We start from the raw sequence: 42,074 nt of genomic DNA on the forward strand, positions 1-42,074 counted from the left end.
TAGCGTACTGGGGCTGACGGTGACCGGTCGGCCCGAAGGTTGAACACATCGGTAGTTGGCCTCCGCTCCGCGCTCATCCCGCGTGGGGCGGAGGCTTACTCTTGTGCGGTGATGCTCACGCCGAACTCCGGTCGAGGTCCGGCCGGGCATCAGGTGTCTCGGTTTCCGCTGCATTCGCCGACGGTGCGCCCGCTTGCGTTTCACGGCCTGGATCTGCTCGTAGACGCGGGTGCGCCGGCACCTCACCTGGCGTGGATATCGCGGCCGGAGACGAAGATCGCGAGCAGATGATGTGCGCGCACCAGGCTGAACGCCAAGCGACCGCGGGTGGCTGCTGTGGTGGGAGTGCAGCAGGCGCCCATTGTCGAACACGCCGGCGAGGCATGCCCGCTACGCGCACCCGAGCAGCACACGGCGTGGACGATCGGGGCGCGGGATGTTCCCGGCTCGCCGGCCGGACCCGGTCGGCAACGCCGGCGTGCTGGTGGTGGCAGTCGGCGTCATGGCGTGCTCCTGCGAGACGCTGCTCAGTTCGGTGCTCCTGCTGGCGTTGCTACGAACCAACCACCCGATGATCTACAAGGCCCGTAGGGAGTTCACGCATGAGCCTGCCCGCTACCTCGAAGGTGCCCTTCGGCGGGGACTACAACCCCGAGCAGTGGCCGGAGGAGCTGTGGAAGGAGGACTACCGTCTCTTCGACGCCGCTCGGATCGATCTGGTCACGCTCGGCGTCTTCGACTGGGCACTGACCCAGCCCGCCGAGGACGTCTACGACTTCTCGATCCTGGACCGGATCATCGAGCGGGCTGGAGTGGAGGGGCGCGACATCTGTCTGGCAACCGGTACCGGTGCGCATCCGCCGTGGCTGGCGAAGGCGTACCCGGAGGTGACCCGGACCGACTTCGAGGGGCGCCGGCACCGGTACGGGCAGCGGCACAACTCCTGCCCCAGTTCACCGGCGTTCCGGCGGCTCTCCGCTGAGCTGGCTCGCCGGATCGCCCGCCGGTACGCCGGTCACTCGTCGGTTCTGGCGTGGCACGTCGGCAACGAATACGGCGGGGCCTGCTACTGCGCTCTCTGCGCCGCCGGCTTCCGCGACTGGCTGCGGGCGCGGTACGCGACTCTGGAGGCTCTCAACGCGGCCTGGTACACCACCTTCTGGTCGCACACCTTCACCGACTGGGACGAGATCGAGCCGCCGTCTGCGCTGACCGAGCACTGGCGAGGGCCGGACCACACCGCGTTCCAGGGCATCACCCTGGACTACCTGCGGTTCATGTCGGAGGCGATGCTCACCAACTTCCGTGACGAGAAGGCGGCGATCCGCGAATCAAGCCCGGACGTGCCGGTGACGACGAACTTCATGGGCATGTACCGACCGATCGACTACCACCGCTGGGCTGAGGATCTCGACTTCGTCTCGTGGGACAACTACCCGCCAGACGACGCCTCGCAGGCCCGGATGGCGCTGACCCACGACCTGATGCGAGGGCTCAAGGACGGGCAGCCGTTCTGGCTGATGGAGCAGACTCCGAGCTATACCGCCAGCCGCGACGTCAACCCGTTGAAGCGTCCCGGGCTGATGCGGCTCTGGAGCTGGCAGGCGGTGGCGCACGGTGCGGACGCCGTACTCTTCTTCCAGATGCGGGCCTCTCGGGGTGCCTGCGAGAAGTACCACGGCGCGGTCATCGGCCACGCCGGCCGGCAGGACACCCGGGTCTTCCGCGAGGTGGCGGAGCTGGGGGCGGAGTTGGATCGGCTCGGCGGCGCGGTGCTCGGCGCCCGGACACCGGCCCGGGTCGCGTTGCTCTTCGACTGGGACAGCTGGTGGGCGTTGGAGATCTCCGACGGCCCTTCCCGAATGCTCCGCTACCAGCAGGTGATGCTCGCCTACCATCGCGCGCTCTGGGACGCCGGGGTCGACATTGACGTCGTGGCGGTCACCGCCGACCTCGACGGCTACGATGTAGTCGTCGCTCCGGTGCTGCACATGCTCAAGGGCGACCTGCCGGAACGCCTGGAGCGGGTCGCGTCCCGGGGCGGGTCGGTCCTCACCACGTTCCTTTCCGGACGGGTGGACGAGAACGACAACGCCTTCCTGATGGACGTACCCGGCCCGCTCGGGCCGCTGATGGGGGTCCGGGTCGATGAATGGGACGCGCGCGGGCCGGAGGTCGTGAACCCGGTGCTCCTTACCGCCGGCGCCGACCGGGTGCGGGTGGAGTCGCGGCTCCTCTTCGAACTGGTGATCCCGACCGGCGCCGAAGTCGTCGGTCGCTACCAGGCCGACTTCTACGCTGGTACCCCGGCCGTCACCAGGAACGCGTTCGGCGCCGGTGACGGCTGGTACGTCGCAGCCGGACTGGACCAGGCCGGGGTCTCCTGGGTCGTCCGGCGGGTGCTGGACCGGCACGGCCTGGTCGGGCCGTACGCGGACGTGCCCGACCTGGAGACGGCTGTCCGGGTCGCGCCCGACGGAGCCCGGCTGCTCTTCCTGCTCAATCACGGGGCCGAACCGGTCGAGGTAGCTGCCCAGTCCGGTGGCGTCGACCTGCTGACCGGGGACCGGGTCGTCTCCGGGGGGCGGGTACGGCTCGACCCGCGCGGGGTCAGGGTCCTCCGCGACGACCCGGCCGGTTGACCCGTACCACGCGACATCGTTGGCGCCTGACGCCCACAGGCCCGTCGGGGGCAGCAGCGGAGTTTGGTCAGGGTCTTCCAGCCCTTGAGGGCGGCGACGGCACGCTCGCCGACTGCGCGGACGAATCCCGACACGAGCCGACCTCACGAGGCCGACGAGCGAGCACCACGACAGCCGGCGCACCGGCCGGTAGCGGTGCTCGCCCTGTCGAGTGCCCTGGTAGCGCTGAGCCACGAGACCGAACGGCAGGTGCCTGAGAGTGGCACCGCCGTCATAGTCGGTCTCGTCAGCGGCAGGTGATAATGGTTGAGGACCACACGACAGGCGGATCATCCATCGTGCTGGCGTCGAGCTTCCGTGCTGCGGATGCGGCCGGAGAGAGGATCTGCCGTGATCGGTGAGACCAACCTGCCGTTCGGGCCGTCCCCCGGAGCGGATCCGGGGGCGCCGACAGCCGCGATCCTGCTCATCGAAGACGACCCCGGCGACGCGCTACTCACCCGGGAGTTGCTGGCGGACAGCGGGATCAGCGCCCGGTTCACCCAGGCCAGCAGCCTGACCGAGGCCTCGACCACATCCACGACGCCGAACTGCGTCCTGCTCGACCTGCACCTGCCCGACCGTCAAGGGCTGGAGGCCCTCCGAGGGGTGCTGCACCGGTGGCCGGACGCAGCCGTGGTGGTGCTCACCGGTCTCGACGACGCCGCCACCGGAACAGCGGCCGTCGCCGCCGGAGCACAGGACTACCTCGTCAAAGGCCACATCGACGGCGCTCTGCTCGGCCGCACGATCGAGTACGCCATCCAGCGCCGACGCGCTGTGGTCACCGAGCGACAGCTGCGAGACAGCCGAATGCAGGCCAGCGAGAACATTCGACTGCAGCGCGGCCTGCTCCCGACACCGCTGATCACCGACCCGGCCCTGACCGTCGACAGCAGATACGTACCCGGGCGAGGGCAGTCGCTACTCGGCGGTGACTTCTTCGACCTCGTACAGGATGAAGACGGCACGATCCACGCAGTCATCGGCGACGTCTGCGGCAACGGCCCGGACGAAGCCGCGATCGGCGTCGGCCTACGTGTCGGGTGGCGCACCCTCACCCTGGCCGGTGTGGACAAGGCATCCCGGATGCGCCTGCTGGAACAGGTGCTGGTCGCCGAACGGCCACACGAGGCGATGTTCGCCACCGCATGCACGATCCGCATCGCTCCTGACCGGTCAAAGGCGGTGATCGTCAGCGCCGGTCACCCTCCACCCCTGATGATCACGCCCGACGGCGCTCACCCCATGCCGATCCGACATCACCTCGGGCTGGGCATGTTCCCCGGACGGGGCCGCTGGCAGGAATCGGTCGTCACCCTGCCCCCGGGCGCGGGTCTGCTTCTCTACACCGACGGCGTCTACGAAGGGTTCAGCCAGGACGGCACCCGCCTCGGAGAACAACGCTTCATCGAACTCGCCCGCACGCTAAGCACCATCACCGAACCGGACGACTTCCTCACCGCCCTCCTCACCGACATTCAACGCGGCGACGACGGACGGCACAACGACGACACCGCCCTGCTCTACCTGACCTGGCCGTCACCCCCAACCCCCGACAAAACATGAGAGGCACGATCCCGGACAGAGCACACGACGCGGCGACGCCACCACAAGAGTGGTTCCGCTCGTGTCCACGCATGCTGCCGGTGGCCGGGGGCGGAGGCGCCGGTTACGGCCGCTACGCCGTCGCCCTAAGTTTAGATTGGAAGGCAGAGTTGGCAGAAGCTGAGCCGGCTCGGCACCCTCATCGCCCCCACCAAATTACGGGCCTTCCACTGGAGCCACCAGTGAGCCCGGTGTGAGCCCGGACGGCCTAGCATCCGGCGCTATCGAACACTATGGACTGGCATCCGCAGGGGTATCCAGCTGGACAGATAGACACCCCTGCGGACTGCTACGCACCCGGGATCACGAGTCGGATTCAACTTCTAATCCCAAGGCCGCAGGTTCGAATCCTGCCGGGCGCGCCCTTGTCACTTCGGCGTCAGCGGTCAGCAGTGCGTCGGCTCTGCCGTAGCAGGGCCAGTAGTCCGTGGCCGTCCTCGGCGCGGGCGTCCGGTCGAAGGTCGGGGTGGGACGGTTCGCGGTCGGTGCGCGGCGAGCGCATCAGGATGGCGGCACCGGCGCCGGCCCGGCGCGCGCAGGCCACGTCGCGATGCACGCTGTCTCCGACGAACCAGCAGTCGCCGATCGGTACGCCGACCGCGTCGGCAGCCAACCAGGCCAGCCGGGGGTTGGGCTTACGGAGCCCGGCCTCGTCGCTGTAGAACTCCGCCACGAACAGGTCGGAGAGCCCGGCCGCGGCCAGGAAGTCCCGATGCGCCGCCCCACAGAGGGCGTTGCTGACCACCGCCATCGGCAGACCCGTATCGGCCGCGGCCCGCAGTGCCTCCGGAATCCCCGGGCGGACATGCCATTCCGGTCGCCAGGCCCAGGCGTACGCCAGCGGGGTTGCCGCTTCCTCGACCGCCGTGCGGGCTCGCGCCGGCCACGCTCGGGTCACGAAGTCCGCCCACACCCGGGCGTGTGGCAGCTCGATCGGATCGCCGGAGCGGCCGACGTCGTCGCGCCACCGGGCGTAGGCCCTGCCGCCCTCGGTCAGGTCGGCGGCGATCCGCTCCGCCGGCACTGCGCCTCCCACCAGGTCGAACAGCCGACGCACCAGATCCGGCGGTGCCGCCGGCTGGCGCGGAGCGTCGGCCAGGACACCGCCGAAGTCCAACAGGAGCGCGCGAGGCGATCGCAGCATTCCCTCATCCTTGCGCACCTCGGGTGCCTGGGCCGGACAGGGAGGGGTATCCGCACGCCCACCCGCTTCCGCAGGGTGGCCGGTACGGCGCAGGGTCTCGGCCAGTCACCGGTCTTTCCGGTCGGTCAACCCCCGCCTGGACTCGTCACACATGCCCTGCGTATCGCGCTCCCAGTCGCTTCCCGCGAGAGCGACGGGATAGCTGACCTCTCTGAGCTGGCTGTCGTTCGTCTCGACCGAAAGCCGCAACGACAACGGCTCCGGCTGAAAGGCGATAGCGCACTCGAAACGTAGCTCGACCACGAACTGACCGGCTCCGCCCGGGGGTAGCGACCGGGGTTGCCAGGTGCCGCCCACCACGACGCCAGGCCGCTCTGCTCGAACACCCCGAACCGTGATCGGCGCGGGCCCTGCGTTGATCAACAGCAGCCGGCCGGGCAGTTGGACAGTTCCCTGAGCGTACGAGCCTCCGAAGTTGGCCGCCTGAGGCACCGCCACGAGCGCCACCACGGCGTTCCGCTCCCGCTGCTCACGCGAGTCGCGCACTTCCCCGAGGCCGAAGCCGCCGAGCACGACGCCGGCCACGAACGCCGCGACCGAGCGCGTGATCGCCTTCCGGCTGGCGACGAGCCGGCCAGTGGTGGTGGCTCCTGCCTTCGTCGGCTGGTGTTCCCGCTCGTCGAGGTCGATCACCGCATGCTCTCGCGACACGACCGTCAGCCTAGGCCAGCGAGCACCGCCGTCAATCTTGGACAGTTCCCGTCAGAAGATCGGCAACTGTCCAAGATTGAGTCGACCTGCGCGGTGGTCAGCTTGTCTGGCAGGGGGTGCCGTTGAGCTGGAAGTCGGTCGGGCGGTCATTGGTGCCGGAGTAGGTGGCCTGGAAGCCGAAGCTCACCGTGCCGTTGGTCGGCAGGCTGCCGTTCCACCCGACGTTGCGCGCGGTCACGTTCCTTCCGGACTGGGTCACCTGCGCGTTCCAGGCGTTTGTGACCTGCTGGTTGCCGCCGAACGACCAGGTCACGGTCCAGCCGGTCAGGGCGGCACCTCGGTTGGTGACGCGGACGTCCGCGGTGAAGCCGTTGTTCCACTGGTTCGCCGTCCAGCCCACCGTGCAGGCAGCCGGCCCGGTCGTGGGCGGCGGAGTGGTGGGTGGCGGCGTGGTGGGTGGCGGCGTGGTGGGGGGTGGCGTGGTCGGGGGTGGCGTCGTGGGCGGCGGCGTGGTGCCGTCGCGGGGCGGGAAGCGCAGGATGCGGTCGTCGCTGGCGGCCGGGGTGCCTCGGCCGTCCCGGTTGCTGGTGGTGACCCAGAGCCACCCGTCCGGTCCGTACTCGACGGTGCGCAGCCGCCCGTAGGTGCCCGTCAGCTCGGCGGTGGGAGTGCCGACGCCTCCGGACCCGGTCAATGGCACGTTCCAGAGCCGGTTGCCCCGCAGGCTGGCCACGAAGAGCCGGTTCCCGGCGATTGTCGCACCGCTCGGTGACGCCTCCGCGGGGGTCCAGGTCAGCAGCGGGTCACGGAAGCGCGGGTCGTTGGCGCGTCCCTCCACGGTGGGCCATCCGTAGTTGCCGCCGGCGACGATCAGGTTGATCTCGTCCCAGGTGTTCTGACCGAACTCGGTGGCGTACAGTCGTCCCTGGGCGTCCCAGGCCAGCCCCTGCACATGGCGGTGGCCGAGGCTGTAGACCGGTGACCCGGCGGTCGGGTTGTCCGGCGGAACGCTGCCGTCCGGCCGGATGCGCAGGATCTTTCCGTTGCGGCTCTGCGGGTCCTGCGCCGAGGCGGTCTGTCCGGCGTCGCCGACTCCGACGTAGAGCATCCCGTCCGGTCCGAACGCGATCCGGCCGCCGTTGTGGATCGCCGCGCGGTTCAGCCCGGTGAGGATCGGCTGCTGGGTCTGCGGTGCGGTGAGCCGGAACCGGGCGATGCGGTTGTCGGTCGCGGTGGTGAAGTAGACGTAGACCCAGCCGTCCTGGGCGTAGGTCGGTGGGACGGCCAGGCCCAGCAGGCCGCCCTCGCTTGTCGAGGTCACGCCGGAGATGGTGACGACCGGCTCCGGCGACTGGCCGGGTCGGACCCGCACCACCTGCCCGGTGGGTCGCTGAGCGACCAGGGCGCTGCCGTCGGGCAGGAAGTCCATCCCCCACGGCACCTGGAGGCCGGTGGCGACCGTCTCGGGCCGGGAGAAGTCGAAGTCACCGACGGCGAGCAGCGCGGGTGGCGCGTCGTCGAGGGCGCCGGGCGGACGTTCGGCGTTCGGGACCGCGCCGGCCAGGCCGGCGACGCCGACGCTGCCGGCGACCAGACCGGCGGTGAGTACGGCCCCGACCGCGAGTCGGATCTTCATGCCACCCCCTGCAATATTGATATTGGTGAATATAGCACGCCGTTTCGAATCCGCCCGGACCCGCCCCGCCGGGAGACCCGGACATCGACAGAGGTCTACCAAAGCCGAGTTGCCCGAGGCTGCTTGGATTGACGTCATGGTGGAGAAAGCGGGCGACGGGCGGGCACGGCAGTCACCGACCTACCAGCGGCCAGGTTGGCTCATCGTGCGGGTGATCAATCCACTGATGCGGCGGCTCGGCGCGGCCAGCACACTCCAGGTGCCGCGGCGGATCAGCGGCACGCCGCAGCGGGCACCTGTGAACATTCTGGAACTCGACGGCGAGCGCTACCTGGTCTCGGTGCGCGGCCGTACGGAGTGGGTGCGCAACGTGCGCGCCGCCGGCCACTGCACTGTCGAGCGACGCGGCCAGCACGACCGACACCGGGCGGTGGAGGTCTCCGGCGACCGCCGCGAGGCGGTCCTGGCCGCCTACCGGGACCGGTGGGGCAAGGGCCAGGTCCGACGCCTCCTGGACGACCTGCCCGACCCGGCCGACCACCCGACGTTTCGGCTCGACCCGCTGGATCGGGTCGAGCCACCACGTTGACAGTGGCGCCGACCGCCACCGGATATCACTGGCCCGGGCCGTGACGCCGGCCGTACGGTCACCGCCATGCAGCTACGCGACGAACTGGTATCCGACCACGAGGCGGTCCACGAGTTGCACCGGAGCGCCTTCGGTGACCACGGGGAGGTGGTGACGGCCCTGGTGCGGGCGCTGCGCGCCGACGATCCGGAGGCCGTCAGCCTGGTCGCGGAGGAGGATGACGAGATCAACGGGCATGTGCTGTTCACCCGTAGCCTGCTCGATGCTCCGCGTCGACTCGTAGCGGTGCAGGTGCTCAGTCCGCTCGCGGTCAGGCCCGACCGGCAGCGGCGCGGCGTCGGCGCCGCGCTGGTCAGACACGGCCTGCGGCTGCTGGACGCGCGGGGCGTGCCGGCGGTCTTCCTGGAAGGCGACCCCGGGTACTACGCCCGCCTGGGCTTCGCCGCCGCCGGCGATCTGGGCTTTCGCCGACCATCGCTGCGCATCCCGGCGCCCGCCTTTCAGGTGGCCACGCTTTCCGGGTACGAGCCGTGGATGACCGGGACGTTCGTCTACTCGGCCACCTTCTGGGAGCAGGACTGCGTCGGGCTACGCGAGGACGCCAGCGGCTGAGCGTGACGGATGGGCGACGCAGGGTCCAACCCGACGTCACCCAGGGTCATCACGTCCACTGCCGTGTGTTATTCTCCGGCGTCGATCTCCGCAGCGCGGACCCGGATCGGGTCGTTTGTCGCAAAGGACGCTTTCCCGATGCCGGCCGTGCCCGACCCGATCACGTCACCCGCCACGGTGGACCATCCGGCGGCCGGCGCGTTCGCGTTCATCTTCACCCGGTTGCCGGCGCTGCTGCGGCTCTCCTGCGGCCTGTTCTGCCTCGTGGTGGCGCTCGCCGTGCGTACCCCGCCGGTGCGTCCGGAGCTGCTGCTGCCGGCCGTGGCGGTACTGACCGGGTGGTCGGTCTGGTACGCGGTGCGTGCCTGGCGTGACGGCGTCGGCACGCCACTCGTCGCCATCGACGTGACGCTCACCGGCACCGCGTGCCTGGCGATTCCGGTCCTGGTCGCACCCGAGGTACTGCCCGGTGAGGCCAGTTGGATCGCCGTGCTGGCCAGCACCACCGTGATCAACGCACAGGCGACCGCCCCGGCCCGCTTGTCGATTCCGGCCGGGCTGCTGGTCACCGCCGCGTACGCGACGGGTGCGCACCTGGCCGGAAACTCGACCGAGGCGAGGGCGCACGCGGCCACCCTGCTGGCCCAGACCGCCTGCACGGCGATGATGACAGCGGTGATGCGCCGACGCATCGCCCGGGCGGACGGCGCCTTCGTGGCCGCTCAGCGGGCCGCCCGTCACGCCATGGTCGCCCGGATCGCGCGCGAGGCGGAGCGGCGGCAGAACCGCGACCTGCACGACACCGTCCTGGCCACGCTCACCATGGTCGGGCAGGGCGCGGTGGGTGGGCCCTCCACGGCGCTGCGCGAGCGGTGTGCCGCCGACCTGGGTACCCTCGCCGCCCTGGCCGAGGCGCGCTCGGTGCCGCACGACGCGACGGCCCGGCTGGACGAGCGATTGCGGGCGGTGCTCGCCCGGCTGCCGAGCCTGCCGGTCACCGCCGACCTACCACCGTGCACGGTGGCGGCGTCCGTCGCGGAGGCCGTCGCGGAGAGCGCACACGCCGCGCTGGCAAATGCGGCGAACCATGCCCCCGGCGCGCGGGTCATGCTGCGACTCCGGCGGTTCGCCGGCACCGTCACGGTCGAGGTGGTCGACGACGGTCCCGGTTTCGACCCGGCCACCGTGCCGGCCCACAGGTACGGTCTGCGCGAGTCGGTACGCGGCCGGATGGCGTCGATCGGTGGGCGGGTCGCCATCGACTCCGCGCCCGGTCAGGGCACCCGGATCCGGTTGGAATGGTCGGATGTCGGCTGAACCGGGTACGACCTTCCTCCCGCAGCATGCCCGGCCGGCTGCGGTGCCGGTCCCGCGGGTCACGCAGGATTCCGACGAGGTCGGTGCGGTCCGGGCGGCCGCCGCGGTGGCCCGCACCTCCGACCGGGGTGCCCGGATCGTCGCGGTCACCATCGCGCTCGTCTGGCACCTGGCCATCGGGTTGCCGGCGGTGCTGGCCGCCAGGTCGGCACTTGCGGTGCCCCAGGTGGTGCTCGGTGGTTGGTTGCTGGTGGCGGCGCTCGGTGTGATCGCCGGGATCCGGTTGTTACGCGACGCACCGCTGCCGGCGGCGCCGCTGGCCGGGCTGCTGCTGATCGTCGACGTGGCGGTCTTCGCCACGGTGGGCCGGTCGCATCTGTTCAGTCCCGCGAACTGGGTGTGGGGCACCCTCGCCTGGTTCTTCCTGGTGGTGCTCTGGGGGCTGCCGGTGCACCGGCTGCTCACACTGCTGGCCGCCCACGCGGCCACCGCGCTGACCGCCGTCGTGCTGCACGGCGCGACGGGCGCCGCCGACCTGGCCCGCGCCACGATGGCCCTCTACGGCACGTCCTCGCTGCCGGTGGCGGTCTTCGCCGGTGCGGCGGCGCTCGCCACCCTGTCCCGGGAACGGGCCGCCACGGCGGCGACCACCAACGCGATGGTGGCCGAGCGGGAAGCCGCCGAACGGGCCCGGCACGAACGGGGTGAGCGGCTGAATCTGGTCAGTCGCGCCGCCAGCGAGGTGCTGACCGAACTGGCTCGTGGGCGGGCCGACCCGGCCGACCCGGAAGTGCAGCGTCGCTGCGTACGGGCCGCCGCCCGGCTGCGTCGCCTGATCGCCGAGTCCGACGACGTGCCCCACCCGCTCCTGCACGAGCTGCGGGCCGCAGCCGATCTGGCCGAACGCAACGGCCTCCCGATCGACCTGGTCACAATTGGTTCACCGCCACCGTTGCCGGTGCGGGTCCGCCGCAGCCTGGCGGATCCGCTCACCGCCAGCCTCGCGGACGCCCAGGACTGGGCCCGGCTGACAGTCGTCTCCGGCCCCGACGAGGTGGTGGTCAGTCTCGTCACACCCGACCGGGAGGGCCCGGACACCACCGGGCATCCCGCGGAGGACGGCGACGGGCAGGTAGAGCACCTCTACGAACGGGACGGGAAGATCAGATGGACGCAGACGCGCTGGCACCGGTGACGCCGGGGCGGCCCGTCGGGGTGGCGATCGTGGACGACCACCCGGTGGTCATCGACGGGGTGCGCGCCTGGCTCGCCACCGAGCCGCGGTTGACCGTGCTGGCTACCGGCGACGATCCGGACGAGGTGTTGCGGGCGGCACCGGAGGCCGACGTGATCCTGCTCGACCTGCGGTTGCACGGCCGGCTGGTGCTGGACAAGCTGGCCGAGCTGAGTTCCGCCGGCCGGCGCGTGGTGGTCTACTCGGAACACTCCGACCCGGCGACGATGCTTGCCGCGTTGGACGCCGGGGCGGTGGCGTTCCTCGCCAAGCACGAGGGACGGGAACACTGCGTGGCGACCGTGCTGGACGCGGCGCGCGACCGGCCGTACGTCGCGCCAGCCCTGGCCGGCGCGATGGTCGGCGATCCGCGGCCGGACCGGCCGATGCTGTCCGACAAGGAACGTGAGGCGTTGCTGCTGTGGTTCCAGTCGATGTCGAAGGCGTCGGTGGCTCGGCGGATGCGGATCAGCGAGCACACCGTCAAGCAGTACGTCGACCGGGCGAGGATCAAGTACACGCGGGCGGGGCGACCGGCCGCCACGAAAGCGGCGCTGCTCGCCCGGGCGATCGAGGACGGACTCGTCCGACCGGAGGAAATTGGTATCTACCGGTCACGGGCGTCGACCGATCAGCCGACCCCCTAACGGGCGTCATGACACCAGCGGACGCCTGGGCGAGGCTCATGGGTAGCTGCCGTCCGCACCGGAGGTCCCGACGATGCACGATGACGCCTCGCCGTTCTTCATCGCACCGCATCGGTTCGACGCGGTGGACGACGGTACGGCCCCGGTGCTGGACCGGCGGCACGAGCTGGTGCCGGAGGGCGGCGAGCGGGTGCTCGACCGCCACCGGGCGGACGTGGCCGGATACCTGCTCGGTCCGAGCGAGGCCTACCGCGCCTGGGCGCTGCCCGCCCCGGTCGCCGTCACCGTCACCGACCACCGACTGGTGTTTGCGGGCGGTGGCACCCAGCTCGCCCTCGTGGGGGCCGGGGGTCGCGGCGCAGCCCGGCTGCCGGGGCTGGTCAGTGGGCAGATCCGCTGGCAGTGGCCGTCCCGGCTGGAGCTGTTGCCCGCCGTCGACGGCAGCCCGGCGACGTTGCTGGTGATCTGCGACGCGCTGCGTACGATCCGGCAGCCGGCGCTTGCCCTGGTCGGCCCTGACGGCCGGATCGGCGAACTCGCCCGGCAGCTTCGCCACGCGATCGCCACGTTCCGGCTGGTCCGACCGGAGCTGGTGGACCTGTCTCCGCCGGAGCGGGACGCGCTGGCCCGCCTGACCCGGACCGCGTCGCTCAGCGGCACGGGGCGGGTGCTGCTGCCCGGCGCGCTGCCCGTGGAGTTCCACTCCCGCGACGACTACTACCGGCCGAGGCACGCCGACGCGCAGCCGTACGACGCGGCGTCCGGGCAGCGGTAGGCCGACGGCACCGGCAGCGTCACCCGCTGGACCGGTCAGCCCCCGGCAGGTCGGCTGCTCCGGGATTCGCGGAACGCCGGTCGCCGGCGTCGAGCGCGAGGGCCTCCTGCGGGGTCGGCGCGCTGCCGCCGAGATGCGCCGGCAGCCACCACCGGTCCTCGGGCGTGGCGGGCTGGTCCGGGTACTCCCGCTGGGCCCGGTCGACAAGCGCGGTCAGCCTGGTCCGCAGGTCCTCGGTCATCGCGGTGGGGTCCGGGTACGCGGCGGGATCCATCGGCTCGCCGACCAGGATGGTGATCGGGGTGTGCCGGCGGGTGAGCGTGCGCGGGCGGCCTTTCGTCCACAGCCGCTGGGTGCCCCAGAGCGCGACCGGCAGCACCGGAACCTGCGCCTCGCGGGCCATCCGGGTGGCCCCGCTCTTGAACTCCTTCACGGTGAAGGAGCGGCTGATCGTCGCCTCGGGAAACACGCCGACCACCTCGCCCGAGCGCAGCGCGGCGACCGCGGCCGCGTACGAGTCGGCACCGGCGCGCCGGTCCACCGGGATGTGCCGCATGCCGCGCATCAGCGGTCCCGACACCCGGTGCCGGAACACCGAGTCCTTGGCCATGAACCGGACGAGTCGCCGGGACTCAAGGGCGCCCAGGCCGCAGAAGATGAAGTCCAGGTAGCTGACGTGGTTGCTGGCCAGTACCGCCCCGCCGGTCCGGGGAACGTGGTGGTCGCCCTCGACGGTGAGCTTCAGGTCGAGGACCCGGAACATCGTCTTGGCGGCGGCGATCACGGGCGGGTACACGAGTTCCGGCATTCCGGAACTTTACCCCGAGTAGGTTACGCACCGGTAGGGACGGTGGTCACCGCGCCATCGGGACGCGGCCGGGTCGCCCGTCGCCCGTTGGGGCGACCCGGCCGCGCCGATCACTCGGCGAGCGAGTGGAGATCGAGCCGGCCCCGGGCGAAGGCGTCCACCCGGCCCCAGCGTCCCGGGATGTCCAGCACCTCGATCCGGCCCATCCCGATGGGCAGGCGCGGCTCGACCGCCAGGTGTCCCTCGTGTGGTTCCAGGCCGAGCATGGTACGCAGCAGCAGCAGCGGCGCCCCCGTCGACCATGCCTGCGGGCTGCACGCCGTCGGATACTCCACCGGGAACTTCGTCTGCTCACGTGGGTAACCGCCGAACGCCTCCGGCAGCCGTCCGTCGAAGTACCGGGCGGCGTCCAGGATGCCGCTGGCGATCGTGGCGGCCTCCTCCGGGAAGCCGTACCGGCGCAGACCCCAGGCGCAGAAGGAGGTGTCGAAGGGCCAGACGGTGCCGTTGTGGTAGCCGATGGGGTTGTAGCGCACCTCTCCCTCGGCCAGGGTCCGCACTCCCCAGCCGGTGAACAGTCGCGGCCCGACCAGGTGGTTGGCGATCTGCTCGGCCCGGTCGTCGTCGACAATTCCGCTCCAGAGCAGGTGGCCGATGTTGGAGCTGAGCACGTCGCACTGTCGCCCGTCCGGATCCAGCGCCAGCGCGTAGTAGCCGCCGTCCTCGACCCACCAGTCCCGGTTGAACCGTTCCTTGAGGGCCGCGGCCTCGCGCTCCAACTGGTCGGCGTACGCCGGGTCACCCCAGAACTCGCGGGCCAGCCGCGCGCCGCGCATCTTCGCGTCGTACGCGTACCCCTGCACCTCGCAGGTGGCCCGGGGGAACGGCGGCAGTGTGCCGTCGCGGTAGGAGATGGAGTCCCAGGAGTCCTTCCAGCACTGGTTCTCCAGGCCGGTGTCGGTGTTACGCCGCTCATACCAGATGTAGCCGTTGCCGACCAGGTCGGCGTAGTCGTCGATCCACTTGAAGGCCCGGCGGCATTCCTGCTCCAGCTCCTTGACCAGCGCGGCGTCGCCGCTCCACTGCTCGTACTCGTCGAGCAGCACCACGAACAGCGGCGTCGAGTCGACGGCACCGTAGTACGGCGAGTGCGGCTGTTCCTCGAACGCGGCGCTCTCGCCGTACCGCATCTCGTGCAGGATCCGGCCGGGATCCTCGTCCCGGAAGTCGTCGAAGCGGGTGCCCTGCAAGGCGGCCAGGATTCGCAGGGTGGTCGCGCTCAGCTCCGGCGTGAACGGCAGCGTCTGCAGACAGGTCAGGATGCTGTCCCGGCCGAACATGGTCATGAACCAGGGCAGACCGGCGGCGGGCAGGGTCTGACCCCCCAGCGAGAGCGGCGAGAAGCGCAACGCGGCCAGGTCGACGATGCACTTGCGGTACGTTGCGGCCACCTTGTCGTGCTCGCTGTTCACCTTCGGCGCCCTGGCGATCCACTCCTCCAGGTCGTGTTGCAGAGCGAGCCGCTCGGTGCCGTGCACCCGCAACCCGAAGCGAAGATCCCGTCCGCCCGGGCCGAGTGCCAGGGTCTGCACGTCGATGGCGGTGTCCCACTGCTCGTTCGGTTCCAGGTGGATGGAGTACCCGAAACCGTTGCGGTCGTACCGGGCCGGCATGGAGGACGAGATGATCGTCTCGCGCTTGAAGTTGCCGCGCCGGTAGCCCAGGCGCAGCCGGTCCGGTTCGGCTTCGGCGTAGATCTCACCCTTTTTGTTGAGGATCTCGTCCTTGACCTCGAACAGGTCGGCGAAGTCGCAACCGGCGTCCATCCGGACCTCCAGGTCGACCGCCTTCTCGTCGTGATTGAGGATGGTGATGTGTTCCCGGAAGCTCCCACCGACCGCCCGCTCCCGGATGATCGACAGTTTCGCGTCGACGTAGTGGGTGGCCAGCCCGGGCACCAGGAAGAAGCGCGACTCGTAGTACTGGAGGTCGTCGTAGGAGAGGGCGTTCAGCCGCTCACCGTTGACCGTGAGCACCCACTTGGAGAGAAAGCGGGTGTCGATGGAGAACAACCCGGTCGGTTCGGTAGGTGTCGCCTCGATGTCCCCGGTCGCCTCGCAGACGACGAAGTTGTTGCCGTCGAGAATCCGTACGGTGTGGCTGGGCGCCATCACTGCACCCCCTTCCGGTAGCGCTGCGGTCCCCGGGCGTACGGCGATCCGGGGAAGATCCGTTCCACCTGCACCACCAGACGGGCGTCACCGGTGACCGTCATGTCCCCCCGCAGCAGCGCCGCCAGCCCGTTCTCACGGCCGGTGACCAGTTCCTCGAAGAGCGCGGGGCTGGTGCCGACCACTGTGTCCGCCTCCATGTCCTGCCGGCTGACCTGGACGTTCCCCCGGTCGATCCGCACCAGCCAGTGCGTGGTCTGCGGTCCCTCGTGCAGGTCGAAGCGCAGGGCTCCGGAGACCTTCGCCAGCAGGGGCTCGTACCCCTGCTGGTCGAGGTCCTCGAAAAACTCTGTGGTCGCGTCCGCCATCGGGCCTCCTCCCGGTCGCTCATGTCCCGCAGGAGGGGTCCCCGAGGCCTGGTGGCTCAACCTCACCCGCTTGGGGTGAACCGTCGGTGTGGGCTGGCTGGCCGTGGACGAGGTCGGTCGCGGGTGTCGCCGGTTCCGGACAGCGCGGTACCGAGCGGCACGAAGCCGGCTCCCGACGAGTCGGGAACCGGCTTCGGTCGGCGCAACGATCAGTTGTTGGGGTCGTCGGCGCTGATGTCGGCCAGCACCGACTGGGGCTCCCGCTCGACCGCCAGGTCACCCATGGACACCAGGCCGATCAGCCGGCCGTCCTCCACCACGGGCAACCGCCGAACGGCGTACGTCCGCATCAGGTCGGCGGCGGCGACGGCGTCGTCGTACTGACTCACCGTCACCACGTCCTTGGTGGTGATCTGGTTCAGCCGGGTGGTGTCCGGATCCATGCTCTCCGCCACGCCTCGGACCGTGATGTCCCGGTCCGTGACGATGCCGACCACGCTGCCGCCGTCGGTCACCACCACGTCACCGATCGCTGAGTCACGCATCTCCTGGGCCGCCGCGACGAGCGTGGCGTTGCCGTCCATGGTCACCAACCGGGTCGTCATGAACTCTCCGACCGTTGTCATGGCGCCTCCCTCTGGGTGTCGGGCAACCTCGGGTCTACCCGACCGCCGCGGCCAGTAACGTGCCCGGTCAGCCGCGCGGCGGGACGCCGTACAGGCGCTCCACGCGCAGCCGCAGCGCCAGCCGCCGGTCGGCCACCATGGCCCGACGGAAGTCGTCCCAGTCCGGATGCTCGCCCTGCACGGACCGGTAGAGGTCGACAAGTTCGGCGACCGTGTCGTCGCTCGGCTCCGCCGCGACCGGGGTCAGCTCGGCCCGCACCTCGGCCACCGCGTACGCCCAACCGTCGTCGCTGGCGACGTGGAAGCTGGCCCGGGGGTCGCGGCGCAGGTTTGCGGTCTTCGCCCGGCCGTCAGTGACCGACACCCGGATCAGCCCGGCCGCCCGGTCGTAGGCGTAGACCACGTTGGACAGCTGCGGCCGCCCGTCCCGCCGGATGGTCGCCAGCACCCCGAGCGACCGGCTCGCGATCAGGTCACCCAGGGCACGTCCGGTCTGGTCGTCGGTCACGGCATCCTCCCGATCGGTGTACGGACGACGGCTCAGCGTTCGGCGGCGACCAGTTCGGCGATCTGCACGGCGTTGAGCGCCGCGCCCTTGCGCAGGTTGTCGTTGGAGCAGAACAACGCCAGGCCGTGCTCGACGGTCTCGTCGGCACGGATCCGGCCGACGAACGTCGGATCCTGCCCGGCCGCCCGCAACGGGGTCGGCACGTCGGCGAGCGCCACCCCGGGCGCGCCGGCGAGCAGTTCGTACGCCCGTTGCGCGCTGATCGGCCGGGCGAACCGGGCGTTGATCTGAAGCGAGTGGCCGGTGAAGACCGGCACCCGCACACAGGTTCCGGAGACCTTCAGGTCGGGAATCTCCAGGATCTTGCGGCTCTCGTTGCGGAGCTTCTGCTCCTCGTCGGTCTCCGCCGACCCGTCGTCGACGATCGAGCCGGCCAGCGGAAGCACGTTGAAGGCGATCGGCTGGGCGAACGAACGGGGGGCCGGGAAGTCCACGGCGGCGCCGTCGAAGGTGAGCCCGGTGGCGTTCTCGGCGACCTTGCGGACCTGCTCGTCCAGCTCGGCGACGCCGGCCAGACCGGCGCCGGAGACCGCCTGGTAGGTGGAGACGACCAGGGCGACAAGTTCCGCCTCGGCGTGCAGCGGACGCAGCACCGGCATCGCGGCCATCGTGGTGCAGTTCGGGTTGGCGATGATGCCCTTGGGCCGGGCGGTGGCGGCTTGCGGGTTGACCTCGGCGACCACCAACGGCACCTGCGGATCCATCCGGAACGCCGAGGAGTTGTCGATGACGACCGCACCCGCGGCGGCCACCCGTGGCGCCAGCTCCTTCGCGGAACCCTTGCCGGCCGAGAAGAGCACGATGTCCAGCCCGGAGTAGTCCGCGGTTGCCGCGTCCTCGACCGTGATCTCCTCGCCGCGCCACGGGAGCGTACGCCCGGCCGAGCGCGCCGAGGCGAACAGCCGCACCTGCTCCGCCGGGAAGTTCCGCTCCGCCAGCACCTGCCGCATCACGCCACCGACCTGGCCGGTGGCTCCCACAATGCCGATCCTCATGCCCGCGAGGCTACCCAGCCCGGCGCCCCGACCGGGAACGCTTTCCCACCGCCAGGGATCCCAGCGGTGGAGTCGAACCGGTCCGGTCCGGGACAGTCGCCCCTCGCCGGCCGGTTCCACCGGAAGAACACCGCCGCACCACCCTGACCGACCGCAGCATCTCAGCCCGGCCCGCCTTCGCCGCGACCGACGTCACAATCCTGGCCGACCGGCTGGTTGATCCACTCCAGCACGACGGACCGCCCGGACCCGGGCCGGTCCGGCCCGGGTCGCACCACGGCAGCCGCACGAGTCGGTCAACCCGCCGGCAGGTGGTCGGTCAACCCGCCGACGGGTGGTCGATCAGCTCACCGAGACCGGTGGCCACCAGTTCGTCCCGGATCACCGCGGCGTCGCCCTCCACCACCAGGGTCAGCGACTCCGGGCGCAGGTGTGTGGCGGCGGCCGAGGAGACCTGGTCCACCTGGGCGGCGAGCAACTCCTCCCGCAGCCGGGCGTGGTAGTCGTCCGGCAGGTCGTGCACCACGAGCGTGCTCAGCGCTCCGGCGATCGCCCGTGGGCTCTGCAACTCGACCGAGAGCTGGCCCGCCCGCCAGGACCGGGCCACCGCCAGTTCGTCCTCGGTCACCCCACCGGCCTGGGTACGCGCGATCTCCCCGACCGCCTCGACAAGCGCCGGTGCGGTGACGGCGGTCTGCACGCCGGAGCTGACCGCGAACCGGCCGAACCGGCGGGACGAGGCGAAGTCCCCCCGGATGCCGTACGTGTAACCGCGAACCTCCCGGATCAGATGGTTCAGCCGGGAGGTGAACGCCCCGCCGAGCACGGTGCCGGCGAGCGCGATCGGCACGTGGTCCGGGTGCGCGCGGTGCGGTCCGGGATGACCGAGCCGCAGCGTGGACTGCACCGACCCGGGCCGGTCGACGAGGATGATCCGCCGCCCGGCACGCACCGGCACGTCGATCGGCCCGCCCCGGTCCACCGCACCGCCACCGGTGCCGGTGAACGCCGTGGCGGCGAGGGCGTCGAGGTCGAGCCGGTCCAGGTCGCCGGCGACGACCAGGGTGCCCGGACGGATGAACCACTCCGAGTGGAAGACGGTCACGTCCTCCACGTCCAGACCGGCCACCGAGTCGGGATCGCCGTACATCGGACGACCCCAGCGGTTGCCGGCACCGAACAGGTCGGCGCGTAGCGCCGCGTCGGCCCTCGGCCCCGGGTTGGCCCAGTCCATCCGCAGCGCGGTCACCTCGTCGTCGCGGACCCGCCGCACGTCGTCCGGGTCCAGCCTCGGGGTACGCACCGCCTCGGCGAGCAGTTCCACCGCCGCGCCCAGCCGGCCCACCGGCACCTGCACGCTGGCCTGGAAGGTGTCCCAGTCCAGCCCGGTCACCAGCTCGGTGCCGAGCGCCTCGATGGCAAGTGCGTACGCCGTGGCGTCGCGCTGGGTGGTGCCCTCCTCCAGCGCCTTGGCCAGCACCCCGCCGAGCCCTTCCCGGCCCACCGGTTCCCGGCCGGCACCCGCGTCCAGCAGCAGCATCGCCACGGCGAGGTTCTGCCCAGGCAGGTGCGCGGCGACGACCTCACCACCAGCGACGGACCGGCGGACCACCTGGGGGAAGCGGTAGGGGCGGGCCGCACCCGGGCCGGGACGGTCAGCGATCAGAGTCACTGGTCGGTCCTTTCGCTCACGACTGCAGGGCTCGCGGGTGCCACGCCGCGACGCTCCACCGGGCCGCGCCGCTCACTCCTCGCACTCACTGCTTCTCCTCCGGAAGGTAGGTCAGGGTCGCCCGGTCGTCGGCGGCGAGGGTGTCGGCCGCCAGCTCGGCGATCTGCTCGGCGGTCACCGCGAGCCAGGCCGGCAGCCGCTCGGCCACGGTGGCCGGGTCGCCGAACTGGGTGGCGTACCGACTCAGCGCGTCCGCCCGGCCGTCCACGGTGGACATCTGCCGCCACCACGCGGTGGTCAGCAACGCCTTCGCCCGGTCCAGCTCGGCGGCGGTGACCGGCACGGTCGCCAGTTCGTCGACCACGTCGGCGAGCCCGGCGGCCAACCGCTCACCACTCACACCCGGGCGGGCGGTGGCGGTGGCGATCAGCGGTGCCGGGGCGTGCGCCAGATCCACCCCGTACGCACCGACCAGGTCGGGCTGGGCGATCCGCTCACCGTCGGCGAGTCGCTGGTAGAGCCGGCTGCCCCGACCGCTGCCGAGCACGGTGGCCAGCACGGTCACCACGTCGTAACCGGGGCTGCCGAACGGGTGGGTACGGTGCGCGACGTACACCCGGGGGGCCGGCACCTCGGTGACCACCGTCTCCTCGGCCGGCACTCCGGTGGCCGGCACGACGCGGCCGTCGGGTGCCGCCGGGATCTCCGGCCGGGGCGGGATGCCGCCGAAGTACTTCTCGGCCAAGGTGACGACCTCGTCCACGGTGGTGTCGCCGACCACGGTGAGCACGGCGTTGTTCGGCGCGTAGTAGGTCTGGTGGAACGCCTGGAAAGTGGCCAGGTCAGCGGCGTTCAGGTCGGCCATCGACCCGATCGTGGCGTGATGGTACGGATGGCCGGGCGGATAGAGCAGCGGCAGCAGCCGCAACCAGGCGTCGCCGTAGGGCACGTTCTCGTAGCGCTGCCGCCGCTCGTTCTTGACCACGTCCCGCTGGTTGTCGAGCGTTTCCTGGGTCAGCGCCGGCACCAGCCCGCCCATCCGGTCGGCCTCCAGCCAGAGCGCCAGCTCAAGGTGCTCCGCCGGGACCGTCTCGAAGTAGTTGGTGCGGTCCGGATTCGTGGTGGCGTTGAGCGAGCCGCCGGCACCCTGGACCAGCTTCATGTGCTCGGTCTTCGCGACGTGCGTCGAGCCCTCGAACATCAGGTGCTCGAAGAGATGGGCGAAGCCCGTCTGTCCGGCCGGCTCATGCCGGGAACCCACGTCGTACCAGAGGTTGACCGCTACCGCCGGGGCGGTGCGGTCCTCGCTGACCACCACGCGTAGGCCGTTGTCCAGTCGGGTCGTCGAGATCGGCCAGGGGTAACCGCTGTCGGGCATGGCACCGACGCTATCCGATCTTTCGCCCCGGCAGGCTCCGGGACGCCCTCACCGGCGAGCCGCACCGGTGCCGCGTCCCTCGGGCCCGGCCGCCGAGGCCAGGACCGCAGGTGACCTGGCACCTGCCGGAGAATCGGCATCGACGGTACGGCCCTGGGTATGCGGAAGGCATGCCGATAAATCCCTGGCCGCAGCCGGCCGCCATCGCCGAACGAGCGGCACGGGCCCTGGCCCGGCTGCGCCGGGGCCGGATGCTGCACCCGGCCGGCCGGTCCTTCGCCGGTGAGGTGCTGGTCTGGGGTACGTCCGGCCCGCCGACCGGTGTCCGGCTGCTCGACCAGCCGGGCCGCTACCCGGCCGTCGTCCGGATCTCCAAGGGGACGCCCACCCCGGGCGGCTGGCCCGACGTGCTCGGCCTGGCCGTGCGGATACACCGTCCGACCGGACCGCCGTTCGATCTGCTGGTCAGCTCCAGCGCCGCAGCGCCGGGACTGCGGCACCTGCCGCTGCCCCGACGCCGCTTCACCGGCACGTACAGCTCGATCATGTCCTACCGGACCGGTCGGCGGCGGCTCTGGTTGGCCGCGCTGGCCGACCCGGCGTCACCCGACCTGGGCCACGACCTGGCCGGCCTGTCCACTGCGGCGGCGGACCGGCCCGGGCTGGTCCTCGCCGCCGCGTCCGCCGCCGGGCCGTGGCGGCCGTTCGGCCAGGTCACCCTCGGCGATCAGCTCAGCGCCCGGGACGACGCCACGCTGGCCTTCGACCCGGTGGGCAACGTCCCGGAGGAACTGCGGTTGGCCGGACCGCTGGCCTGGCTGCGGCGGCACACCTACCGAGGATCCCGCCGCGGGCGCGGTGTCAGTGCTCAGTCCGGCGGTTCGACGGGGTTGACGGTCTGATCCGAGGTACGCCGCTCCAGCACGGTGTCGGGGGCGGCGTTCTGGTCGGCCTCCCGGGCGTCGGACTCGGCGAGGATCGCGTCGGCCTGGGCGTGCGCGTCGTCGCTGCCCGCGGCCGCCTCCTCGGGTAGCAGGTGGGCGCGGGACTCCACCCGCTCCTGGTCGCTTCGCTCGTCAGTCATGCCGCTCCTCATACCCCGCCGGCCTCCCCGGCACGCAGGTCGGAAAGGGCCCCTGTCGACGCCTGGCGTTTCGCAAGGGCCCGACCGACCGCCTGGGCTCGGCCGGGCCGAGCCGGCCCCGTCAGCGGAACGGGCCACGCACCTCGTAGGTGATGCCCCCGGAGGAGGAACCGGAGGTGCCGCGCTGCGACGAGAAGTACAGCCGGGTGCCGTCCGGCGAGAACGCCGGCCCGCAGATCTCCGAGGAGGACTGGCCGGTGATCCGCAGGAACGGCGCGACCACCCCGGCCGGCGTGATGATGTTGATCTCCATGTTGCCACCGTCCTCGGCCACGTAGAGGTCGCCCGAGCCGGTGCCGGTGATGTTGTCCACCCCGGTCAGTGGCGCGGTGCCGGAGACCAGCGAGTCGTCGTACGCCAGGTCGATGCGCTGGTTGACCGCGTCGTAGGCCCACACCCGGTTGTCGCCCTTGGTGGTGAACCAGCAGGTGCCGTCGGCGTACCAGCAGCCCTCGCCGCCGTTGAAGCGCTTGGCCCCGGAGACCTGGTTGCGGGTCAGCGTGCTCGCCGCCGACGGGTCGGTCACCCGCGCCCAGGTCACCGCGCCGCTGGTGGCGGTCCCACCGACCAGCACCTCCAGGGTGCCGGCGGAGAGGTTGCCCCAACTGTTCGGCCGGAAGCGGTAGAAGCAGCCGTTGGACTCGTCCTCGGTCAGGTAGATCACGCGACGGTCCGGGTCGCAGGCGGCGGCCTCGTGCTTGAACCGCCCCATCGCCGGCCGTTGCACCGCAGCCGTGCCGCCCTGCGGGTACGTCTCGTAGACGAATCCGCGGCTGACCTCCTCGCAGGAGAGCCACGTCCCCCAGGGCGTGGCCCCTCCGGCGCAGTTCTGGTTGGTGTTCGAGAGGATCCGGTACGCCGAGGCGACGCTGCCGTCGGAGTTGAAGCGCACCGCCGAGGCACCGCCGCCCGGGGTGATCTCGGAGTTCGAGACATAGATCCAGCCGGTGCCGGCGACGAAGCAGGCGCCGCCGTCGGGCGCGTCGTGCCAGGTGTACGACGTCCCCGGGACGGCCTGGCGGGACCGGGCGATCACCCGGCTGGTGAATCCGGTGGGCAGTTGGATGCCGTTGGAGTCGGCGGTCCGGAGCGAGCCGTACGGGCTGGCTCCGGGCTGGGCGGGTGCGGCCATGGCGGCGCCCGCCCACAGGCTGCCGGAGAAGGCGGCGGCGCCACCGGCGACGGTGGCACGCAGGACGGTACGACGATCCATCGGGACCTCCGGATGAGCAGTGTTCGGTGGCGCTGAAATTACCGACGGTTTCATCGATGTCGGTGAACAGAAGACGTGGCCCAGTCGACGGGAAGGTGAGCGCTCGGGCACGCTCGGGCACGGTCGGGTACGCTTACCGCCGTGACGCGCTCGTATCGATGGTTTAGGCAGCCGGCTCGGCCGGTGACCTCACCATGATCTGACGTCACCGAAATCGAGCCGGCCGGGCAGGAGCTTTCGTTCCTGCCCTTTCGCATACGAGCAGCCGGCTCGACCTGGGCACCGGCCCCGGGTGCGGTCGGCGGAAGGATGCCCACCGTGACGACCCCGGAGAACCACCGGGTCATCGACCAGCGGATCGACCGTGTCGTACCGCTGACCACCCCGGCCCTGCTGCTTCATGAGCTGCCCCTGGACGACACCCTCACGGCGGCCGTACTGGCCGGCCGCCGGGCGGTCGGCCAGGTGCTCGACCGGGCCGACGACCGACTGCTGGTGGTGGTCGGGCCGTGCTCGGTCCACGACCCCGCGGCCGCCCTCGACTACGCGCACCGGCTCCGGGCGGCGGCCGAGCGGGTCGCCGAGGACCTGCTCGTCGTGATGCGGGTCTACTTCGAGAAGCCACGCTCCACCGTGGGTTGGAAGGGCCTGATCAACGACCCGGGGCTGGACGGCTCCGGGGACGTCAACACGGGCCTGCGTCGGGCCCGGGCGCTGCTGCTCGACGTGCTGCGGCTCGGCCTGCCGGTGGGCTGCGAGTTCCTCGACCCGATCACCCCGCAGTACATCGCGGACACCGTCGCGTGGGGAGCGATCGGGGCACGCACCGTGGAGAGCCAGGTGCACCGGCAGCTCGCCTCCGGACTGTCCATGCCGATCGGCATGAAGAACCGTCCGGACGGCAGCATCGCCACCGCTGTCGACGCGATCCGGGCCGCCGGAGTGCCGCACGTCTTCCCCGGCATCGACGTCTCCGGCACCCCGGCGATCATGCACACCCGGGGCAACGCGGACGGGCATCTGGTGCTGCGGGGCGGCGGCGGCCGGCCGAACTACGACGCGGCGTCGGTGGCCGGCGCGCTGGACCTGCTGAGGGCCGCCGGGCTGCCGGAACGGCTGGTGGTGGACGCCAGCCACGCCAACAGCGGCAAGGACCACCGCAACCAGCCCGTGGTGGCCGCCGACGTGGCCGCGCAGATCGCCGCCGGCCAGCGGGGCATCGTGGGGATCATGCTGGAGAGCTTCCTGGTACCGGGCCGACAGGACCTCGACCCCACCCGCGAACTCACCTACGGCCAGTCGGTCACCGACGCCTGCATCGGCTGGGACACCACCGACGAGGTGCTCGCCGAACTGGCCGCCGCCGTCCGCACCCGCCGCGCCCCCACCCCCCTCCCCACCCCCGCCTAACCCCCCTCCCCCTCCCCCTCCCACTCCCCACCCCCGCCCACCCGTGTTGATCATGAGGTTAGCGGCAGTGTTCGATCTCCACGGTGCCGCCAACCTCATGATCAACGCGGCTGGGGGTGGGGGTGAGTGGGAGGGGGGTGGGGGTGTTTTGTCGGGTCGGGGGCGGGTAGGTCACGGGGGTGACCGATGACGTACCCGTGACCGAGGCGCCCACGGCACCGACGACGCAGGCACGGCTGCCCGAAGCCATCCTGGCCGACGTGCCCGTGGTCGACACCGCCGCGCTCGATCCACCCACCACCGACCTGCCCGCTACGGCTGCCGCGGTGGGCGACGAGGTGGAGATCGAGGAGGTGGACACCCGTCCGCTCGACGAGTTGCTCGACGATCTCTACCACGGTCAGGAGCGAATCAGTCAGGTGGACATATACCGCCGCGCGGTCGCCGCGGAGCTGCCGGCGCAGTTGCTGTCCCGGCTCAACGCGCTGCCGCAGGGCGAGTACGCGGTCGACGAGGTGACCGACCTGCTGGGTGGCTCGACGGGATGACCAGCCGGCCGATGCCGGCGACGAGGAGAGGAACACGATGACGCAGCGCGAGGAAGATCAGCACCCCCGTCCGCCCGCGCTCGGCCAGCCACCGGAGGGCACGGACACCCTGCCCGAGCCCGACTTCGCCAACGAGCACGACCGCACCGCCGTCGACCGGGACATCATCACCGGCGAAGACGAGGACGAGCGCGAGCCGGAGTCGCCTCGCGGCTGGTCCGGCATGCAGCGCTGAACCGCCGTCCCACCCCATCTGCGACTCCGGTCGTCCGGGCACCACGAGAAGGCCGGCCCGTGCCACGGGCCGGCCTTTCGTAGCTGTCCGTCAGTCCTCCTTGCCACCGCCCTCGGCCGCCTGCTGGGCCACCGCGTACCCCATCTGCAGGAAGTCGGAGGCGGCCACCGCGGTCAGCGCCGTGGCGACGAGCCGGGTCAGTCGTGGTGCGAGCACCAGCCCTCCGGTGAGACCGGTGGCCACCCACACCGCCAGGCAGAACGGGCAGCTGAGCAGCTCGCCGATGGCGTGGCGGGTGGAGCTGCCCGAGTCGCGTACCTGCTCCATCACCTCGCCGCTGCCGATCGGCCGGTCGTACCTGGTGAAGGGCGCCCGCAACGGGCTGGTCACCGCGTCCTTGGACAACAACCGGCTGAGCTTGTGGGTGGCGATGGCGAGCAGCACCACATCCGATGTGGTGGGTCGTTCGGGCACGCTTCGCCCGGTCACCTTCACCAGGGCGGCGATCGCACCGGTCACACCGGCGTAGGTGCCCATCGCCGCCAGGTAACCGCCGAGCGGGCGGTGCTCGTGCGGCGCGTACGCCTGACGCAGTCGCGCCACCTTCTGTTTCAGGTCGCTCACCCGGCCTCCTCTTCGGGTCACGCTTGGATCCGCCGCGTCCCGGCGGCGGGGTTCGACCGGGGTCAACCGGCCTGCAGGTTGTCGGCCACCTCGCGGGCGAGGCTGTTCAACGCCTCGTCGGCGAGCCGGTCGACGTCCTCGCCACCCCCGCCGAGTTCGAGCCGGAGCCGGGAACCACCGGCGTCGACCGGCTCCACCCGGAGGTCGGCCGACCAGTCCGTGTTGCGGGCGGTCCAGCGGGCCCGCAGTTGTCCGGCGTCGCCCTCCCGGGCCGGGTCGTCGGAGAGCAACGGCTCGGGCAGCCAGGAGGAGATCCGGTCGGGATCGGTGGCCGTGTTGAACACGACCTCCGGGGGCGCGGACACCCCCCGCTCCGCGTACGCCATCACGCGTCCCGCAGCCGGCTCGGATCGACCTCGCGCCCCGGGTGTCGGGCGAGGTACTCGGTCTCCAGTTCGGCGGTGCGCCGCAGGTGGTTGGCCAGCGCCGAGTCGGTCGCGTGCCGGAGCGTGTCCAGGCGGGTGCGGTGCAGACTCTGCATCTCCCGAATGAGGTCCTCCTCATCCAGCTCGGCGGGATCGATGCCCAGCACGTCGGCCTCCGGCGCCGGGGTCGCCGCCTGCTCGTCACCCCACTCGGGTATCCGCTGCTCGGGGCTCACCTCCGTACCGCCGGCCGGAAATCCGTCCTGTCGTCCCGATGCCGTCATCTCGCCCCCTCATCCGTCGTGGGCTGGCGTCTGTACGGTTGCCCACCGCGGGTGTGGCCAAACCAGAAGGCACTACGACACCGCGTCGGAGACCGCGGCCGTGCCCGGTACCCTCGTGGCATGAAGCGGCTCTGGACCCCGGCGTGGATAGCCCGCCACGTGGCCATGGTCGTGCTGGTGACCACCTTTCTCGGGCTCGGCTGGTGGCAGGTCAGCCGGGCCGCTGCGGGTAACGCCATCAGCTGGGGCTACGCCGTGGAATGGCCGATCTTCGCGGGCTTCGTGGTCTTCGTCTGGTGGCGCGAGGTACGCCATGCGCTACGAACGGTCACCCCGTCGGGCGGGGACGCGGCGGCGCCGACATCCGCCGGTCACCCGGCCGTGTCCGCCGGGTCTGACGGTGTGCCCGCTCCCGGCGCGGCCGACCCCGCCCCTACCGAGCAGCCACGGTCGGGGATCCGGCGCCCGGTCCGGGTCGCCAGAGTCCCCGCCGGTCCCGGCGGCGAGGACGACGCCGATCTGGCCGCCTACAACCGCTACCTGTCATGGTTGAACGCCAATCCGGGCGCGAAGCCCGGCGACTATCCCGGCTGAGCCGGACCCGGAAGGACGGACGAGAAGTGCGCGCTGCCCTCACCCGCTACCGCGTGATCGCCTGGGTCGTCGGCGTGGTGCTGATCCTGCTGGTAGTGATCGGCATGCCGCTCAAGTACGGCTTCGACAACCCGGTCGTGGTGGAGACCGTGGGCCAGGCACACGGCTTCCTCTACATGGTGTACCTGGTGGCCGCCTTCGACCTGTCCCGGCGGGCCGACTGGCCGCTCAAGCGGATGATCCTGGTGATGTTGGCCGGCACCGTGCCGTTCGTCTCCTTCTGGGCGGAGCGACGGGTGAGCGCACTGGTCACGGCCGAGCAGCGGGAGCGGGAGCAGGCGCAGGCGCCCGAGCCGATCGCCGGGTAGGGCTGGTCTCGACGACCGCGACGATGATCCTCACCGTCGCGGTCGCCACGGGTCGGCGCTGGCCAGCGGGTCCTCCCAGCCGCCGTAGCTGTTCATCTCGCGTGCCCGACGCAGCGCCCGACTCACCTGCCCGAACTGGTGTTCGTCGTCGCTGCTGAACAGCAGTTCGTCGGTACCCGCCCGGCGACCCCACAGCTCGTACGCCGGCGGGCGCCAGCGGTCGCCCGCCGCCGCGAGCAGCACCGGCACCAGGAACACGGCACCGAGCAGGAGGTACGCCCCGGCGGTGAGCCGTTGCAGCCCGCCGGTGAATCCGAGCAGCAGTCCCACGCCACCGATCACCACGGTCGAGACCAGAACCGCCCGGGTCGCCACCCGGTCGTGAGGCCCCCGGGTGCTCTGCAGATGGGTCAACTCGGCGACCCGCCAGCTGCTGCGGCCGACGGTGAACCGGTCGACCGTGACGATGATCCCCGGTCGGGCGTAGAGCAACGTCGGTTCGCTGCGGGCGCCTCGGGGTGTCCGTGGCGGTCGCACTGTCGCGCCGTCAGGATTCACGACCCCTCCTCCCACGGCTGGTGGCACCGGGTCGGTTCCCGCCGGCCCTGTTCATCGACGCCGGTTGACGGGATTCCCGGACGCGCGATTCATTGTGGGCCGCCCGCGCCACTCCGGCTCGGACGTTTCCGATGGTCAGAGGCTTGCGGTGGGCCGCCGGTGCCGGAAAGAGCGCGCCAAGTCCGGCTTGTCGGTCAAAACGCCTCGGCAGCTGACGTCATATGCCGGGAGCGACCAGTCCGACATGTCGCCGATAAGCCCCTTCGCGGCTATCCGCGCTGCGTGCTCCGCCACAGCACCCCCATTGGTCCCGGCTTTCTCTGCGGATGACTCCTGTCCCGTACTAGGTTGGGCAGGTCGGCTCGGCCGGCCGCCGTCCACCGGGATGGCACCGGGCCGTCGCCGTCGCGGAGCCTCAGCCGCCCGCGCCGGCCCCGGGAGAGGAGCGTTCGGGCTCTTGTCGTCCCTGACGCACACGCTGCGTGCCCTGACGGTCGTCGCCTTCACACTGGCGCTGCTCGTGCCGGCGACGGTGGTCCGGGCCGAACCTTCCACCGCCGAACTGACCCGGCGGATCGAGAAGGCCTCCGTCGAGTTGGAACGTGTGGTGGAGGCCCACAACGAACTGCGGGAGAAGATCAAGGAGAACCGCACCGCCGTTGAGCGGTTGCAGGACCAGCTCGGCCCGCTGGAGCAGCAGGCCGAGCAGAGCCGGGCAGACGTCGGCGAGTTGGCCGTGACCGCGTACAAGACCGGCAACCTGGGCACCGTCGACGCACTGCTGCACGGTGGTGACTCGACCTCCGTACTGGACCGGCTCGGCACGCTCGACCACCTGACCCGGCAACGGCAGGCCACCATCGCCGGCTACACCGCCGACCAGCGGCGGCTGCTCGACGAGAAGACCAAGCTGGACGTCACGCTCAGCCGGCAGGCGGCGCAGTCACGCGAGCTGTCCTCGGCGAAGCAGCGGATCGAGCGCGATCTCGCCAAGCTCTACGAAATGCGCCGGCAGGCGTACGGCCGGGCGACCGAACGGCCGACGAACCGGGCCAGCAGCGCCGCGGACGCACCCAACGTCTCCGGCCAGGCCGGCGTCGCGGTCCGGTACGCCTACGGTGCGCTGGGCAAACCGTACGGGTGGGGCAAGGACGGGCCGGGCAGCTACGACTGCTCCGGGCTCACCTCGGCCGCGTGGCGGGCGGCGGGCAAGTCGCTACCGCACAACACGAGGATGCAGTGGGGCGTGGTGGCGCACATCAGCCGGGGCGATCTGCGCCCCGGTGACCTCGTCTTCTACAGCGGACTGGGTCACATGGCCATCTACGTGGGCAACGGGCAGGTCATCCACGCGCCCACCTTCGGGCGAAACGTGGAGAAGCGCTCGATCGACCTGATGCCACCCTACGGCTACGGCCGGGTGCGCTGAGCGTCGCCGCTCGCGTGGCCACCGGCGTCACGGCCGGCAGCCAGCAACGGCGAACGGCCGGCGCCCCCCTATCGGACGCCGGCCGTTCGCCGTCATTGTCGCCTGCTCAGGCCGCTTGCAGACCCTCCGCTCGGGCCAGCTCGCGGAGCCGGCCGAGCGCCTGGATCTCCAGCTGCCGGATCCGCTCCCGGGACAGGGAGAACCGCGAGGCCACCTCGGTCAGCGAGTGCTCCCGGCCGTCCTCCAGCCCGTACCGGGCCCGCATGATGCCGGCCGAGCGGTCATCCAGGTGGTTGAGCAGCCCTTCGATCCGCTGCCGCTCCAACCCGGTGAGGACGATCTCCTCCGGGGAGGGTGCGTCGCTGTCGGCGACCAGGTCACCGAGGTTGGTGTCGCCGTCGTCGCCGACGGGCGTGTCCAACGACACGGTGTCCTGTGACCAGCGGACCAGTTCGTTGACCCGCTCGACGGTCACCCCGAGGGCCGCCGCGATCTGCTCCGGCTCCGGGTCGCCGCCCAGTTCACGGGTCAGCTGACGGGCCACGTTGCGCATCCGGTTGACGTCCTCCACCAGGTGCACCGGCAGCCGCACGGTGCGCTCCTGCTGGGCGATCGCCCGGCTGATCGCCTGGCGGATCCACCACGTCGCATAGGTCGAGAACTTGTATCCACGCTCGTAGTCGAACTTCTCGACCGCCCGGACCAGACCGGTGTTGCCCTCCTGGATCAGGTCCAGCATGGGCATGCCGGAGCGGACGTAACGTCGGGCGATCGACACGACCAGTCGCAGGTTGGCCCGGATGAACAGGTCCTTGGCCCGCTCACCGTCGGCGACCAGCCGCTCCAGTTCCTCCCGGGTGGCCCCGTCGGGGACGCGGTCCTCGCCGAGCAGGTGCTCGGCGTACAGGCCGGCCTCGATGGCCTTGGAGAGGTCGACCTCCTTGGCGGCGTCCAGCAGCGGCGTCCGGGAGATCTCGTGCAGGTAGACTCCGACCAGGTCGCGCTCCTCGGCGACCTCGTCAGTTCGCATTCCGATGTTCTTGTCCACGGTGCCCACGGTCCCCTCGCTCGCGCCGGTTGCCCGGTTCCTTGCCATCCCCACGCCCATCAGCCCTCCCCCGTAACCTCCGCTGTGCCCATCGGTGCTGACATCTACACAACAGATGAGACGTGTCGGGGATTCCATGTCGTGGGTCGAAAGTGTCACGAATGCCTGATAATCCGCTGAGAGCAGCGTCCACGTTTGCTGTCAGCACCCTGCCTGGCTGTCATCGGCAGGTACCCCGTGAGGTCGACAGATCGACGGATCGCCGTCCGTCCGGTCCATGGCAGCACTGCCTGGCCGATAGCCACAGCGACCCGGGTCACCGCCGTGCTGCGATCCTGGTCACTGCCTGATACGCGTACGTGGACCGCTCGGTTCATCCACGCCGGTGGTAATACCCCACGCCCTGATGAACAATCCGCGCCCCGGTCCTATGCCCGCCGCCGCAGCGCGGTTTCCCGGACTGTCGCGTTCAGGACGCGAGCAGAGCCAGAGCACCGCGTACCTGGTCGGCGGAGCGGGCCAGGGCGGCCCGCGCGGTGGTCACCGCCACCCCGGAGACGAGGCTGACGAGTGCGGCCTTCAGGTCACCGTCAGCCTCGTCGAGAGCTTGCCGGGCGACCTCGTCGGCACAGCCTGTCGACTCCATGAGGATCGAGATCATTCGTCCCCGGAGCTTCGCGTTTGTGGCCACCACGTCGATCATCAGGTTCGAGTAGACCCGCCCCAGACGCACCATGACCGCCGTCGAGAAGCCGTTCAGCACGAGTTTCTGGGCGGTGCCCGCCTTCATCCTCGTCGAACCGGCCACCACCTCCGGTCCGGTGTCCACCCCGATGAAGACGTCAACTGCCCGGGCGGACGGCGTTTCCGGGTTCGCGCAGAGCAGCACCGTCGCGGCACCGTTGGCCCGGGACGCGGCGAGCGCACCGAGGACGTACGGGGTACGCCCACTCGCGGTCAACCCCACCACCACGTCCCCGGCGGAGACACAGTCGTCCGCCTCCGCGGCACCTCGGGCGTCGTCGTCCTCGGCGTCCTCCACGGCCCGCCACATCGCCTCCGGCCCTCCGGCGAGGTGGGCGCAGAACCAGTGTCGTGGCGAGTTGAAGGTCGGTGCCAGCTCGGCGGCGTCCAGTACGCCCAGCCGCCCGGAGGTGCCGGCGCCGAAGTAGTGCACCCGGCGGCCGTCACGCAGTGCGGTCACCGCGAGCTCGACGGAGCTGGTGATCTCGTCGAGCACGGCGGCCACCGCGGCCGGCACCCGTCGGTCCGCCTCGTTGATCACGGCGAGTACGTCCCGGGTGGACATCAGATCCAGGTCGACGCTTCGCGGATCGCGCCGCTCGGTCGGTGCGCCGACCCGGACGACCGGTCGGCCGGCATTGGCGGAGGTTCCCGTTCCCTGGGGCTCGACGGCTTCGGCCGTCATGCCCGCCTCCGGCCGGAGCCCAGCCGGTGGGAACGGACCGCCTCGGCGGTCACCTCCAGCGCCTTGCGGGCCCGGGGCCGGTTACGCGCGGCCACCCCGACGAAGAGGCAGTCGACCACGGTGAGCTGGGCCAGCCGGCTGGCTGTCGCACCGGACCGGTAGGTGGTCTCACGCGCGGCGGTGGTGAGGACGTGGTCGGCGACCTCGGTGACCGGGGAGCGTGGGAAGTTGGTCAGCACCACCGTCGTGGCCCCCCGGGACCGGGCCTGCTCCAGCACCTCGACCACGTCGGAAGTGGTGCCGGTGTGCGAGATGCCGATGGCGACGTCGCCGCGGCCGAGCAGGGCCGCCGAGGTCAACGCGGTGTGCACGTCGGGAAAGTAGAAGGCGGTGCGGCCGATGCGGTGCAGCTTCTGCTGGAAGTCCGAGGCGACGAAGCCGCTCGCACCGGCGCCGTAGATGTCGATCCGGCCGGCACCGACGATGGCGTCCACCACCCGCTCGCAGACCGTCGGGTCGAGCTGTTCGGCGGTCTCCTCCACGGCACGCGCGTCGTTGAAGGCGATTGTCGCGATGATCTGGGCCAGGTCGGCACCGGGCGGGATGTCTCCGCCGACCACGCGCGCGTCCGGCGGCTCGACCCGCCGGGCGGCCTCCGCGGCCAGCCGGATCCGAAGCTGCGGGTAGCCGTCCATGCCGACCGAACGACAGAACCGGATGACTGTCGCCTCGGAGGTGTCGGCGGCGGTGGCGAGGTCCGTGATGGTGCGCCGGGCCGCGTCGGCGGGGTTGGCGACCACCAGCCGGGCGACCCGTTGCTCGGCCGGCGACAACGCCGGGAGCAGGCCGCTGATGTGGACGATCAGCCCACCGGGCTCGGGATTCGCGGAAACCTTCGGCCTTTTCGCCACCTTTGAAACTTACTTTCATGAGCCCGGAAGCGTCAACCATGACGCGCGCCGATGCCGGCAGGTCCAGCCTGCCACCCGCCGCGCCCGGGCCACCTCCCCCGCCGGGCCGGGTCCACCGGGTCGGGTGGGGCTCGGCACCCGCCGTCCGGACACCGCACTAACCTCAGCTCATGGCGAATCGCAGTGTGTTGGTCACCGGGGCCACGGGCGGACTGGGCGCGGCGGTCAGCGCCGCGTTCGTAGCAGCGGGGTGGCGCGTGGTCGCGCCCCAGCGCCAGCAACCGGACCCGGTAGGCGACGCCGAGGTCAACGCTCCGGTCCGGATCAGCGCAGATCTGACCGACCCGCAGGACGCGGCCCGGGTGGCCGAGGTGGCGGCCGGCGATCCCGCGGCACCACTACGTGCGGTGGTCAACCTCGTCGGCGGATACGCCAGCGGCGGACTGGTGCACGAGACGCCGGTCGAGGACTTCGAACGGATGCTCACCCTCAACCTCCGCCCGACCCACCTGGTCACCCGTGCCGCGCTGCCGCACCTGCTCGCCGCCGGTGGTGGCGCGGTGGTCTGTGTCGCGGCCCGCGCGGCGGTCGCGCCCTTCCCGGGTGTGGCCGGCTACGTCACCGCAAAAGCCGCAGTGCTCGGCTTCGCCGCCGCCGTGGCGGCGGAGTACAAGGCGGCCGGGGTCCGTTGCAACACGGTGCTGCCGAGCGTCATCGACACCCCGACCAACCGCGACGCGATGCCGGACGCCGATCACACCCGCTGGGTGGACCCGGCCGAGATCGCCTCGGTGATCCGCTTCCTCGCGTCGGACGAGTCGGCACCCACCAGCGGCGCGGCCGTACCGGTCTACGGGCGGGCCTGAAGCGGGACCAGTTCCGGCACCGGTGCGGTGCCCCCCGTCGGGGCACGCCCGGTCGGCTCGCCCCCGCCCACCAGCCAGGTGTTCAGATGCCCACGGATCTCCCGGGCGATCTCCTCAGCCGGGAGATCCGCGTTGACCGGCACGAACGTCGGATACTCCGGCAGCGTGCGGTAGGCCAGGTCGGCGGCGGCCAGAAAGCTCAGACTCTCGTGGTCGGTGCCCCGGCGTTCGATCCGCCGGTACGCCTCGATCGGCTCGACGGTCAGCAGGAACGTCACCTGCGGTCGGGGAAAGAGCCGGTAGGCGGCCCGGACCAGCCGCTCCCAGCGGTGCCCGCCGTGTGCCCGGAGACTGGCGTACTGGCAGGCCGCGTAGCGGTCCATCACGGCCACCCGCCCGGTGAACAGGCCACCGAGCAGTGTCATCGCGATGGCCAGCCAGCGGAGCACTGATTCCACCAGGAGCATGCCGTCCCGCCCGAGTAACCCCTGGGCGTCCGGCCGGCCGAGTCGGTGCGCCGCCCGGCCGAGCCAGCGCCGCCCGCCCGCGTTGCGGTGATAGGTGGCCGGGTACCCGGCCGCGGTGAGCGCCTCGGCGAGCCGGTACGCCTGGGTGGTCTTGCCTGAGCCGTCGATGCCGATCAGGGCTACGGTGCGGAGCCGGCCTCTGCCGCGCCGGACTCCCGTCGAATCGGGCGCTCCCGTCGATCTGGCCACCCTCGAAAGGTTATCCGACAGACGCACGGTGGACGCGCCATAGATCCGGTTTACGCCCTGTTCATCCCGTTGCGCGCGCGGGGCAGGTGTGGACGACCGGAATGCCGGGTACCGATCGGAGATCCCACCGGTGGCACCCCGACGATTCGACGGGAGAGGCGAGATGGCCGAGCGCGACGACGAGACTCTCCTACACACCCTCAAGAAGGTCGCCGCCGTGCTCAAGCAGTCGGAGATCCCGTTCGCTCTCGGCGGCAGCTTCGCCGTCTACGCGCACGGCGGGCACTCCAGCGAGCACGACGTCGACTTCCTGATCCGCGAATCCGACGTCGAAGCCGCGCTGGAGGCGCTGGTGCAGAGCGGCTTCACCGCCGAGCGTCCGCCGGAGGACTGGCTGGTCAAGGTCTACGACGGCGGCCGGATGGTGGACCTGATCCACCGCCCGATCGAGACGCCGGTGACCGAGGAGACGTTCGCCGACACCGTCGTGCGGCCGGTCGACGCCATTCACATGCCGGTGCTGTCAGCCACCCAGCTGATGGTGCACAAGCTGCTGAGCTTCTCCCAGCACTACTGCGATTTCGCCCGAGGGCTGCCGCTGGCCCGCTCGCTGCGTGAGCAGATCGACTGGGAACGGGTACGCAAGGAGACGCAGCACTCGCCGTACGCCGAGTCGTTCCTGGTGCTGCTGGACAGGCTGGACGTCGTGCCGGACTCCGGCACCGCTGACGAGAAGGGGAGACCGTGACCGTGCACCGCGACTCCGGCGCCGGGCCGCCCGACGAGTACGTCGAGGCGGAGATCCACCGGCTGCTCACCGAGGATCCGGCCGTCGCCGAACAGGGAATCACCGTGATCCGCACCGAACGCGCTCTCGTGCTGCACGGCGAGGTCGAGAGCGCGCACCGGCGGGAGGAGATCCTGCGCCGGGTGGCCGACCGCTTCCCGGACGTGCCCATCACCAGCGACATCGGGGTGATCCGCGCGCAGGCGCCCACGGAGATCGAGCAACTGCCCTGAGGAGGTTCGATGGCTATCCGGATCGCCGCAGTGGGCGACGTGCATCTGGACAAGGACGTGCTCGGCCGGTTCCGGCCGGCCCTGGAGGAACTGCCCGGCAGCGTCGACGCCGTGCTGCTCGCCGGTGACCTGACCCGGCACGGCACTGAGGCCGAGGCCCGCTGCGTGGCCCAGGAATTCGGTGGCCTGGGGGTACCGGTGATCGCCGTGTTGGGCAATCATGATCACCAGTGCGACCAGGTGCCGCAGGTGATCGGAGCGCTCGACGAAGCGGGCATCACCGTGCTGGAAGGCGACGGGGTGGCGCTGGACTGTCCGGGTGGTCGGCTCGGCGTCGCCGGGGTGAAGGGCTTCGGTGGCGGTTTCGCCGGCCGGTGCGCCAGCGACTTCGGCGAGCCGGAGATGAAGGCGTTCGTACGCACCACCACCGAGAGCGCTGACCGGTTGGGCGAGGCGCTTCGCTCGCTCGACTGCGACGTGCTCGTGGCGCTCACCCATTACGCCCCGGTGCCGGACACCCTGGCCGGAGAGCCGTTGGAGATCTATCCGTTCCTCGGCTGCTACCAGCTGGGGCAGGCGATCGATTCCGCGCCGACCGCGCTCGCCCTGCACGGGCACGCCCATCACGGCTCCGAGCGGGGCACCACCCCGGGCGGGGTACGCGTCCGCAACGTGGCCCACCCGGTGATCAAGCAGGCGTACAGCGTGTTCCACCTGGGCGATCACCTTGATCAGGGCGAGGTTTCCGGAGTCGCTGCCGGGGGTATTCAGCAACCATGGAGCTGATTCTCTGGATTCTCGCAGTCGTACTGGTGGTTGCCGGCATCCTCGCGCTGTTCCGCCGGCAGATCCTCTGGGGCATCGTCCTCATCGTTGTCGGGCTGCTCGTCGGCCCGGGTGGGGTCAGCATCTTCAATTGACCTGGCGGCGCAGTGCGTCGCTCACCGGACCCGCCGGGGTCGTCGCGACCGGTACTCCGTCCTCCCGACAGGAGTCACCGGACGCGGCGACCCCGGCGTGCTGTCTGCGGTCCGGCGGCGACGGCCGGCTGATCTGCCTGCGACGCCGAGGGTTGCCCGACGCACGACCACGGGGCATGTTTGCCACCCCCGCTGAGCGGAGAACCACCGACCATGTCGACGACTGCGGAACAGACCCGACGGAACGGTGCCGGCAAGTGGTGGGCGCTTGCCGGCTTCGCGCTGGCCGTGCTGGCCGCCGCCGTCATCGGCAATCTGGCCGCTTCGGGCGCCGCCGACCAGTACGCGAACCTCGATCAGCCGGCGTGGTCACCGCCGTCCTGGCTCTTCGGCCCGGTCTGGACCGTCCTCTACGTGACGATCGCGGTCGCCGCCTGGCTGGTCTGGCGCCGGGTGGGGTTCGGTGCGGCGCTCGGCGCGTGGGCGGTCCAACTCGTGCTCAATGCCGCCTGGACGCCACTCTTCTTCGCCGGTGACCGGTACGGGCTGGCGTTCGTCGAGATCATCCTGCTGTGGCTGGCGATCGGTGTGACAGTGCTGCTGTTCGCCCGGGCGAGCCGCCTGGCGGCGGCGTTGCTGTTGCCCTACTGGGCCTGGGTCACCTTCGCCGCGGCCCTCAACTACTCGATCTGGCAGCTGAACAGCTGACCGGCGCCGGCCGGCCACCGGGACCGCCCAGGACCGCCACGATCCCCAGCACCCCCAGGACCCCCAGGACCCCCAGGACCGCCAACGCCGGAGATCACGCCTGAGCAGGCGGCCGTCCACGACAAGGCGCGGTAGCTCGTCCGGCAGGCGTCGTCCGTAGCCAGCCCCACGATCGGCGTCGTCACCAGGTCTGGCAGATGAGCGCGCCCAGCCATCGGCGGTGGGCGATCCTGGCGGCCGTAAGCGGCGTGCCGGTGCCCGCCGGTCAGCCTCCGACGCCGCAAATCCTCCTGGCGCTGGTTCCGGTCGGCGCACGTATCCGCTGATAGACGGGGGTCGCTGCCGCCGGTGGGAAGGTGATCATGGCCGCTTGCCAGGTTTCCGGATTGTTACTCGCTCGTGTCCGTCCAAGGGGTGGACCCCGGAAGATGCAAGCGCTTACATGTGAAAACGCCCATCGGACCGGCGCCAGGTCAACCGGATGCGATCCCGGCCGGCGCCGGACAGGAAGGAGGACGGCATGGCGGTCTCTGCCAGGCCACGCCAGGCTGTCGCGATCGTTGGCGCGATCGGACTGGCACTCAGCGCCACCGCTTGCGGCACCGGAAGCAGCAGCAACGACGGCGGCAGCAGCAGCAACGCCGATTCCGCGGAGTGCGCCCCGTACGAGAACTACCAGGGCCACGACGGTAAGACGGTGAACATCTACTCGTCGATCCGGGACATCGAGGCCGACCGTCTGGCGGAGTCCTGGAAGCAGTTCGAGGACTGCACCGGCATCAAGATCAACCACGAGGGAAGCGGCGAGTTCGAGGCCCAGCTCCCCGTACGGGTGGACGGCGGCAACGCCCCCGACCTGGCCTTCATCCCCCAGCCCGGTCTGCTCGCCCGGTTCGCCGAGCGCAACCAGCTGAAGCCGGCCAGCGCCGACACCAAGGCCATGGCCGAGCAGAACTACTCGCCCGACTGGCTGAAGTACAGCACCGTCAACGGCACCTTCTACGGTGCGCCGCTCGGGTCGAACGTGAAGTCGTTCGTCTGGTACTCGCCGAAGATGTTCCAGGAGAAGGGTTGGACCGTTCCGACCACCTGGGACCAGATGATCCAGCTCAGCGACACGATCGCCGAGAGCGACGTCAAGCCGTGGTGTGCCGGCATCGAGTCCGGTGACGCCACCGGCTGGCCGGCCACCGACTGGATCGAAGACGTGATGCTGCGGACGCAGACCCCCGAGGTCTACGACCAGTGGACCACGCACGAGATCCCCTTCAACGACCCGCGGGTCGCGGAGGCGCTGGACCGCGCCGGCACCATCCTGAAGAACGACAAGTACGTCAACGGTGGCTTCGGCGGGGTGCGCAGCATCGCCACCACCTCCTTCCAGGAAGCCGGCGTGCCGATCACGCAGGGCAAGTGCGCGCTGCACCGGCAGGCGTCCTTCTACGCCAACCAGTGGCCTGAGGGCACCCGGGTGGCCGAGGACGGCGACGTCTTCGCCTTCTACTTCCCGGCCATCGACCCGGCCAAGGGCAAGCCGGTGCTGGGCGGCGGCGAGTTCGTGACGGCCTTCGCCGACCGTCCCGAGGTGCAGGCCGTGCAGACGTACCTCGCCTCGGGCGAGTACGCCAACAGCCGCGCGAAGATCGGCGACTGGGTGTCCGCGAACAACAAGGTCGACCTGGCCAACGTCGCCAACCCGATCGACAAGCTGTCGGTGGAGATCCTCCAGGACGACAGCACGGTCTTCCGGTTCGACGGTTCCGACCTGATGCCCGCCGCCGTCGGCGCCGGGACCTTCTGGAAGGGCATGGTCGACTGGATCAACGGGCGGGACACCGCCACCGTCCTCCAGGGCATCGAGAGCAGCTGGAAGTAATTCCAGCGGTGGGCCGGTCCGCGTGCGCGGGCCGGCCCACCGGCTCTACCGAGGACCCGGGGAGGGTTGATGAACTTCGACTTTGCCGAGCAGACACCCAAGTTGATGATGCTGCTGTGGGGGCTTGTCGCCTTCGCGGTGGTGGTGGGCGGCCTGCTCGTGCTGCTCGACGCGGTGCCGTCCTACTTCGCACGGCGACGTGAGGCGCAACTCGTGGCCGCGTCCGCGAGTGGGGCGCCGCTGCCTGGGCGGACCAAGTCCCGAGAGGGGCTGTTCGCCACGTTCTTCCTGTTGCCGACGGTACTGCTGCTGCTGATCGGCCTGGTCGTCCCGGCGATCCGGACCACGCTGCTGTCCTTCATGGACGGCGGCAGCCAGAACTTCGTGGGCCTGGACAACTACCGCTGGATGTTCGCCGACGACTCGATCGTGCGGGTGCTGCTCAACACCCTGGTCTGGGTCACTCTGGTTCCGCTTGTCGCGACCTCCATCGGCCTGATCTACGCGGTCATGGTCGACAAGGCCCGGCTGGAGGCGGTGGCGAAGTCACTGATCTTCATGCCGATGGCGATCTCGTTCGTCGGTGCCAGCATCATCTGGAAGTTCGTGTACGCCTACCGGGGCGAAGAGCAGGAACAGATCGGTCTGCTCAACCAGATCGTGGTCAGCCTCGGCGGAGAGCCCCGGCAGTGGCTGCTCGACTCACCGCTTAACACCCTGCTGCTCATCGTGATCATGGTCTGGATCCAGGCCGGTTTCGCGATGGTGGTGCTGTCCGCGGCGATCAAGGCGATTCCGGCCGACATCGTCGAGGCCGCCCGGCTCGACGGGGTGAGCCCGTGGCAGATGTTCTGGCAGATCACCCTGCCGAGCATCCGGCCCGCGCTGATCGTGGTGGTGGTCACCATCTCGATCGCCACGCTGAAGGTCTTCGACATCGTCCGCACCTCGACAAACGGCAACTACGACACCAGCGTGATCGCCAACGAGATGTACAACCAGGCGTTCCGGTACGGCCAGAACGGGCAGGGCTCCGCGCTGGCGGTCTTCCTCTTCGTCCTGGTGATCCCCATCGTGATCTTCCAGATCCGCAACCTCCGCCAGCAGCGACGGGAGGGCTGAGATGACCACCACCACTCCCCCGGTCGCCACCGGCGCACAGGACACCAGCGGGCGGCCGACGCCGGCGTCGCGGGTCCGCAAGCGACTCAACACCCACACCGCCACGCTTGTCGCCATCGTCATCGCGGTCGTCTGGACCATCCCCACCTTCGGTCTGTTCGTCTCCTCGTTCCGGCCGGAGAACCAGATCAAGACCACCGGCTGGTGGACCTTCTTCCGGGACCCGGAGTTCACCCTCCAGAACTACCAGGAGGTGCTGTTCGGGCAGTCCGCCTCGTCCGGGCAGCTCGCCAGCTACTTCATCAACTCGCTGGTGATCACCCTGCCGTCGGTGCTGTTCCCGCTCGCGTTCGCGGCCATGGCCGCGTACGCGCTGGCGTGGATCAACTTCCGGGGCCGGGACTGGGTCTACATCGCCATTTTCGCGCTCCAGATCGTGCCGCTGCAGATGGCCCTGGTGCCGCTGCTGAGCTTCTTCTCGCGCGGAGTCAGCCTGGGCGGCGTCACCCTGATGCCCGCCTGGAACCTCGACGGCGCGCAGAACTTCGCTCAGGTGTGGTTCGCGCACACCTGCTTCGCGCTGCCATTCGCCGTGTACCTGCTGCACAACTTCATCTCGCAGCTACCGAAGGATCTGATGGAGGCTGCCCGGGTCGACGGGGCCACCCACCCGAAGATCTTCCGCACCATCGTGCTGCCCCTGGTTGCCCCGGCCCTGGCCGCGTTCGGCATCTTCCAGTTCCTCTGGGTCTGGAACGACCTGCTGGTCGGGCTCATCTTCGCCGGCGGCAGCGACGTCACCGCGCCGCTCACCGTCCGCCTGGCCGAACTGGCCGGTACCCGGGGCAACGAGTGGCAAAGGTTGACCGCCGGAGCGTTCGTCTCGATCGTCGTACCGCTGATCGTGTTCCTGTCGTTGCAGCGCTACTTCGTTCGCGGGCTGCTCGCCGGCAGCGTCAAGGGCTGATCCGTCGTGGTGCCGCCGCCGTGGGCGGCGCCCGGGTGGCCGGGCGGTGGGACGGCGACCGGGACGCGTTCACCGCCCACACCGAGCACCTCGACGACGATGGTGCGCCGCAGCCGCGC

Annotated in this window: 45 protein-coding genes and 1 pseudogene; 24 read left to right on the forward strand and 22 right to left on the reverse strand. The window is 70.8% G+C overall.

The features are described from left to right. Positions 1 to 602 precede the first annotated feature (602 nt). The gene (locus tag AB0I71_RS29840; protein WP_155221082.1) at positions 603 to 2,642 is read left to right on the forward strand and encodes a beta-galactosidase; all 2,040 of its coding nucleotides are present in this window, start codon (positions 603 to 605) and stop codon (positions 2,640 to 2,642) included. A gap of 38 nt (positions 2,643 to 2,680) precedes the next feature. Here the strand turns inward: AB0I71_RS29840 and AB0I71_RS29845 are convergent. After that, a pseudogene (locus tag AB0I71_RS29845) lies at positions 2,681 to 2,764 on the reverse strand (IS5/IS1182 family transposase); the annotation flags it as partial. Between the two features lie 268 nt (positions 2,765 to 3,032). Between AB0I71_RS29845 and AB0I71_RS29850 the strand changes: the two are divergent. Further along, entirely contained in the window at positions 3,033 to 4,250 is a 1,218-nt protein-coding gene (locus AB0I71_RS29850; protein WP_196222596.1) for a SpoIIE family protein phosphatase, read from the forward strand. Positions 4,251 to 4,668: 418 nt separating this feature from the next. Here the strand turns inward: AB0I71_RS29850 and AB0I71_RS29855 are convergent, their stop codons facing one another. From AB0I71_RS29855 to AB0I71_RS29865, 3 genes are all read right to left on the reverse strand, one after another. Next, positions 4,669 to 5,433, reverse strand: coding sequence for an HAD family hydrolase (locus AB0I71_RS29855; RefSeq protein ID WP_357590274.1), 765 nt, complete (start codon positions 5,431 to 5,433; stop codon positions 4,669 to 4,671). Between the two features lie 105 nt (positions 5,434 to 5,538). Continuing rightward, the gene (locus tag AB0I71_RS29860) at positions 5,539 to 6,126 is read right to left on the reverse strand and encodes a hypothetical protein (RefSeq protein ID WP_357590276.1); all 588 of its coding nucleotides are present in this window, start codon (positions 6,124 to 6,126) and stop codon (positions 5,539 to 5,541) included. A 115-nt stretch (positions 6,127 to 6,241) separates the two neighbouring features. Further along, entirely contained in the window at positions 6,242 to 7,780 is a 1,539-nt protein-coding gene (locus AB0I71_RS29865; protein ID WP_357590278.1) for a PQQ-dependent sugar dehydrogenase, read from the reverse strand. A gap of 136 nt (positions 7,781 to 7,916) precedes the next feature. Here AB0I71_RS29865 and AB0I71_RS29870 point away from each other — a divergent pair, with 136 nt between their 5' ends. The 6 genes from AB0I71_RS29870 (at position 7,917) to AB0I71_RS29895 (ending at position 12,954) form a co-directional block, all read left to right on the forward strand. Further along, positions 7,917 to 8,369, forward strand: coding sequence for a nitroreductase/quinone reductase family protein (locus AB0I71_RS29870; RefSeq protein ID WP_357590280.1), 453 nt, complete (start codon positions 7,917 to 7,919; stop codon positions 8,367 to 8,369). 66 nt (positions 8,370 to 8,435) lie between these two features. After that, on the forward strand, positions 8,436 to 8,981 hold the full coding sequence (locus tag AB0I71_RS29875; RefSeq protein WP_357590282.1) for an N-acetyltransferase: 546 nt from the start codon (positions 8,436 to 8,438) through the stop codon (positions 8,979 to 8,981). A 138-nt stretch (positions 8,982 to 9,119) separates the two neighbouring features. Then, complete coding sequence (locus AB0I71_RS29880) at positions 9,120 to 10,298, forward strand: ATP-binding protein (protein ID WP_357590284.1); 1,179 nt, start codon at positions 9,120 to 9,122, stop codon at positions 10,296 to 10,298. Next, the gene (locus tag AB0I71_RS29885; protein WP_357590286.1) at positions 10,288 to 11,493 is read left to right on the forward strand and encodes a hypothetical protein; all 1,206 of its coding nucleotides are present in this window, start codon (positions 10,288 to 10,290) and stop codon (positions 11,491 to 11,493) included. The genes AB0I71_RS29880 and AB0I71_RS29885 overlap by 11 nt, the downstream gene beginning before the upstream one ends. Next, positions 11,466 to 12,179 (forward strand): response regulator transcription factor, encoded by a 714-nt coding sequence (locus tag AB0I71_RS29890; RefSeq protein ID WP_357590288.1) that lies wholly within the window; start codon positions 11,466 to 11,468, stop codon positions 12,177 to 12,179. Before AB0I71_RS29885 ends, AB0I71_RS29890 begins: the two co-directional genes overlap by 28 nt. Before the next feature lie 73 nt (positions 12,180 to 12,252). Then, positions 12,253 to 12,954, forward strand: coding sequence for a hypothetical protein (locus AB0I71_RS29895; protein ID WP_357590291.1), 702 nt, complete (start codon positions 12,253 to 12,255; stop codon positions 12,952 to 12,954). A gap of 19 nt (positions 12,955 to 12,973) precedes the next feature. Here the strand turns inward: AB0I71_RS29895 and AB0I71_RS29900 are convergent, their stop codons facing one another. The 8 genes from AB0I71_RS29900 to AB0I71_RS29935 all read right to left on the reverse strand — a co-directional run bounded on the left by AB0I71_RS29900 (position 12,974) and on the right by AB0I71_RS29935 (position 21,540). Beyond that, the gene (locus tag AB0I71_RS29900) at positions 12,974 to 13,762 is read right to left on the reverse strand and encodes a lysophospholipid acyltransferase family protein (RefSeq protein ID WP_357590293.1); all 789 of its coding nucleotides are present in this window, start codon (positions 13,760 to 13,762) and stop codon (positions 12,974 to 12,976) included. A gap of 110 nt (positions 13,763 to 13,872) precedes the next feature. Next, positions 13,873 to 15,933, reverse strand: coding sequence for a glycogen debranching N-terminal domain-containing protein (locus tag AB0I71_RS29905; RefSeq protein WP_357590295.1), 2,061 nt, complete (start codon positions 15,931 to 15,933; stop codon positions 13,873 to 13,875). Further along, entirely contained in the window at positions 15,933 to 16,301 is a 369-nt protein-coding gene (locus AB0I71_RS29910) for an SCP2 sterol-binding domain-containing protein (protein ID WP_357590297.1), read from the reverse strand. Before AB0I71_RS29910 ends, AB0I71_RS29905 begins: the two co-directional genes overlap by 1 nt. A gap of 209 nt (positions 16,302 to 16,510) precedes the next feature. Continuing rightward, positions 16,511 to 16,927 (reverse strand): CBS domain-containing protein, encoded by a 417-nt coding sequence (locus tag AB0I71_RS29915; protein ID WP_357590299.1) that lies wholly within the window; start codon positions 16,925 to 16,927, stop codon positions 16,511 to 16,513. Between the two features lie 67 nt (positions 16,928 to 16,994). After that, entirely contained in the window at positions 16,995 to 17,435 is a 441-nt protein-coding gene (locus AB0I71_RS29920) for a PPOX class F420-dependent oxidoreductase (RefSeq protein ID WP_357590301.1), read from the reverse strand. 32 nt (positions 17,436 to 17,467) lie between these two features. After that, positions 17,468 to 18,490 (reverse strand): aspartate-semialdehyde dehydrogenase, encoded by a 1,023-nt coding sequence (locus tag AB0I71_RS29925; protein WP_357590303.1) that lies wholly within the window; start codon positions 18,488 to 18,490, stop codon positions 17,468 to 17,470. A gap of 319 nt (positions 18,491 to 18,809) precedes the next feature. Then, positions 18,810 to 20,162, reverse strand: a complete 1,353-nt coding sequence (locus AB0I71_RS29930; protein ID WP_357590305.1) for a pitrilysin family protein — start codon at positions 20,160 to 20,162, stop codon at positions 18,810 to 18,812. Between the two features lie 85 nt (positions 20,163 to 20,247). Then, the gene (locus AB0I71_RS29935; protein WP_357590307.1) at positions 20,248 to 21,540 is read right to left on the reverse strand and encodes a pitrilysin family protein; all 1,293 of its coding nucleotides are present in this window, start codon (positions 21,538 to 21,540) and stop codon (positions 20,248 to 20,250) included. A 170-nt stretch (positions 21,541 to 21,710) separates the two neighbouring features. Here AB0I71_RS29935 and AB0I71_RS29940 point away from each other — a divergent pair, with 170 nt between their 5' ends. After that, complete coding sequence (locus AB0I71_RS29940) at positions 21,711 to 22,442, forward strand: phosphodiesterase (protein ID WP_357590309.1); 732 nt, start codon at positions 21,711 to 21,713, stop codon at positions 22,440 to 22,442. On the opposite strand, the gene AB0I71_RS29945 is transcribed toward AB0I71_RS29940, so the two are convergent. After that, complete coding sequence (locus tag AB0I71_RS29945; RefSeq protein WP_210935683.1) at positions 22,409 to 22,624, reverse strand: hypothetical protein; 216 nt, start codon at positions 22,622 to 22,624, stop codon at positions 22,409 to 22,411. The genes AB0I71_RS29940 and AB0I71_RS29945 overlap by 34 nt on opposite strands. A gap of 121 nt (positions 22,625 to 22,745) precedes the next feature. Then, positions 22,746 to 23,897: an alkaline phosphatase PhoX gene (locus AB0I71_RS29950; protein ID WP_357590311.1), complete on the reverse strand. Its 1,152-nt coding sequence runs from the start codon at positions 23,895 to 23,897 to the stop codon at positions 22,746 to 22,748. A gap of 309 nt (positions 23,898 to 24,206) precedes the next feature. Here AB0I71_RS29950 and AB0I71_RS29955 point away from each other — a divergent pair, with 309 nt between their 5' ends. The 3 genes from AB0I71_RS29955 to AB0I71_RS29965 all read left to right on the forward strand — a co-directional run bounded on the left by AB0I71_RS29955 (position 24,207) and on the right by AB0I71_RS29965 (position 26,090). Then, positions 24,207 to 25,307: a 3-deoxy-7-phosphoheptulonate synthase gene (locus AB0I71_RS29955; RefSeq protein ID WP_357590313.1), complete on the forward strand. Its 1,101-nt coding sequence runs from the start codon at positions 24,207 to 24,209 to the stop codon at positions 25,305 to 25,307. Between the two features lie 326 nt (positions 25,308 to 25,633). Beyond that, the gene (locus AB0I71_RS29960; RefSeq protein WP_357590348.1) at positions 25,634 to 25,855 is read left to right on the forward strand and encodes a hypothetical protein; all 222 of its coding nucleotides are present in this window, start codon (positions 25,634 to 25,636) and stop codon (positions 25,853 to 25,855) included. A 37-nt stretch (positions 25,856 to 25,892) separates the two neighbouring features. Further along, positions 25,893 to 26,090, forward strand: a complete 198-nt coding sequence (locus AB0I71_RS29965) for a hypothetical protein (RefSeq protein WP_357590315.1) — start codon at positions 25,893 to 25,895, stop codon at positions 26,088 to 26,090. Positions 26,091 to 26,180: 90 nt separating this feature from the next. On the opposite strand, the gene AB0I71_RS29970 is transcribed toward AB0I71_RS29965, so the two are convergent. The 3 genes from AB0I71_RS29970 to AB0I71_RS29980 all read right to left on the reverse strand — a co-directional run bounded on the left by AB0I71_RS29970 (position 26,181) and on the right by AB0I71_RS29980 (position 27,423). Then, the gene (locus AB0I71_RS29970; RefSeq protein ID WP_357590317.1) at positions 26,181 to 26,714 is read right to left on the reverse strand and encodes a DUF1360 domain-containing protein; all 534 of its coding nucleotides are present in this window, start codon (positions 26,712 to 26,714) and stop codon (positions 26,181 to 26,183) included. 62 nt (positions 26,715 to 26,776) lie between these two features. Then, on the reverse strand, positions 26,777 to 27,100 hold the full coding sequence (locus AB0I71_RS29975; protein ID WP_357590319.1) for a hypothetical protein: 324 nt from the start codon (positions 27,098 to 27,100) through the stop codon (positions 26,777 to 26,779). Next, a complete protein-coding gene (locus AB0I71_RS29980; RefSeq protein WP_357590321.1) occupies positions 27,100 to 27,423 on the reverse strand; it encodes a DUF6158 family protein in 324 nt (107 codons plus the stop codon). The genes AB0I71_RS29975 and AB0I71_RS29980 overlap by 1 nt, the downstream gene beginning before the upstream one ends. 120 nt (positions 27,424 to 27,543) lie before the next feature. Here AB0I71_RS29980 and AB0I71_RS29985 point away from each other — a divergent pair, with 120 nt between their 5' ends. Together AB0I71_RS29985 and AB0I71_RS29990 are read left to right on the forward strand one after the other, a co-directional pair. After that, positions 27,544 to 28,017, forward strand: a complete 474-nt coding sequence (locus tag AB0I71_RS29985) for a hypothetical protein (RefSeq protein ID WP_357590323.1) — start codon at positions 27,544 to 27,546, stop codon at positions 28,015 to 28,017. Positions 28,018 to 28,043: 26 nt separating this feature from the next. Beyond that, the gene (locus AB0I71_RS29990) at positions 28,044 to 28,385 is read left to right on the forward strand and encodes a DUF3817 domain-containing protein (protein ID WP_093410516.1); all 342 of its coding nucleotides are present in this window, start codon (positions 28,044 to 28,046) and stop codon (positions 28,383 to 28,385) included. A 30-nt stretch (positions 28,386 to 28,415) separates the two neighbouring features. On the opposite strand, the gene AB0I71_RS29995 is transcribed toward AB0I71_RS29990, so the two are convergent. After that, a complete protein-coding gene (locus tag AB0I71_RS29995) occupies positions 28,416 to 28,943 on the reverse strand; it encodes a DUF6232 family protein (protein WP_357590326.1) in 528 nt (175 codons plus the stop codon). A gap of 478 nt (positions 28,944 to 29,421) precedes the next feature. Between AB0I71_RS29995 and AB0I71_RS30000 the strand changes: the two genes are divergently transcribed. Next, a complete protein-coding gene (locus tag AB0I71_RS30000; protein ID WP_357590350.1) occupies positions 29,422 to 30,372 on the forward strand; it encodes an NlpC/P60 family protein in 951 nt (316 codons plus the stop codon). A 106-nt stretch (positions 30,373 to 30,478) separates the two neighbouring features. Here the strand turns inward: AB0I71_RS30000 and AB0I71_RS30005 are convergent, their stop codons facing one another. The 3 genes from AB0I71_RS30005 to AB0I71_RS30015 all read right to left on the reverse strand — a co-directional run bounded on the left by AB0I71_RS30005 (position 30,479) and on the right by AB0I71_RS30015 (position 33,760). Continuing rightward, positions 30,479 to 31,468 carry a sigma-70 family RNA polymerase sigma factor gene (locus AB0I71_RS30005; protein WP_357590352.1) on the reverse strand — a complete coding sequence of 330 codons (990 nt, stop codon included), beginning with the start codon at positions 31,466 to 31,468 and terminating at the stop codon, positions 30,479 to 30,481. Positions 31,469 to 31,889: 421 nt separating this feature from the next. Beyond that, positions 31,890 to 32,849, reverse strand: a complete 960-nt coding sequence (locus AB0I71_RS30010) for an N-acetylmuramic acid 6-phosphate etherase (RefSeq protein ID WP_357590328.1) — start codon at positions 32,847 to 32,849, stop codon at positions 31,890 to 31,892. After that, complete coding sequence (locus AB0I71_RS30015; RefSeq protein WP_357590330.1) at positions 32,846 to 33,760, reverse strand: MurR/RpiR family transcriptional regulator; 915 nt, start codon at positions 33,758 to 33,760, stop codon at positions 32,846 to 32,848. The genes AB0I71_RS30010 and AB0I71_RS30015 overlap by 4 nt, the downstream gene beginning before the upstream one ends. Positions 33,761 to 33,930: 170 nt before the next feature. Between AB0I71_RS30015 and AB0I71_RS30020 the strand changes: the two genes are divergently transcribed. Further along, positions 33,931 to 34,626: an SDR family NAD(P)-dependent oxidoreductase gene (locus tag AB0I71_RS30020; RefSeq protein ID WP_357590332.1), complete on the forward strand. Its 696-nt coding sequence runs from the start codon at positions 33,931 to 33,933 to the stop codon at positions 34,624 to 34,626. On the opposite strand, the gene AB0I71_RS30025 is transcribed toward AB0I71_RS30020, so the two are convergent. Further along, complete coding sequence (locus tag AB0I71_RS30025) at positions 34,611 to 35,342, reverse strand: dTMP kinase (protein WP_357590335.1); 732 nt, start codon at positions 35,340 to 35,342, stop codon at positions 34,611 to 34,613. The two genes, AB0I71_RS30020 and AB0I71_RS30025, sit on opposite strands and share 16 nt — an antisense overlap. A gap of 130 nt (positions 35,343 to 35,472) precedes the next feature. On the opposite strand from AB0I71_RS30025, the gene AB0I71_RS30030 reads away from it, so the two are divergent. The 8 genes from AB0I71_RS30030 (at position 35,473) to AB0I71_RS30065 (ending at position 41,955) form a co-directional block, all read left to right on the forward strand. Continuing rightward, the gene (locus AB0I71_RS30030; protein ID WP_357590337.1) at positions 35,473 to 36,090 is read left to right on the forward strand and encodes a nucleotidyltransferase; all 618 of its coding nucleotides are present in this window, start codon (positions 35,473 to 35,475) and stop codon (positions 36,088 to 36,090) included. A 2-nt stretch (positions 36,091 to 36,092) separates the two neighbouring features. After that, positions 36,093 to 36,362, forward strand: a complete 270-nt coding sequence (locus tag AB0I71_RS30035; RefSeq protein ID WP_357590354.1) for a hypothetical protein — start codon at positions 36,093 to 36,095, stop codon at positions 36,360 to 36,362. Positions 36,363 to 36,371: 9 nt separating this feature from the next. Then, positions 36,372 to 37,148 (forward strand): metallophosphoesterase, encoded by a 777-nt coding sequence (locus tag AB0I71_RS30040; protein ID WP_357590339.1) that lies wholly within the window; start codon positions 36,372 to 36,374, stop codon positions 37,146 to 37,148. After that, positions 37,139 to 37,282 (forward strand): GPGG-motif small membrane protein, encoded by a 144-nt coding sequence (locus AB0I71_RS30045; RefSeq protein WP_007464364.1) that lies wholly within the window; start codon positions 37,139 to 37,141, stop codon positions 37,280 to 37,282. Before AB0I71_RS30040 ends, AB0I71_RS30045 begins: the two co-directional genes overlap by 10 nt. 213 nt (positions 37,283 to 37,495) lie before the next feature. Continuing rightward, complete coding sequence (locus AB0I71_RS30050) at positions 37,496 to 37,990, forward strand: TspO/MBR family protein (RefSeq protein WP_357590341.1); 495 nt, start codon at positions 37,496 to 37,498, stop codon at positions 37,988 to 37,990. 520 nt (positions 37,991 to 38,510) lie between these two features. Continuing rightward, a complete protein-coding gene (locus AB0I71_RS30055) occupies positions 38,511 to 39,866 on the forward strand; it encodes an ABC transporter substrate-binding protein (RefSeq protein WP_357590342.1) in 1,356 nt (451 codons plus the stop codon). Between the two features lie 69 nt (positions 39,867 to 39,935). Continuing rightward, on the forward strand, positions 39,936 to 40,988 hold the full coding sequence (locus AB0I71_RS30060) for a sugar ABC transporter permease (protein WP_357590344.1): 1,053 nt from the start codon (positions 39,936 to 39,938) through the stop codon (positions 40,986 to 40,988). Position 40,989: 1 nt separating this feature from the next. Further along, on the forward strand, positions 40,990 to 41,955 hold the full coding sequence (locus AB0I71_RS30065) for a carbohydrate ABC transporter permease (protein WP_357590346.1): 966 nt from the start codon (positions 40,990 to 40,992) through the stop codon (positions 41,953 to 41,955). Positions 41,956 to 42,074 lie beyond the last annotated feature (119 nt).

The organism is Micromonospora sp. NPDC049891, assembly GCF_040660295.1.
Taxonomy (GTDB): domain Bacteria; phylum Actinomycetota; class Actinomycetes; order Mycobacteriales; family Micromonosporaceae; genus Micromonospora.

Excerpts from the sequence above, each read along its gene's own strand:
- AB0I71_RS29840 (WP_155221082.1), top strand. The coding sequence starts at position 603 with ATGAGCCTGCCCGCTACCTCGAAGGTGCCCTTCGGCGGGGACTACAAC.
- AB0I71_RS29855 (WP_357590274.1), bottom strand. The coding sequence starts at position 5,433 with ATGCTGCGATCGCCTCGCGCGCTCCTGTTGGACTTCGGCGGTGTCCTG.
- AB0I71_RS29865 (WP_357590278.1), bottom strand. The coding sequence starts at position 7,780 with ATGAAGATCCGACTCGCGGTCGGGGCCGTACTCACCGCCGGTCTGGTC.
- AB0I71_RS29870 (WP_357590280.1), top strand. The coding sequence starts at position 7,917 with ATGGTGGAGAAAGCGGGCGACGGGCGGGCACGGCAGTCACCGACCTAC.
- AB0I71_RS29875 (WP_357590282.1), top strand. The coding sequence starts at position 8,436 with ATGCAGCTACGCGACGAACTGGTATCCGACCACGAGGCGGTCCACGAG.
- AB0I71_RS29880 (WP_357590284.1), top strand. The coding sequence starts at position 9,120 with ATGCCGGCCGTGCCCGACCCGATCACGTCACCCGCCACGGTGGACCAT.
- AB0I71_RS29885 (WP_357590286.1), top strand. The coding sequence starts at position 10,288 with ATGTCGGCTGAACCGGGTACGACCTTCCTCCCGCAGCATGCCCGGCCG.
- AB0I71_RS29890 (WP_357590288.1), top strand. The coding sequence starts at position 11,466 with ATGGACGCAGACGCGCTGGCACCGGTGACGCCGGGGCGGCCCGTCGGG.
- AB0I71_RS29895 (WP_357590291.1), top strand. The coding sequence starts at position 12,253 with ATGCACGATGACGCCTCGCCGTTCTTCATCGCACCGCATCGGTTCGAC.
- AB0I71_RS29900 (WP_357590293.1), bottom strand. The coding sequence starts at position 13,762 with ATGCCGGAACTCGTGTACCCGCCCGTGATCGCCGCCGCCAAGACGATG.
- AB0I71_RS29905 (WP_357590295.1), bottom strand. The coding sequence starts at position 15,933 with ATGGCGCCCAGCCACACCGTACGGATTCTCGACGGCAACAACTTCGTC.
- AB0I71_RS29910 (WP_357590297.1), bottom strand. The coding sequence starts at position 16,301 with ATGGCGGACGCGACCACAGAGTTTTTCGAGGACCTCGACCAGCAGGGG.
- AB0I71_RS29915 (WP_357590299.1), bottom strand. The coding sequence starts at position 16,927 with ATGACAACGGTCGGAGAGTTCATGACGACCCGGTTGGTGACCATGGAC.
- AB0I71_RS29925 (WP_357590303.1), bottom strand. The coding sequence starts at position 18,490 with ATGAGGATCGGCATTGTGGGAGCCACCGGCCAGGTCGGTGGCGTGATG.
- AB0I71_RS29935 (WP_357590307.1), bottom strand. The coding sequence starts at position 21,540 with ATGCCCGACAGCGGTTACCCCTGGCCGATCTCGACGACCCGACTGGAC.
- AB0I71_RS29940 (WP_357590309.1), top strand. The coding sequence starts at position 21,711 with ATGCCGATAAATCCCTGGCCGCAGCCGGCCGCCATCGCCGAACGAGCG.
- AB0I71_RS29945 (WP_210935683.1), bottom strand. The coding sequence starts at position 22,624 with ATGACTGACGAGCGAAGCGACCAGGAGCGGGTGGAGTCCCGCGCCCAC.
- AB0I71_RS29950 (WP_357590311.1), bottom strand. The coding sequence starts at position 23,897 with ATGGATCGTCGTACCGTCCTGCGTGCCACCGTCGCCGGTGGCGCCGCC.
- AB0I71_RS29955 (WP_357590313.1), top strand. The coding sequence starts at position 24,207 with ATGCCCACCGTGACGACCCCGGAGAACCACCGGGTCATCGACCAGCGG.
- AB0I71_RS29965 (WP_357590315.1), top strand. The coding sequence starts at position 25,893 with ATGACGCAGCGCGAGGAAGATCAGCACCCCCGTCCGCCCGCGCTCGGC.
- AB0I71_RS29975 (WP_357590319.1), bottom strand. The coding sequence starts at position 27,100 with ATGGCGTACGCGGAGCGGGGGGTGTCCGCGCCCCCGGAGGTCGTGTTC.
- AB0I71_RS29980 (WP_357590321.1), bottom strand. The coding sequence starts at position 27,423 with ATGACGGCATCGGGACGACAGGACGGATTTCCGGCCGGCGGTACGGAG.
- AB0I71_RS29985 (WP_357590323.1), top strand. The coding sequence starts at position 27,544 with ATGAAGCGGCTCTGGACCCCGGCGTGGATAGCCCGCCACGTGGCCATG.
- AB0I71_RS30005 (WP_357590352.1), bottom strand. The coding sequence starts at position 31,468 with ATGGCAAGGAACCGGGCAACCGGCGCGAGCGAGGGGACCGTGGGCACC.
- AB0I71_RS30010 (WP_357590328.1), bottom strand. The coding sequence starts at position 32,849 with ATGACGGCCGAAGCCGTCGAGCCCCAGGGAACGGGAACCTCCGCCAAT.
- AB0I71_RS30020 (WP_357590332.1), top strand. The coding sequence starts at position 33,931 with ATGGCGAATCGCAGTGTGTTGGTCACCGGGGCCACGGGCGGACTGGGC.
- AB0I71_RS30040 (WP_357590339.1), top strand. The coding sequence starts at position 36,372 with ATGGCTATCCGGATCGCCGCAGTGGGCGACGTGCATCTGGACAAGGAC.
- AB0I71_RS30045 (WP_007464364.1), top strand. The coding sequence starts at position 37,139 with ATGGAGCTGATTCTCTGGATTCTCGCAGTCGTACTGGTGGTTGCCGGC.
- AB0I71_RS30050 (WP_357590341.1), top strand. The coding sequence starts at position 37,496 with ATGTCGACGACTGCGGAACAGACCCGACGGAACGGTGCCGGCAAGTGG.
- AB0I71_RS30055 (WP_357590342.1), top strand. The coding sequence starts at position 38,511 with ATGGCGGTCTCTGCCAGGCCACGCCAGGCTGTCGCGATCGTTGGCGCG.
- AB0I71_RS30060 (WP_357590344.1), top strand. The coding sequence starts at position 39,936 with ATGAACTTCGACTTTGCCGAGCAGACACCCAAGTTGATGATGCTGCTG.
- AB0I71_RS30065 (WP_357590346.1), top strand. The coding sequence starts at position 40,990 with ATGACCACCACCACTCCCCCGGTCGCCACCGGCGCACAGGACACCAGC.